Source organism: Alcanivorax sp. S6407, assembly GCF_023016115.1.
Classification (GTDB): domain Bacteria; phylum Pseudomonadota; class Gammaproteobacteria; order Pseudomonadales; family Alcanivoracaceae; genus Alcanivorax.
This window is the reverse complement of the sequence record NZ_JALKBH010000001.1, coordinates 1-57,671: the sequence shown is the minus strand read 5'-3', so window position 1 is coordinate 57,671 and position 57,671 is coordinate 1. Positions and strand designations below refer to the sequence as shown.

Here is a 57,671-nt window from a genome sequence, read left to right as displayed (position 1 = left end):
AGCACGACAATGACCTGCTAGCCGACCGTCTCACCGTCACTGATCCGTTGCTGGGCCGAAGCGAGCAGCATGTCTACCGGGCCCGGCTCAACGGCCAGGCCAGCGGCGCGGTACTGGAAGCCACCGCCCCCGATGGTTACGGTGGCAATATTGCCCTGATCGTGGGCGTGAATGCAGAAGGCACTGTCAGCGGTGTGCGCATCGTGCCGCCGCACAACGAAACCCCGGGTCTGGGTGACAATATCGAAACCAAAAAGTCCGACTGGATCTACAGCTTCGATGGACGCTCCCTGAACAACCCGGCCGACACTGGCTGGGCCGTGAAGAAAGACGGTGGCGAGTTCGACAGTTTCACCGGGGCCACCATTACCCCCCGTGCCGTGGTCGGCGCGGTGCATCGTGCCCTGCAATATTTCGACGCCAACCGCGACAGTCTGTTTGCGGCAGATGCTGAAACCGTTGCGGCGGAGGTCTGTGATGAGTGATGTAAATTATCGCAAGATAAGCATGGACGGCCTGTGGAATAACAACCCGGCCACCGTACAGATTCTTGGCCTTTGTCCACTGCTGGCCGTGACCGGTTCTGTAGTCAACGCTCTGGGTCTTGGCCTTGCCACCCTGGTAGTGCTGGTGGGCTCCAACGTGTGTGTGTCCCTGATCCGCAACTACGTCACCGATGCCGTGCGTCTGCCCGCCTTCGTGATGATCATCGCGGCCATGACCACGGTAATCGAGATGCTGATGCAGGCGTTCACCTTCGAGCTGTACGAGATCCTTGGCATCTTCATCCCATTGATCGTGACCAACTGTACCGTGCTGGGCCGCGCCGACGCCTTTGCCAGCAAGAACCCGATCCTGCCCTCCGCGGTGGATGGCTTCATGATGGGGCTGGGTTTCCTGGTGATTCTGTTGATCCTCGGCGGCATGCGCGAACTGGTGGGCCAGGGCACCCTGTTCACCAACATGCAGCTGCTGTTCGGCCCCATGGCCGCCAACTGGCAACTCAACGTGATCGACAACTACGGCGGCTTCCTGCTCGCCATCCTGCCCCCCGGCGCCTTCATCGGCCTGGGCCTGATCATTGCCGGCAAGAACGTGATCGACAAGCGCCTGAAAGAAATCCAGAAAGCCAAGGCCAGCGATGAGCCGAAGGTGAGTCGACGGGTACGGACTACAGGTAAGGTCAGTTAAAAGCAGCTACAAGTTTCAAGCTTCAAGCTACAAAGCGCGATGGTGCCGGGTGTGACCGCTCGCGCCCTGCCCGCGCAGAGGCTCTTTGCCGAGCACAAAGACTTCAGCCATCCATTATATAGCGATGCTTTTGCAGGAGATTCAGCTTGCTGAATCTCCTGCAGGTCTTCTCCGCTGAATAAAGAAGAAGGTTCTTCATGGTCCAGGGCCGCGGGCATGGCCTGTCAGTTTTCGATCTCGCCATCCCGCGCCTTGCAGCTTGAAGCTTGTAGCTTGCTACTCATCGCCAACAGGCTGGCTCCTACAGCAACACTCTTACAGCACAGTCCCCGCCACCAGCAACGCCACTGCCATCAGCCCGTGGGGCAGAAACACATGGCGCATGCCGAGGATTCGCAGCAACTCACGGGTGCCCCCGGCGCGGCGGCTTTTCTCCCAGCTGTAGGCGGTCTGGAACGGTGCGATCTCGTCTACTTCACCGCGGAAGTGCGCCTCGATCTTTTCGATACGGGCATAATGCGCCGCCTGAAAGGCTTTCCAGTGCCCTTCCACCAGCCAGAACATGAGACTGCCGAATACGCCTACCCAGAGCATGCCGGGGCGATCGAAAAAGGCACCGGAACCCGCGAGAATGCCCGCCAGCGTCACACTCCATGCCTTGATGGTCAGTGACTTCTGGTCAAAGGAATCGATCAGGTTGGTAAGATGAAAATATTCAGCTTCCAGCTGCTGGTCTTGTTGTGACACCGGTGAATTCTCCCCTGGAGATCAGAAAGGCTGATCAAACCCTGCCATTTAACCTGATCCCCTTTCAGGAAACAAAATTGCACAGCCACATCCCCCAACAGGCCCTAACCTTGGCCTTACCCGGTTTTAGCGTCAGGCATCCGGCCTCCAGCGTCAGGCGTCTTATTGAACACCCCAATTAACATTCTTTTGCATCTCTCTCAGAACCAAATCAGGTATCACCCACTCCAAACGTGAAATAACAGAATTCAGGAGATTCACCATGAAAAGCATTGCTGTAGCGACTCTCAGCCTTGCAGGCGCCGTAGCCATTGCCGGTGCCGGCTATGGTGCCTGGCGTGTCACCACCCCGCCCACTTCCGGCTTTGCCACTGTGACCAAGGTGGAACCCATCGTGAAGCGCTGGCAGGAACCCCGCGAAACCTGTCAGGACATCACCGTCACACACCAGAAACCGGTGAAGGACCAGCACCGGGTGACCGGTAGTGTGGTCGGCGCTGTGATTGGCGGAGTAATCGGCCACCAGTTTGGTGGCGGCAGCGGCAAGGATGCTGCCACCGCCGGTGGCGCCATTGCGGGCGGCATTGCCGGCAACCAGATCCAGAAAGGCATGCAAGAGAAAAACACCTACACCACCACCGAACAGCACTGTAATACGGTGATGGAAAACCGCAGCCGCACGGAAGGCTACGATGTAACCTACGTCTTCAACGAAGTGGAAGAGACCATTCGCATGGACAAGAAACCCGGCGAGCGTCTTCGCATTGAAGAAGGTCAGGTAGTCATGGCCCAGAAGTAGAAAGAAGCAAGTTTCAAGCTACAGGTTGCAAGGCGCGGGCAAAGCCATGGGAATTTTCCAGGCCCTGCCCGCGCTTCAAGCATGGTGCGCGACATCCAGCTCCAGGAAACGTAAAGACACTCATCCGCGTTGTAACTTGAAACTTGTAACTTGCCCCTGTGCCACCCTGCCCGATCCCCCCAGATCCGCTATACTCCTCGCGAACTCAGGACTAGATCATGAATCGCGAGAAACGTACTGAAATTTTTACCCGCCTGCGGGACCAGAACCCTCATCCCACCACAGAACTGGAATACAGTTCGGACTTCGAGTTGCTGGTGGCCGTGGTGCTATCTGCACAAGCCACGGACGTGGGCGTCAACAAGGCCACCGCAAAACTGTACCCGGTGGCCAACACCCCGGAAGCCATCTATGCCCTTGGCCTGGACGGACTGAAGCAGTACATCAAGACGATTGGACTGTTCAATTCCAAGGCCGAGAACATCATCCAGCTGTGCAAGATGCTGATCGATCAGCACGACAGCCAGGTACCCCGTACCCGTGAAGAACTGGAAGCGCTGCCCGGCGTCGGCCGCAAGACCGCCAATGTGGTGCTTAACACTGCCTATGGTTATCCCACCATGGCCGTCGACACCCATATCTTCCGGGTATCCAACCGAACTCGCATTGCACCGGGTAAAAATGTGCTGGAAGTCGAAAAACGGCTGGTCCGGCTGGTACCGGAAGAGTTTCTGCGCGATGCTCACCACTGGCTGATTCTGCACGGCCGCTATGTCTGTACCGCCCGCAAGCCCAAATGCAGCGAGTGCCTGATAGCTGACCTGTGCGAGTTCCCGCCCAGTAAACGCACGGCCTGATACTGATCAGGCCGCCAACATATCGAAAGGATTCGTCATGAAAAAAGTGCCCGCCCTGCTCTCTGCCCTGCTCATGTTCGCCCCCATCGCGCAGGCAGGCGAGATGGCCCCTGGTCTGTGGGACCTGACCATCAATCTCGATGCCCCTGGCATCCCCGAACAGATGCGTACCCAGAAGCAGAAAGACTGCCTCAGTGTTGAAGATGCCAAGGATCCGGAAGCCTCACTGCGTAAAAGTTGGGAAGAAGACAGCTGCAGTGACACAGACCTCAAGAAAAGCGGCAACACCCTCAGCTGGAGTGCCAACTGCAACATTCCGGGCACCCAGTCGCGGACTCAGGTCACCGGCAAGATGGTCATGCACAACAGCAAGCACTACACCTCTGAAATGACCATGAAAGGTAACAACCACCAGATGAAGACCGTGGTTGAAGGCAAGTGGGCGGCTTCTGAGTGCACGGGCAAGTAAGTTTGCTCCACTGCTCTGCCGGGACGCGCTGTACTCCCATAGAGGGTGAATGCCACGCTTCACAAGGGGAAGCGCAGGAGGGCTCCTACAGATACCCGCCCACGCTTCTGCAATGTGAACTCACCAATGCCATCAGCCCGGCATCTTCCCCGTTAGAGTGAGTCGAGGAACGGAAGGATCTGGCGGCGTAGAGCAAAAAACCTGTCTGAGCGGAGCGAGTCTTTTTTGCGTCCGCCAGATCCTGAGTACCGGAGTGTGCCCGCGGAGCGGGTCGAACGGAGTCGGGGTGGCGGGGAGTCCAGAGGGGGAGCCAGCTCCCCCTTTGGGCCCGTCCGGCGAGGACAAACAGCTTTATCGGTGCGATGAAACTGCAGGCCAGCTTTAGCCTGCCAGGCACGTGCCACTTTCACCGCAGGTTTGCACTTCGACTGGTGTTATTTGCTTCGCTCACCCTTCGGCTCGCACGCAGGTTCCTGCAGTTCGAACAGCGTCTCTGGTACCCATACCTCGCTTAGGCTCGGATCGCTTGCAGGCAAGCTCCCACAGCGGCTTCGTAGAAACAATGAAATCCGGGAACTTTTCAGGGTTTTCCCATCAAATCGAGCGTAGCTTGTAGCTTGTAGCTTGTAGCTTGTAGCTTGTAGCTTGTAGCTCGTAGCTCGTAGCTCGTAGCTCGTAGCTCGTAGCGGATTATCCCGCCGCCTGAATTTCTCCGGAAAACACCTTCTCGAAAAAAACCAGCACACGCTCCCAGCTGTCTTCCGACGCGGTAGCATCAAACTTGGAGCGCATGGGCGGTAATGGGCCCATCTTCTTGAACACGAAGCCCTGGTGGTCGTTCATGTAGGAGTGGCCCACGTTCTCGTAGGTCTTGATATCGTGGGGCACGCCCAGGGTATCGAGATGGCTGGCGAGACGATCACCGTGGGAACCGTAAACCTTGTCTGTGCGCCCCCAGCCACCCACTGCCGGGCAGATTCCACGAAGTACTTCCGGGTCTTTCGGTATCCCGCCATAGAACGGCGCCACCACCTGCACCGGCGCCTGAGCGGCATAAAGGACGGCGAACCGCCCACCCATACAGAAACCCATCACCCCGATCTTCTCCACCGGCTCCTCGTCCTGCTCCAGCAGCCAGTGACGGCAGGCCTCCAGTTGCTCAAACGCCTTACCCTTACCGGTTTCATGGGCCTTCAGGGTTTTCACAACACACAAGGGCTTGCTGTTGGGCAGGTCATACAGATCCGGCACCAGTACCGGATAGCCGTTATCCGCCAACCGCTGTGCGATACGCTCGATATCATCGCTATAGCCAAAGATGTCATGGATGGCGATGACGGCCGCCTTGTGGGGATTAGGGGTAACGGGCCGCACCCAGCGGGCGCGCATGAGGTGGCCATCCGGGGTGGTGATGCCTACGGGTTGGTTTGTCGTCATAACATCCTCAGTGAACAGTGAACAGTGAACAGTGAACAGTGAACAGTGAACAGTGAACAGTGAACAGTGAACAGTGAACAGTGAACAGTGAACAGTGAACAGTGAACAGTGAACAGTGAAGGCTGCCCGAGCAGCATTCCGCGTCAAGTATTTTTTCGCCTTTTCATTACTTCTTGACGTATGAGAGCACACCCAAATACAGGGCGCGGGTACTTTCATCCGAATGATAAAGACGCGCTATCGCGCCGCTGTTAACTGTTCACTATTCACTGTTAACTGTATTTCACCCTTCCTGCATGGCAATCAACCGCGCTTCTTCCAGCGCCGCAGTCCGATGCCGGGTGGCTTCGCGATATTCCGGATCGGCCAGCATGGACGCAAAGGCCTGTTTGCTGGGGTAACGGACCAGCAATACGCTGTCCCACTTTTCCCCTTCGGGGGCGATCACCCCGGCCAGTGCGCGGCCTTTCCAGACCATCTCGCCGCCGACGCCCTGCACTTTGCCAAATGCCACCTCGGAATATTTCTGATAGGCCACCCGACCGCTGTAGCCGGCCTCGCCATCCTTGTAGCGAGCCGTTTCACGGAAGCGCAACAGGTTGAGCATGACGATGGGGGTATCGTCCGGCAGGGAATCGAGGATCGCCGGCAAGGTGGCCGGGTTGGGATCGATGACGGGCTTGTCGCTCATGGGGCTCTCCTTGTTCTTGTGTCCTCGAGACTACCGCGAAATGCGCCCTGATTCCCCGCTCTTTACAGGTCAGAGTGAGAGCATAAGGAGTTTGGAAGAAAAACCGCCGGCAAGAGCCGGGTTCAGTCAGTGCGCATCGCTATCTGCTCCGCCGCACACAGCGCTTCGAGATCAGCGAAATGCTCCTCGGGCGCGCTCAGTGCCAGGGTCACCTTCTGTCCATACTGCACATCGACGATTAGCCCCTGATGCTGATCGGCCCAATGTCGCAAGCGCTGTTCCAGCGCGAAATCCATGTCCAGGGAAGCGCTGAAGTGCGGCACATGTTCAATTCGCTCGACGTCTGCCAGCACTGACTCTGCCGCCGCCGCATAGGCTCTGACCAACCCGCCGGCGCCCAGCTTCACACCGCCAAAATAGCGAATCACCACCACCAGCACATCGCTCAGGCCCTTGTGTTGAATCACGTTGAAGATGGGCTTGCCGGCGGTGCCGGAAGGTTCGCCATCATCATTCATAGCCGCCTGGGCAGAGGCAGGGTTGCCGAGCAGATAGGCGTAGCAATGATGGGTGGCATCCGGGTACAACTGCCGCGCTTCCTCGACGACTGCCATGGCCGCATCCCGGTCTGCAACAGGGCGCAGCCAGGTGATAAAACGACTCTTGTTGATGATGATCTCGCGATCCACGGGACCGGCGGGAACGGGGTAACCGTTGATGGCAACTCTCCGTGACGGTGACTTGAGATCGTTATGGTAAAGTACCGGCTCGCCACTTGCCTACGGGAGCAGGAATGAACACACCGTCCGACCCACCGGAAGACCGTCAGCGGCGCCGGCAAATTCTGGCCTTCACCACCGCCATGATCATGAGTGGTGCGCTTTTTGCCCCCTGGCTATGGACCCTTTACCGTGACGGAAGCGTGTTCTTTCTGTTGATTGTCGCGCTCATGTGGCTAGCCATTGGACGGTTCTGCTACCAGTGGCTGGCGCCACCGGCCCGGAAGCAAAACGAGCGGCCAGAGGCCGCCCGTGAAGAGGATTAGTGAGCCTCTGAATAACGCCTTAGTGATCCAAATAGAGGTAATGCTGCCAGCTCATCATGCGCAGCAGAATCTTGCGCATCACCGCCACGTGATGGGCATGGTCTGAGTACACCGCCGCTTGGGCGTTCATGCCCATCGGCAAATTGTCCGGTAGCGTCCCCTCCTCTGTACGCAGAATGACCATTGCCTCATTACTCATATCGCGAAATGCCTCCGCACCGACAAGCTGCTGGCCCGGGACAAGCTGGGCCTCGGCGATGGTCGGCAATACTTCGTCCAGTTTTGCCTGGAAAACCTGCCCCGGTAATGCAGTAAACGTCAGCTCGGCCTCGTACCCCGGCTGCAAACGCAGAAGGGATTGTTGACGGAACGCCGCCACATAATAGCGATCCTGCTCACTGATGAAGTTTGCCACCGGCTTGAGGGGAAGAGGCACCGCCATCATCCCCGGTTTGACCGCCAGCTGGGTCACAAAGCCATCCGTGGGCGCCCTGATGATGGTGTTATCCAGATTAAACTGTGCTTCTTCCAGTTGCGCCTTGATGGCGGCAACGGCGGGATCATCCCCATTCACTTCCCCACTCAGCTGGGTCTGTGCCTGGGCCAGTGCAGCCTTCGCTGCATCCAGATCCGCATTGGTGGAGACCACTCTTTCACGCTGGGTATCAATCTGCTGTGCACTGAACGCCGACGGCGCACCTTCGTAGCGGGCCAACGTGCTCTCGGCCTGATCCCGCTTTGCCTTGGCCTGTGCCACCTTGGCACGGGCCTCGGAAACAGCGGCCACATTGCCTTTGGCCAGCTGGCCGGTATCCGCCAGCTGAGCTTCCAGTACGGCCACCCGGGCGCGGTAGCGGGTATCGTCCAGAATGACCAGAGGATCACCCTGCTTCACCGGTGAGTTCGCTTCTACCGGTACCGCTTTCACACGAGCCCGAACTTCCGAGACAATCGGTGTCACCACATAGATCTGGCGGACCTTGCGGGTAAAGGGGTGGTTATAATTCATCACCAGTACCAGCGAGCCCACCAGCACGATGCCGCCAAGCACCGCGGTGGGCACCGTCCACTTGTTCAGCGGTACCTTGAAGACCTTGAAGATGAAGATACAGATCGCGGCGTAGGTCAGAAGCAACAAGGTTTCCATCAGTCTTTCCCCTCCAGCTTCTGCTCAAGCAAGGCAATACGCTCGGCCTGCCCTTCAACCTTGTCCTGTAACTCCGCAAACAATGCCTCATCCACTCGCTGTTGCTCCTGGAGAGTCTGAAAACCCCAGCCCCGCTCCGGTCGATACAGGGTGGCCCAGATCCACAGAAACGGCCACAGCACATGCAAGGTGAACAGACTCACCCAACCGGCCACATGAATGGCATCCTGATGGGGATGATTCCTTTCCTTCGAGATTTCGTAGGGGATATCGTGAATGGCGATGACACCGTAAAACAGTACCAGCGCCACAAATACCAGTAGCCCGAGAGCAACATAGCTGAGCATGAATAAATCCTTGTGCTGTTCGGCGCGAGTCAACCATCACAACGCCGAATGATCCCGTTAACCGCCGTAGCCGGCGTCTGTTCTCAGAGGTTACTACCGCAACCGCGATATTCGTGCTCGTTCAAGGTCACCTGCACGGCATAATCGTAGTGTTTTCCACTCATGCTGTCCTGGCAATCCTGTTCACTGATAGCCAGCGTCAGCCGGTGTTCTTCATTGCCGGTTTGATACTGTGTCTCAGTCCCTTCAACCAGCGGAGAAGCGAACGGCAGGGACACTTCCGTGTCACCGTAGTCGCCCACGAACAGAATCTTTTCATCCGGGTACACCACCACATGCCAGCCGGGTTCATTGCCCATTGCCCAGAAGGTGGCCCCCGCATCACTGGCATCCTGCATGGCAGGAGATAACGTTGCGGCGTCGGCAGACGCTACCCGCTGCAGCATCAGGGTAATCTCGTCAGGGGCCACCTCGGCACTCAGGTCCACGGGATTACGCTGGGTTGTGGTCCACAGCAGCTTGCCATCCGCATCACGGATCTGCGCACGGACCGCATAAGCCAGGGGATGGGATTGCGTGACGGATGCCGTCTGATAGCGCAGGCTGAACGGCACAGGTACCTGACCGGGATTATCGATATGCTCTTCCGCCAACACCTTCATCGGCGCATCGGCGCGGGACACATCCGCCAGAGTTACCGTGACCGTGACATTGGGAGGCAACGCCACCCGTTCCCGGTACATGACCTTGCCGCTGATCACCCGCTGTTCGTCCATCTTCGTTGCCTGCTGTACGTTATCACTGCTCTCACTGACTGGAGCGTTACTGTCATTACACCCGGACAGCAACAGGCCACTCAACATGGCCGATAACAACAGCGACGAGCAACGCCGGGATTGAGGTAAAACACGGGGAAGCATCATGGCAATGTCCTTCGCAAAGTGGTTCGGTTATCCGCTGAAAGCCTGCAAGCCAGTTTGCGCCCGGCCCAGAATCAGGGCGTGCACATCATGGGTACCTTCATAGGTGTTGACCGCCTCCAGATTCATCACATGGCGTATCACATGGTACTCATCACTGACACCATTTCCGCCATGCATGTCACGGGCCTGACGGGCAATCTCGATGGCCTTGCCACAGTTGTTGCGTTTCATCAGCGACACCATCTCCGGCGCCCATTGCCCTGAATCCATCAAACGTCCCAATTGCAACGCCCCCTGCAAACCCAGGGTGATTTCCGTTTGCATGTCGGCCAGTTTTTTCTGGATCAGCTGGGTGTGAGCCAGAGGACGGCCAAACTGTGTACGATCCAGAGTGTACTGGCGCGCCGCATGCCAACAGAACTCGGCGGCGCCCATGCTGCCCCAGCTGATGCCGTAACGGGCCTTGTTGAGACAGCTGAACGGCCCTTTCAGTCCCTGCACCTCCAGATGGTTCTCTTCCGGCACGAAACAGTCGTCCAGTACGATCTGCCCGGTCACGGAAGCGCGCAGGGAAAACTTGCCTTCTATCTTAGGCGTAGAAAAACCTTCATACCCTCGCTCCAGCACGAAGCCATGAATCTTGCCCTCAAGATTGGCCCACACTACCGCCACGTCGGCGATCGGTGAATTGGTTATCCAGGTCTTGGTACCTGTAAGACAATAACCGCCCTCCACCTTGCGGGCGCGGGTACTCATGGCACCGGGATCCGAGCCATGATCTGGCTCGGTCAAACCGAAACACCCCACCCATTCGCCACTGGCCAGTTTCGGCAGGTACTTCATGCGTACCGATTCACTGCCAAAGGCATGGATCGGGTGCATCACCAGGGAGGACTGCACACTCATGGCAGAGCGGTAACTGGAATCCACCCTTTCCACCTCCCGCGCCACCAACCCGTAACTCACATGATTCACCCCGGCACCGCCATACTGCTCGGGAATGGTCGGCCCCAGAAAACCCAACGCGCCCATTTCCGTCATGATCTCGCGATCAAAGGTTTCATGACGATTGGCCTCGAGAATCCTCGGCATCAGGCGGTTCTGGCAATACTCCCGTGCGGCATCACGAATCATGCGCTCATCGTCGGTGAGCTGGGTTTCCAGCAACAAGGGATCACGCCAGTCAAAGGGCTGCATGGAAGTCTCCTGGTCAAAAGGCCGCGAGCGGCAAAGTGGGGGGATCAGGTAGACAAAATGCCAGAAACAGGTACGAGTTGCGAGTTGCGAGTTGCGAGTTGCGAGTTGCGATCAGGATTATGGTTCTGTCCCGCTGAGGCACCAAAAGATTCTACGGAACCCCGATTAAGTGACCGGTTTTGATTTTCGCTACTCGAAACTCGCTCCTCCCAACTGTTTCAGCCCCTGAACCGCCAGATGCCTTCGACCTGTTCGCGCTGCACCCGGCCCTGCTGCATCAGACAATTCAGGTGAGCGATACTTTCGCCCATGGCGAACATCAGCTGTTGTACATCCAGCTTGCGATCAAACAGCACCGGGAGCATGTCGAAAGCGGATTGCGGCCGTTCCCGGCAGGCAGCCTGGACTCGGTCCAGCTGCTCATCATGATGCAACGCAAGAGCATCCACCCGGGCGCGCAGTCCCCGGAATGGCAGTCCGTGGGCCGGCAGTACCAGGGTATCGTCAGGCAGCTTGTCGCGTAGCGCCTTGAGGCTGTCGACAAAGTCGGTGACCGGGTCGGCATCCGGTTCTGCGGCGCGCACATTGAGGTTGCTCGAGATGGTAGGCAACACCTGGTCGCCGCTGATCAGCAGGTGGTCCCTGTCTCGATACAGACAGACATGCTCGGGGGAATGACCGCAGCCCACATGCACAGCCCAGTCATCACCATTGATAGTGATGACATCACCTGCCGAGAGGAAACCCGGCGCCGACGGCAGCGGCTGGACCACCCGACGAAAACCATTTCCTTTACCCGCCACCTTGTCCAGATCATCACCACTGAGACCATGGCCGCCAAGGAAACCTCGCAGTCGCTCAATGGTATCGACTTCCGGAGAATCACAGATGACATTGGCCAGAGCCCATTCCCCTCGGCTGATCCAGACCTCCGCTCCGGTTTCCTGTTCCAGCCAGCCAGCAAGGCCAAGATGATCCGGGTGGTAGTGAGTCACGATCACCCGAGTCAGCGGTTTGCCATCCAGCTGTTCTGCCAGCAACCCTTTCCAGATTTTCTGGCTGGGCCGCACCCCCAGGCCGGTATCCACCACCGTCCAGCCGCCATTGTCTTCGAGCAGCCACAGGTTGATATGGTCCAGTGCAAACGGTAACGGGAAGCGCAACCAGTACACCCCGTCAGCCACCCGGTGCCGCACTCCTGAAGGCGGGACTTCGGCTATGGGATAGGACAGGGTTCCACTCATCAGGCGCTCCAGGATGAATAACAGACACACCGCAGGCAAACCTGACAACAGCAGGAAAAAGGAGGACGCGGCGAGAACGGAAACTATTTCATGCCGGGCCCGGGTGACTCAATGACGCAAACGTTCAGTCCGGGGCCGGCTGCGGGAAACGATCAGCGATCGTAGTAGTCCTTTCCCCCGCCAAAGTGACGGCAGAACTTGTGCTTGCAGGGGGTGATCTTCTGCCGGGTTTGCCGGCAGGGCACCATGGGCGCTGCCGCCGAGGCAAGTGGCAAGGTGAACAACACGCCAGCGGCAATCAAGGCCTGACGGCGGGTCGTGGTGCCCGGATCTTGCTGGCACTGGCAATCGTGGAGCTGGCGCCCCTGCTCCTTCCCTTCCGGAACGGGCGCCTGGTAGTAAGGATCGGCCTCGATGCTGAATGGATCATTATTATCGTTCATCTTGTCTCCCTATCCCCGAAGGGTCTCCAGCAACTGGTCAGCGGCTTCCTGACCCGACGCCATGGCCCCTTCCATACAGATCACATCCACCTCATTCCTGACCCAGTCACCGGCCAGGAACAGGTTATGGAATGGAGTCAGGTGACCGGGGCGAAACTGTTGTACGCCCGGCTCACAATCAAACAGGCGCGAATGATCGGCCACGTTGCGATGAAACTCGATGTCCTTGATCCCGGCAGCACGAATATCGCCGTAGCCTTTCACTCTGGAAAAATTATCCAGGGTGAAATCGATAATCTGCTGGTCGGTCCAGTCCTCAAACCCCCGCTCCTGCCCCACGAACGCCAGAGCGGCCCCCACACTGGCGTCGGCACGGGTATGTCGCCAGTAGGGTTTCATGTTGGTGACGATGCCCAGCGGTGCCGGCAAACCGAAAACCGGACCCGGGAATTCGCCCACCGGCTTCTCCGTCAGAACGGTCAGTGAAACCGTGGCGGCACTGCGCAGGTTCCGCAACCGACTGAAATAGGAAGAATTCCACCAGCGCTCGTCATCCGCATTCATCTTGCAGAACACCGCATTGGGAATGGTGCTGATCACGTAATCGAAATCCGTGTAGACACTGCGGGTGTCTTCCTGCACGGGAATCTCTCCCCGCGGCCAGGAACGCTCGCCCCAGGCATGGCCTGCCGGATCCGGTTTGGCCACCTCGACACCGGTAATTCGCCGGCCTTCATACTGCCAGTTCATGGCCTTGGTATAGGGCAGAAAGGTGCCCCCCATGCGACGGATATAATCGCCAATGGGATTCCACACCGTGTTGGTGTAATCGCCATCCACCACGTACTGGGTGGCATTTTTCATGGTCAACCCGCCCATCAGGTAAATGCTCTTGAGCAGATGGTAGGCGCTGATTTCACCGGGATAATTGAAATAGGCTTCGCGGAAAAAACGGAACAGCGGAATCTCGCTGGCCACATGGGGGCGCAGGCCCCGCTCGATGCACCAGGACGTGAAGCACTGGTCGTCGTAACGCTCCAGTCCGGCATCCGCCAGCTTGGCCACCATGCACGCTTCGGTCATGACGTTATTCACGTTCATGCGTTCCACCGGGCTGAGCATGGGCAATGTCAGAAACTGCTTGATGATCGACAGGGTGGATTTGCCGCCAATGGTAAAGAGTTCCTCATTGACGGGGTCGTACATGTGGGATTGCCCCTGCATGCTCAGCACGGTCTTTTCCAGATCAATACCGGCCCGGCTCATCAGAGCCTGCATGCGGTCGTAAAAACCCACCATCATGTGCCAGCCATGCTCGTAGATACGACCATCCTGCTGTTGAAAAGAAGCGGCCTTGCCGCCCAGCTGGTGGCCCATATGCATGACCGTCACATCCAGTTTCTGGCCAGCGTTTTCCAGCAGCTGGGCAGCACAGGCCAGCCCCGCCGGCCCCGCCCCGATTACCAGTATTCGCGGTTTGCTCACAGCGCTACTCCGCCTGTTGTTTTTATTGGATTAAAAAGCGGCGCCGATGCCCAGCATGGCCGCGGTGCGATGGTGTGACTGCAGCACATCGTCAATTTCCAGCGTGGTCCAGGAGCGCTGCAGCTCCAGGCGAACAAAGTAGAAACTGTCGAGGTGAATGGTGATAAAACCACCCAGCGCCACTTCCGGTGCCGTGTCGTCCTGGTCCCCGCCAAACATATCGAGGATTGCCATCCCGCCTTCCAGGTAGGAACCCAGATCCACCCGGCGGTAGGGTTGCAGGTGCATGGCCGGGCCAAAGCGGATGGAGGTAACGTTGTAGTCCAGGCTGCTGAAACTGCTCTCAGAGACATCCTGAAAACCGGACATGCGGATGCCGTAGAACTCATGCATCACATATTCCAGCCCCAGCTGTCCGCCAAAGTAGAGATCGTCGCTGACATCCCCCTCCACCAGTGCACCCAGCACGGTAAATTGCATCTGACCGGGCGCAGTGCCGATCTCGCTGTCTGCCATGGGACGGCGGTCAAACTCGAAGGGGTCTTCCGGATAATCAGCCGCCAGCACCGGTGCGCTGCAGCACAGTGCCAGCAGCCCCAGCAGGGAATGCTTGATTGTCATTATTGTTCTCTTGATTGCTTTTCTTACGGGGCGCAGCCCATTTGCGATCAAACCATACACAAACGCCGAGACAGAAGTAAGTATCCGTCTCGGCGTTTTGGGCCCCGTTTGTCAGGCGGGATCAGAAGGTAAAGCCAATACCCAGATGGAAGGCATGGGTGTTGAGGTCCGCGACAAACTCGGTATCCCCCACTTCTGCATAATCATACTGGGGAAGCCCCTTCGGCTTGATGTAGGCCTTTTCCAGGGTCGCAGTCACATCACGTACACTAATGTACTTGTAGTCAGCAGATACCCACCAGTAGTCACTGATGCGGTAATCCAGCCCCACCTGACCCACAAAACCGAATTTATCCTCGATTTCCAGCTCAGGCTCGCCCACTTCCAGCAGTACCGGGTTGGTCACATGGCTGTCGTAGCTGAACAAGTATACCCAGCCCAGGCCCACATAGGGACGCAGACGGCTGTCGCGATTGAACTGCTTGACCAGGGTAAACAGCGGCGGCGCCACCTTGGTTTCCGCCACCTTTTCACCCAGTGCCGGCACCTCGGTAGGAATACCGTTGGCCTCGGTCACCAGCGGCACATCCGCCAGTTTACCCTTGGCTTTCAGCTCCAGGGTCGGCGGCAGGCCGGCCACGGTCTCGATGGACCAGCCCCCGCCCCACAGCTTCCAGCGCAGCTTGTAGCCAATTCTCACCGCCGGCAGCAGCAGAGGATCACTGAAGGCTTCCCCTTCCTGCGGGCCCGGCTTTACCGCTACTTCGGCGAGTTCAGACAGGTTTTTCAGGGTAATGGATTTGGTCACCACATCCGGCACCTGGTACATGGCACCGGCGCGGAAATACAGTCGGTCTTCGCCAAAGATCTTCTGTACGAAACTCACCCCCGGGTAATCCGGACCATAGTAATCCTGCTCGGCGGTCGCCATTCCGGACAGCAACATCAGTCCTGGCATCAAAAGAGATCGGATCATTGTTTTCATTGTTGCGCCCCCGCATTCAGTTGTTCCGCAGTTGTTACCAGAGCCTTGGCGTGAGAGTTCACAACGCGAATCCGGAACTGACGTGGATCCAGAGCCAGTGTGGCAGTCGCGGGCGCAGGGCCCTGCTCTGCAATCAGATCGGTCAGCGGCGCCAGCAGATCGTTCAGTGCCTGCAAGCCCAGGGTGTCACCCAAAATATCGGTGTTCAGGTTCAACACCAGGTCGGCGGACATGGCGGTGCGGTTATCCGATACCAGCGCGATCTTGCCGTTGGTCTGGTACTGCACGGGGCCCTGAATGTAGGAGCTGAGTCGCACGCTGCGCACGTTACCGGTACCCAGACCACCGAGGATTTCAACGTCAGGGGCATCCATCAAGGCATCCAGGCGAGCGATAAACTGCACTTCATCGGCACCCGCTTCGTTGAGTACAAAGCCACGCAGCGGAGTTTCACGCAGTTCCTCGTCGAAATAAGGGCTGAAGCGCAGCACCAGCGGCCCGGTATCCAGTTCCAGCGGCACCGGTCCTACCTGGGCGGTCATCACCAGATTGGTACCCATCACGATCTCCGGGTTGATCTCAACCGGGATCATGAAATCGCCTTCGGTGGTGATGCAGAACACTTCGTCGTTCTCGTCGCGGAAGCGCTCGTCGGCACACCAGGTACGCTCAACACCGTTCTGGGACTCCAGGGTCAGACCGAAGTAACTGAGGTCGATAGGTTCCTTCGCGAGGAAGGCCATGGGCAGACCGGCAGAGGTGTAAGCCACACCACCGTTGGCCAGAGAGGCATCGGTGATCAGACCGCCGAATTCCTTGATATTGGCAGTGGCATTGTTCTTCTGCGCCGGCAGTTCACTGTCGTCCACATAGCCATTGCCATTCACATCGGTGTAGTCGCGGGTCAGTACGGTGGCAAAGATGGCTCCGTTATCCGGCTGGGCAGTAATATCCAGAACAATGTTCGGTCCGCCGGCGTTCGGGCCACCATCAGCGTCGGCATCCTGATCGGACAAGCATAAGATGACCGAAATTCGCACCTTATGCTTTCCTGAAGGCATAAGTTGAATAACCTATTGATTTATAAAAATAAAAGTGCCTCCCGTCTGCGATATACAGCTTGAGATGCCCCGGTATCATTTCCGGTGTTTTCCCATGGGGGTGGCTTGGAGGTGCCGGCTTACTAGGGCAGGCCAGAAAGTGGGCGCGCACTTAGTCTGTTCTGGTGTGGCAAGGCTTTCTGGGCCACCGAAACTGGGGCCTGGCTAAGATCCGCGCTACCGTATGCCTGCGGGGAGCCTTAACCAAGGCCCGGAAGCCCCCGCATATCCAACTTTTGCGTTTCCAGCTCGGCAGGCTCTACTTGCCTTGGGTGCTCGGAGCGCGATCGCGTTTCCTTTTCAGTCGTGCGGCATGTCTATTTTTCAGTCATGCCCTGCGTGGTTTACGCATACATGTAGTCAGTATATATATATGCCAAGGCGTCCCTCTATACGGTGATCTCTCTGGCAGATCGGGAGGATCGTCATGGGTAAACTGGTGGGGATTCATTTCGCCCGTTTCCTGCTGGAAATGTGTTGATTGAGGGACGCCGCTTACGTCTGCATATGCTGGGCGCGATATTCAGATGGTGGTATGGACTCCCAGCGCTTAAAGGCTCGGCGGAAGTTGGCCGTTTCGGTATAGCCGAGCTTGTAGGCAATTTCCTGGAGCGTTATGCGACCTGATTTGAGGTGCTCAATAGCCAGCATGTGTCGTACATCATCAAGTACCTCCTGGAAAGAAGTACCTTCATCTGAAAGCCGCCGGTGTAGAGTGCGAGGGGTCATGTGAAATATTCGTGCAGTGACCTGCATGGAAGGGAAGCCACTTTGGCGCTCAAGCATCAGGCGGCGTACGCGGGCGGCCACCGTCGCCTCTTGTGTCAGTTTGTCCAGTTCCTGTTGGCACAGGTTTTCGGCATCTTGAAAAGTTGATGGATCGGCCATCTTTAATGGTTCATCGAGCACGGACAGAGGCAGGGTGAAGCCGGCCCAGGTTTGTTCGTAAGACACCTCGCATTGGAACAGGTCCTCAGCCAGGCTTGGGTCGTACTCGGCAGCAAATGGAAAGATAATCCGGCGTACCTGGCAGCTACCGAGGGTGATAAAGTCGAGAACATTCTTCAGCGCAAGAGTAATCGCCTCAAAAACAAAGTGCTGGACATCGCCGAGCGGCATGGCCTCTTCCAGGTGAATCTGTACTTCGTCATCAACAATCTTGTGTTTGACGGTAATCAGGGTCGTTCGCAGTGGAATAAACCGCTCAAGAAGCTCAATCACTTGGCGGACAGAGCTGCTGCTCATGGCGGCATAACCAAGAATTCCATGCATGCTCGCAAGTAAGCGCTCGCCTAAAAGTAGTCCCATGGCGGGCTCCTCAGTAACAGCGAAGGCATCGAGGATCAGTTTTCTGAAGGCTTCCCATGAGAGTGAGACCGAAGTGCCACTGAGCTGGGCCTCGGTCAAGCCGCTGCTTTCCAGCCAGCGGGGAATATCCACCCCCATGCTGGCGATCAAATCGGCAACCTGGCGGATATAATAAACCGGCATAACGGCCTGTGTAGTGGACACTGACGGGCCTCGCTGGATTGTGATACCTGACTTAATTGTCAGAAAATGACCCCTCAATGTCAATATCAAACCTCCCCGGCAGGGCTGACGCTATCTACGATAAAGGGGTTAGGAAGTATCTCGACCGTAATGGTGTAACTATGTTTTCGATGTTTGCAAAGAAAGAACCCAAGACGGCCTATATTAATGGTCAGCCAGTAACCGTGAACCCTAAAGAAACGCTGTTGCAGGCGGCCTTGCGTGAAGGGATCAATTTCCCCTACAGCTGTCGCGTTGGTGGTTGCGCGACTTGCAAGTGTAAGCTCGAAGAGGGCAAGGTCAAAGAGCTGACGGAAACCGGCTACATCCTTTCTGATGAAGACCTGGACCAGGGCTATATTCTGGCTTGTCAGAGCGTTCCGAAAACGGATATCAAGATTGAGGTTGACTTGAGTGCGCAGGCTCATGTGCGCACCGTTGCCGGTCGTGTGATCGGCCAGGAAAAGCTGACCCATGACATTACCCGCCTTGCCCTGCAACTCGATGAAGCGCTGTTATATAAGCCCGGACAGTACGCCAATATCAGCGTTGAGTCAGTGGGTGAAATGAGCCGCAGCTACTCTTTTGCCACGCCTTCGTCTCCAGATGGGCAGGTCAGTTTTTTTGTTCGTCAGGTTCCCGGTGGTTACTTCTCCACTGCGATTAATGAGCGCGAGCTTGTTGGGCAGTCAATTTCGCTAGAAGGCCCAATGGGCGACTTCTGGCTTCGTCCCGGCACTGAACCGATGTTGTTGATTGCAGGTGGCAGCGGTCTGGCACCGATTATTGCACTGCTTCAGGGGGCGATTGCTGATGGAGTATCTCGCCCTGCAACGCTGCTATTTGGCGCTCGTGAGCAGCGCGATCTGTATGCGCTGGAGGAGATTCAGGCAATACAGCAGAGCTGGCAGGGAGAGTTTCACTTTGAGCCGGTTTTGTCAGAAGAGGCTGAGGGGTCTTCCTGGCAGGGCGCGCGTGGTTTTGTGACGGAGAAAATTGAGCAGCAATTAAAAGACGGGGCGCATGCTTATCTGTGTGGCCCGCCAGTGATGATTGATGCGGCAACCGACATATTGCGAGGCCTTGGCGTGGAGGGCAAGGATATCCATGCAGATCGTTTTACGACACAGCAGGATGTTGTTTCTGCGGCCAGTTAGTCGTTAGCTGATTGGCCAAAAAGAAGGATTGAATTAAAAGAAAGCAGTTATTGATAGTAAGAAGAGGAATACGTTATGGCTATCTTTCATTACTTAAAATATTTTCTGTTTCACCTGGTGGGTCTGTTAGCAGTTGCCGCGTTGCTGGCCGGCGGTGGCTACGTCACTATCGGTTTGATCACTATTTTTAGTCTTTATATCATTGGTGATGGCATTTGCGGTGATGATGCTTCAACACCAACCTTTAAGCACCCGGCGATTTTGACGGTGCAGCTGTGGATGGCGTTGCCACTGTTGATGCTGATTGTTTTCAGCTTTATCTGGAGTGTGAGCACGGGCGATGCACTGGGCTTTGGAGCCCTGGTGACACAGTTGACCGGCTATGACGTCATTGCAGCACGTGATGCGACGGCGTTTGGGCACCATATATCTGGGGTGATTGTGACCGGTTTGATGATTGGCATGGTTGGCACGATTACCGGCCATGAGCTCACACATCGCACCTGGGATCCGGTATCCATGTTTATTGGTCGTTGGTTGCTGGCATTCAGCTTTGACACGATCTTCTCAATTGAGCATGTGTATGGCCATCACCGCTATGTCTCTACCACGGAAGACCCGGCTACAGCGCCACGTGGGCGTAATGTGTATTTTCATATCCTAGCATCAACGATTAAGGGTAATATCAGTGCCTGGAATATTGAAAAGAAGCGCCTGACGCGCAAGCGACAGGGTGTTTTCTCCTGGCACAATGCTGTCATTCGTGGGCATTTTATGAGTGTTCTACTGGTGGTCGCGGCAGCAGGTATTGGTGGTGTGACGGCTGCTCTGTTCTTTATTGCGTGCGCCTTATGGGGTAAATCGCTGCTTGAAATTGTCAACTATATGGAACATTACGGCATGGTGCGTAACCCGGATACCACGCCGGTCCAGCCGCGTCATTCCTGGAATACCAATAAGCGGATTAGCTCCTGGACAATGTTTAACCTGACTCGTCACTCACACCACCATGCTCAAGGTGAGGTGCCTTACCAGGATCTTAAGCCATTCCCGGATGCCCCGATGATGATCAGTGGTTACCTCACCACTATTGTTGTCGCGATGATTCCACCGCTATGGCATAAGTTGATGACGCCCAAGGTGTTGGAGTGGGACCGCAAATACGCCTCTGAAGAAGAACGGGTGCTGGCGGCCCAGGCCAATGCGCGCAGCGGCATTGCCGAACTGGAAAGCGCCACAGTGGCGGATGCCAGCTCAGCCTGACAGTCTGTTTAACAGAGCCAAGTAATCGACACAGGGCCTGCTTTGCAGGCCCTTTCTGTTATGGCCTTGTGAAGAAGGGTTGCGCCTGACCTTTCCCCCGAGTTGGCACCGCTGGCTCGATGAGATTTCATCACGTTACGCCGCCTTCTGAGCGTACTCAGCAGGCGGCACATAGTTGAGAGCGCTGTGAGCACTCGACACATGGTTCGTGTCCGATGCTCATGACGATGTTCGTTAATAAACTGGTACTTCACTCGGGCTGGCTTGCAAAGTACCTTGCGGCCTTTTTCAGGATATCCCTTTCTTCTTCTGTGCGTTTCAACTCTGAACGGAGTTTAAGGATCTCGGGCTTGGCGTCCTGTAATTCCTGCTCTTGAACTTCGGATTTGTCCGGCTTCACTGCATTTACCCATTTGTACAGGCTATGCTGAGAAACGCCCAGGCGCTAGGATCCTTCTGCGATACTAAGTCCACGATCAAGCACTTGCTTCACCGCTTCGTCTTTGAATTCAGGGGTATATCTGTAATCCCCCCAAGTTGGCCATCGAGGAGCTGGAGAAAGACATTGCCGCTCAGGTGATAGGGGGCGAGCCCAACATCGTTCCGCGGGTCAGGGAAGCTCTAAAGCCCGGGGCCGATGGGTGTCCCTGCCTACGAGAAGTAGCGGCTGCGCGAGTCTGGTAGCAGCTTTCAGAAGCTGTTGGATGAGACTCGCCGGCGAAAGGCGGTCCAATTGATTGGCTCAACGCGGATGAGCATCCAGCAGATAGCCCTGATACTTGGCTATACCGCCCTGCGGCATTTGCCCAGGCCTTTAAGCGCTGGAAGGGTGAAAGACCTAGCGACTTCAGGGCGTGTGGCTAGAAACCGGCGCGTGTATAGCTTCGCTGACTGTATTTGGTGCGGGAATTTCGGCGGCTGAAGCCTGTAACCTTCAGAAAAAAGAAATTCAGGTTTATGCTTTCCTGCAGTCCCGCTTTATGGTTTCGCGATCAATCCGGGTTACCAATGCCATTCAGGGGATCGGTGTTCAGGGCATAACCCAGATCACTGCGGAACACGCCGGCAGCATCGTTGCCACCATTGATCACAATGCGGTATTGCTCACCCACGGTGACACGGTTCGGTTCCGGGTAGGCCCGGGCACGCAGCGGATTTTTCACCAGCGACAGCGGAATGGTTTCCCAGCTGCTGTTCACCAGTGCGCCCATACAGATGGCGCCGGTATCACACTGGCTGCCGTCCACGGAAATCGTGCCGGGAGCAAGGGTCTCCAGGTCCATGGGCTGGTTGAAGGTCATTTCAATGGGACGGCTGACGTCGTACAGGAAGTCGCTGTACAGGTAATCCGGCTCATAGTTGTCATCAGCAGCCGCGTCTTCGGCACTGATACCACCGTCACAGCGACCGGCCTTGCCCTCTTCCAGCTCGGTATCTACCAGCGCACAGCCAATACCCGGGTACATGCCGATCAGCAGCGGTGCCGCGTCAGGCATGGCGGTAGCTTCATAGCTGGAGGTGGTGAAGTTGATGATGCCGTCACCAAAGGTGGCATCGTCAGGAGACAGCATCAGCGGAGACGGCTCATACAGACCCATATCGGCAATGCTGGAACCCAGGTTGAGCTGGAAATCGGCACCACGGGCCATCCCGCCCAGCGGGGTCACAACTACCGCAGAACCGGTGCTGCGAACCTGGATCGGCACATCGACACCGGCCGTCAGGTTGGTCAGGGTCACGCCCGGCAGGGTGCTCACATCTACCGGCTCGTTGAAGGTCACGATGATGTTGTCGGCAGGATCTGCAGCCGGCTCACCATCCACCGGCAAGGCACCGGTAACGATCAGCGGATCGGTGTTGGATTCATCGAACGGGAAGTCCACATCGGCGCGAACACCCAGCGCGAAGTCCGCACTTACCGTGGTAGCCCCACTGAACAGGTCCAGCTCCAGAGTCCGGAACACTTCGAAGGTGAGCGCCCCGTCTTTCACATCCACCACACCCACGGCACGGATATGCATCAGGTTCTGGTTGATGGAACCGTTACCGTTGGCGTTCTCGGCGTGCATGGCCAGATCGAAGTCCATGTACACATGCAGCGGCGCCAGATCATCATCCGGGTTCACACCGTCAGGACGATAGGGGTTCTTGGTCAGGAAGCCGGTCACATCCGTCACGAAGGTACCGATGATATCGCCGGAGCTGATCTTGGTATCCACTTCCCCGCCCAGCTTGATGGGATCAATACCGGTGATGCGCAACTGCTGGCCGGCACGGGCCACTACCGGGGTCGCATCCGGGAACTGGGAAGGACGACCCAGCCAGCCTTCCAGGGTCACCGGCTTGGTATCCACGCGGGTAGTGCCCAGGGCGACAGTTTCCAGATTGAACTGGTTGAGCGGCTCACCATGGAGACGGGAAATGGACGGATAACCCGCTTCCCCCAGAGTCGGGTCCGCTTTCATCAGCTGACGGATTTCCGGGTTCTCGTCTTCCACAGACGCCTTGGACAGCAGCGGCACAAACTCGTAGGTCACATCCGCCACCGGCGTTTCATCGAAATCCTGAATACCGCTGAGGGTCACCTGATAGGTTTCGCCACCGATCAGATCAGTACGGGGATCCAGGGTGATGTACTGACGTTCGGAGAGCATGTTCACTTCCACCAGCTCGCTTTCACCGGTGAGTTCACCCTGCTCGTCACGCAGCAGATGCACCAGGCTCACAGTGCTGCCGTATTGCACGGAAGTCTGCACCAGCGGCTCGGTAAAGGTCAGGCGAACAGGGGCGAAATCCATGAACGGGAAACGACCTTCAACACCGGAATCCGGCAGGTAGACCTCCGGTTTCTCCATGTTGATGGCCAGCACTTCCGGAGCCGCGTTAGGCAATGTGGCGTACTGGCGAGTACGGAATGTCACCACCGGCCCCTCTTGACCAAGGTTGACCACCCGACGGGCGATGTCATTGGTCATCCACAGGCGGTATTCCTCACCTTCTCGCAGATTCTTCATGGAGAAAGTCAGGGTGCGGCCCCTGTTGGTCAGCACTGCAGCAGACAGATCCACCAGCTGCCCTTCGCTGTCGGCAAGACAGATCGGCCCCACATAGTTGTCACCAACCAGGTCGCAATCTGCGCTCAATGCGGCAGCATTGATAGAGGTGGAGAAGGTCAGCACCATTTTGCTGCCGGTGGGCAGATCGACCATGCCATCCGCGGGATAGGCATAAATCAGTGCCGCCCCTGGGTTCGGTTCGTTGAAGACATCCGGTGCTTCTTCGCAGGCATTCAGCAACGGAAGCAGCAGCGCCATGCCGGAAACGGTGAGGAGTTTTTTTGTGCGCATCATTTCACCCTGTTCTTGTTTTCGGACTACATAGTCAGCGACAGGGGGGCATGCATTCGATGGTGCGCTGGTATCCGCGCGTTATCGTTTGTAATTCAGAAAGGTACAAAAATCATGGATTTATCTACCCAAAAAAATAGAGAGACACTTTTTTCGCCATGTCTCATTCGAAAAACCCTGCTTTTATCGGGTCTTCAACCAATGCCGTTTTTTCCAGCCATTTTGCGTTTATCAATTTGTTGCTTAACAAAAGACTGACAAAAAAAACCGTGGCATGACGATTTTTTTCATCCCACGGCAGCTTTGAAGGCCGTTCGCAATTCTTGCTACGGCGTTTAGTAAAGGTAAATGCCCTTCAGGGCTGCGGCTGACGCATCTTCAACGCCACCAGAATGGTCTCCAGATGGGGAACCGGCACCCCATGTTGCCCGGCAATGGCCACCACATTGCCAAGAATGGCATCCAGCTCAAGGGGACGATCGTTAAGGTAATCCAGCGCCATGGAGTTCTTGTAGGCGCCCATGGCCCGGGTGCCGGGAATGTTCTTGTCGATCAGATCCTCAGGCAGCGGGTAACCATCCGCCTTCGCCACTGCCATCACCTCTGCCATCAGGGTACGAACCAGCGCCTCGCCGCCCTCGGTGTCGAGCATGGTCAGGGTGTCAGCACCATTGGCCAGTACGCTGAGCGGATTGAACGCCGCGTTCCAGACACACTTGCGCCAGCGTTCGCCGACAATCGCCTCGCTCTCCTCCACCTTGATACCCGCCTCACGGAACAGGCCACTCAGGCGCTGGCAATGCTCGTCATACCCACCGGGGAAATTGCCCATCACCAGCTGTCCGTAGGCCTGGTGAGTGATCTGGCCCGGCGCCGTGCGGCTCACGGCAATAAACGCCAGACAGCTGACCAGCGGCCGCCCCGGCCAGGCCTCGGCCAACTCCCGCTCGATATCGAGACCGTTCTCGATCAACACCAGCACGGTGTGCTCGCCCATCCAGGGACGCACCAGCTCGGCCCGGTCCACACCGGGGATCACCTTGACGCAGAGCAGCAGATAATCCGGCGCCTGTTCCGGGATGTCTCCAGGTTGGTAGACATGATCGGGCTGCCATGAGAGATCCCCCAGTGGACTCTCGAACTGAAACCCCTGGCGGGCGACCAGCTCATAGTCCGAGCGCATCACTACACTGACCTTGCAGCCCGCACGTTTGAGCAAGGCACCGTAAAAGCTGCCGATGGCACCGGCGCCGACAATCAGGCAATGAGGAGGGTTGTGCATGAAATCGTCCTGTCAGGTTCTAAAGGGAAAGGGCAGCCACCGGCTCAGGTCGGAGCCCGGTCTTGAAGAAAGGGGGAAGACTGCAGACAACCAAGGCTGGTTGCCACGATGCCCTCCGCCTCCCCGGCCAGGTCCAGGTCATTGGGAGCCAGCAGCCAGTGCATGATCACACCGGTAAGTTGGCTGTGCAGCCAGATGGCAGCGCGCTTCAAATTCAGCGTGGCGGGTAACTGCCCCCGCTGTACCGCATTGCCGAGCATCCTGCCAATGCGCTCACAGGACTCCCGCGTCTTGGTGCGTTGTTGGGCCAGCAGTTCCTGATTGTCACCACTGAACTCACATTTGTGAAACATGATCTCCATCAGCCGTTGCTGAGCCGGGTCTGTCACTACTCGATGCAACACAAACACCATGAACTCACTAAGCTTGCCAAGCGGGTCCGGCTCCTGCGGATCCTCCACCTTTTCCGACAGCATGTCGAACGGCAGCCGGCCGCGTTCGACCATGGCCATGAAGACGTCATGTTTATTTTTGAAATGCCAGTAGATCGCTCCTCGAGTTACGCCTGCCTGAGAGGCAATATCGTTAAGAGAGGCGGACAGGACTCCCTTGTGCTGAAACACCTGCTCGGCGGCGTCCAGTATCCGCTCGCGGGTGGCAAGCGCTTCTGATTTTGTACGTCGAACCATGGGGTGCCCTGTGGGTAAAGATCGAAAAAGTCGAACGAACCGCGTTGTCCACTGTATACATTCAGGGATGTATGTATTTATAATGAACTTGATTCATTTTTATTACAACTCCGCCCCACTGTCTCCTGACAATGGTTATGGCGTGAATCCAGGGAATAGAGGTCACTATGCGCAGCGGTTTCATTCTTTCCACCATGGCTGTGATCCTTGGCCTGCAGCTGGCAGGCTGTAGCGACAACGGCGGCCAACAAGGCCAGATGCAGCAACAGGCCCCCGAAGTGGGTTTCATTACGGTTGAATCCGAAACCGTCACCCTCGACCGGGAATTGCCCGGCCGAACCACTGCGCATCGCATTGCCGAAGTGCGTCCCCAGGTCAGCGGCGTCATCAAGGAGCGACTGTTCGAGGAAGGTCAGGAAGTGAAAGCCGGCCAGCCGCTCTACCAGATTGATGACCGCACCTACCGCGCCGCTGTTGCTACCGCCCGTGCCGAGCTGGCCCGTGCCCAGGCCACTCTGCATTCCAATGAGCTGCGTGAAAAGCGCTTCCGGCAGCTGCTGGAAAAACGCTCTGTCAGCCAGCAGGAATACGACGAAGCTCGCGCCCAACTGGATGAGAACAAGGCCGCCGTGGCCGCTGCCCGCGCCAGCCTGCTGAGCGCCCAAATCAATCTGGATTACGCCACCATCAGTGCTCCCATCGATGGCCGCATCGGCCGCTCCAATGTCACCGCGGGGGCACTGGTCACCGCCAATCAGGCCCAGGCCATGGCCACCATCCGCCAGCTGGACCCGATCTTTGTGGATCTGACCCAGTCCAGTAACGAACTGCGTCAGCTGCGTCAGGCCATGGCCGCCGGTGAGCTGGAGCAGGTCAGTGAAGACCAGGCACGCATCACCCTGCTGCTGGAAGACGGCAGCGCCTATGGGCAGGCTGGCACCCTGCAGTTCTCCGAATATGCAGTGGACGAAAGCACCGGCTCCGTGACCCTGCGCGCCCTGTTCCCGAACCCCGATGGCGATCTGCTGCCCGGCATGTTTGTGCGTGGCCGCCTCCCCGAAGGGCAGCGCAGCAACACCATTCTGGTTCCACAGAAAAGTATTTCCCGCGACCCCACCGGCCAGGCGTTCGCCATGCTGATCGACAGCGACAACATGGTGAAGAAGGTCAACGTGACTACCGAGCGAGCAGTGAAAAGCCAGTGGCTGATCAGCCAGGGCCTCAACAAGGGTGACCGGCTGATCGTGGATGGATTGCAGCGTATCCAGCCCGGCATGCCCGTCAGCCCGGTGAACACCGAGGCTAGCGCCAACAACACCGCTAACGTCGACCACTAACGCAGCTTTCAGAGAAGCGGGAATCCCATGGCCAGATTTTTTATCGACCGCCCCATCTTTGCCTGGGTGATCGCCATCATCATGATGATGGCCGGCGCCCTGGCGATTTATACGCTGCCCATTGAGCAGTACCCCACGGTGGCACCGCCCGCGGTGACCATTGCCGGTAACTATCCCGGTGCATCGGCACAGACGGTGGAAGACTCCGTTACCCAGGTTATCGAACAGCAAATGAACGGCATCGATAACCTGATGTACATGAGCTCCAGCAGTGACTCTTTTGGTAACGCCCAGATCAGTCTGACGTTCGCGCCAGGCACCGATCCGGACATCGCTCAGGTACAGGTGCAGAACAAACTGCAGCTGGCCACACCGCTGCTCCCCCAGGAAGTTCAGCAGCAAGGCATGCAGGTCACCAAGAGCTCTGACTCCTTCCTGATGGTGGTTGGCTTCACTTCCGAGGACGGCAGCCTCACCCGTGCCGACCTTGCCGACTACGTGGCCTCCAACATTCAGGATCCCATCAGCCGGGTGGCCGGCGTGGGACAGATCCAGCTGTTTGGAGCCCCCTACGCCATGCGTATCTGGCTGGATCCGAACCAGCTCAACAAATTCGATCTCACCCCCCAGGATGTGGTGCAGACCATTCGGGTGCAGAACAACCAGGTGGCCGGTGGCCAGCTGGGCGGCGCACCGGCGGTGGAAGGCCAGCAGCTCAACGCCACCATCATCGCCCAGACCCGACTGGAGAATACCGAAGAGTTCAGGAACATCCTGCTCAAGGTAAACCCGGACGGCTCCCAGGTGTTTCTGGAAGATGTAGCGCGGGTAGAACTGGCCGCGCAGAGCTATGACATTGCCGGCCGTTACAACGGCAAGCCGGCCACCGGTATCGCCATCAACCTGGCAACCGGCGCCAATGCGCTGGAAACCGCCGATCTGCTGCGCAAGCGGCTGGCCGAGCTGGAACCGTTCTTCCCGGACAAGATGGAGATGGTGTTCCCCTACGACACCACTCCTTTCGTAAGCATTTCCATTGAGGAGGTGGTGCACACCCTGTTCGAGGCCATCGTCCTGGTCTTCCTGGTGATGTACCTGTTCCTGCAGAACTTCCGCGCCACCCTGATCCCGACCCTGGCCGTGCCTGTAGTCTTGCTGGGTACCTTTGCGGTACTGGCCGCTTTCGGCTACTCCATCAATACACTAACCATGTTCGGCATGGTGCTGGCCATTGGCCTGCTGGTGGATGACGCCATCGTGGTGGTAGAAAACGTGGAACGGGTCATGCACGACGAGGGCTTGCCGCCCAAGGAAGCCACCCGCAAATCCATGGGCCAGATCACCGGTGCTCTGGTGGGTATCGCCCTGGTGTTGTCTGCGGTTTTCGTGCCCATGGCATTCTTCCCCGGTTCCACCGGCGCCATCTATCGCCAGTTCTCAATCACCATCGTCTCTGCCATGGTGCTGTCGGTACTGGTGGCCCTGATCCTCACCCCTGCCCTCTGTGCCACCATGCTCAAGGCCAAGGACAGCGAGCATCAGACCGACAAGGGATTCTTTGGCTGGTTCAACCGCAGCTTCGACCGCAGCAGCCGCAAGTACCAGGGCAGCGTCGAGAAGATTCTCGGAAAACGCGGCCGCTACCTGTTCATCTATGTGGTCATTGTTGGCGTACTCGGCTTCAGCTTCCTGCGCCTGCCCTCCAGCTTCCTGCCTGACGAAGATCAGGGGATCCTGTTTACTCTGGTGACCCTGCCGGCCGGCTCCACCCAGGAGCAGACCGTGGATGTACTGAAGAAGATGGAAGACTACTACCTTAACGAGGAATCCGGCGCCGTAGACGGGCTCTTCACGGTAGCCGGCTTCAGCTTCACCGGTCGTGGCCAGAATGCCGGTATGGCGTTTGTGAACCTCAAGGACTGGTCCGAGCGGGATCTCAGCGTGGATGGTGCCAACCAGGTAGTCGGCCGGGCCATGGGCTACTTCTCGACCATTCGTGAAGCCATGATGTTCGCCCTCAGTCCGCCCTCTATTCCGGCGCTGGGCAACGCCAGCGGCTTCGATTTCCAGCTGCTGGACCAGGCTGGCCAGGGCCACGAAGCCCTGATCAATGCACGCAACATGATGCTCGGTATGGCCAGCCAGGATCCGCGTCTGGTCGGCGTACGGCCCAACGGCCTGGAGGACAGCCCGCAGTACCAGATCGACATCGACCAGCAGAAGGCCCGTGCTCTTGGCCTGTCCATCAGCGACATCAACAGCACCCTGCAGATTGCCTGGGGCTCCAGCTACGTGAATAACTTTGTTGACCGCGGCCGGGTCAAGCGAGTCTATGTGCAGGCCGATGCGCCCTACCGCATGCTGCCGGAGAACATCAACGACTGGTTCGTGCGCAACAACCAGGGCGACATGGTGCCCTTCTCGGCCTTCGCCACCGGCCACTGGACCTACGGCTCCCCGAAACTGGAGCGCTACAACGGCGTCTCCTCGGTGAATATCCAGGGTAATGCCGCCCCCGGTTACAGTACCGGTGACGCCATGATCGCCATGGAAGAGCTGGCCGCCAAACTGCCCCCCGGCTTCGGCTTCGAGTGGACTGGCATGTCCTATCAGGAGCGCCAGTCTGGTGACCAGGCTCCAGCCCTTTACATCATTTCCCTGCTGGTGGTGTTCCTGTGTCTGGCAGCACTCTATGAAAGCTGGTCGATTCCGTTCGCGGTAATGCTGGTGGTACCGCTGGGTGTGATCGGTGCGGTACTGGCTGCCTCCTTCCGCGGCCTCAACAATGACGTGTTCTTCCAGGTAGGCCTGCTCACGACGATTGGCCTGTCTGCCAAGAACGCCATTCTGATTGCGGAATTCGCCCTGGAGCTGGAACAGAAAGGCGAGCACCTGTTGTCAGCCACACTGCAGGCGGTGCGCATGCGGCTACGCCCGATCCTGATGACCTCGCTGGCCTTCATGCTCGGCGTGACCCCGTTGATGATCAGCACCGGCGCTGGCGCTGGCGCCCGCAACGCCATCGGCACCGGGGTATTCGGCGGCATGTTCACCGCCACCGTACTGGCGATCTTCTTTATCCCGCTGTTCTATGTGGTGGTCAGGAAGCTCTCCGGCGTGCCCCTCAACGGCCGCCACGACTGACGGCCCGAACCGATTACACTTCCCCAGCCCGCCCTTTGGCGGGCTTTTTTTGTGCCCGTTTTTGCCCCTGCCCTCCCTTACTGCTTGTTTCTTGCCGCTTTCTGGTGCCGCTAATACCTATGGCTAAAAAAATTCCGTTCATCCTAGTCCTTGTTGCACTCGTCCCCCGGAAGGAGCGTACTGGGACTGTTGAGGATTACCGTGAATATGTCGTCAAGGAATAAGACGGCAATGGCTCTACCAGGGATTGGAATTTGTGACTGACATCAGTGTTTTATAACCAAAAAACATATAAAGCAGATGTCGCCATCAATAGACCACTGGTCCACAAATTGTTTCCCCTTCCCTGCTGATCCATTACTTCTAAACACGTAAGCCTGCCCACCAGCAGGCACAGGGAGAAGTGGCAAAACCACTTCGTCACCTCATTGCTACATTGAGGCCGACTATGGAAGCAGCACTGGCACCACAGCAAGAAAACAATCGACTCTCCATCCTGGTGGTGGATGACAGTTCCGCCGTCCGCAGCCTGATCATCGCCAAACTCTACGAACTCGCCGAAGACTCCTTTGAAATCGAAGTATTCCAGGCCGTGGATGGCAATGAAGCCCTCTCCTGCGCCGAGAAAGCCGACTTCGATCTGATCTTCATGGATGTGGAAATGCCCGGCATGGGCGGGCTGGAGGCCTGCAGCAAGCTGCGCGAAATGGGGGTCACCGCCCGTATCGCCATGCTCTCCAGCATCACCTCCGCCGAATCCCACATGGCAGGCCACAAGGCCGGCTGCAACAACTACCTGGTCAAACCGCCCCACGACAGCGATCTGCGATCGGTGATGCGACTGACTTCCCTGATGAAACAAACTTCAGCCTGACCGCATAAAAGAACAACCACATAACCGGGACTGGTCATGCCACAAAATGATAAAGCGCTACAGAGCTTCCTGATCGAGAGCGATGAGAATCTGGCGCAACTGGAACAGGACATCGTCGCCCTGGAGCGCGCTCCGGACGATAGCGAATGTGTCGCCAGCGCCTTCCGGGCCATTCATACCATCAAGGGCACCTGCGGATTTTTCGGGTTCAGTCACCTGGAAGCGCTAACCCATCTGATGGAAGACATCCTCGGCGCCATGCGCGACGGGCACCTGAAAATGGATCTGGATATCGCCGCCGCGCTGCTCGATGGCGTGGATGAAATCCGGGTTTTCCTCAAGCGCATCAACAACGACGGCAACGATGGTGATTCCGCTCCCGACGCGCTGATGGCGCGACTGCACGAACTGGTGCCGGAAAAAAGTGCCGACGAACCAGCCGTGGTGATTCCTGAACCGGAAGTGGAAACCTCCAGTGCAGTGACCATCAGCGAGGAACCGGTTGCAGAAAAGGGGGAAACCACTACAGCGGCAGAGGCGGAAACCGTTGCCTCCGACCTGGAAGAAAAAGACGACCATCCTGACAACCCTTCAGCCGCAAACCCGACGCCCTCCGACAGCACGGTACGCGTTGATGTTGTCCTCCTGGACAAGCTGATGAACGTGGTAGGCGAACTGGTACTGACCCGCAACCAGCTGCTGCAACATGCCGCCAGCCAGAACGACTCCCAGCTGGTCAACCTTTCCCAGCGCCTCAATCTGGTCACCAGTGAATTGCAGGAAGGCCTGATGCAGACGCGCATGCAGCCCATCCGCAACGCCTGGGCCACTTACCCGCGCCTGCTCCGTGACCTGGAAAAGAAAACCGGCAAGAAAGTCACCCCGATCCTCAAGGGTGGCGATACCGAACTGGACCGCAGCCTGCTGGAAGCGATTCGCGATCCGCTGATTCACCTGGTACGCAATGCCGTGGATCACGGCATCGAATCCCCCGAAACCCGTGTGGCCGCTGGCAAACCCGAAGCCGGGACCCTGACCCTCAGCGCCTACCATGAAAGCGGTAATGTCACCGTTGAAATCACCGACGATGGCAAAGGTCTGGACAGCAAGAAAATCATCGCCCGGGCACTGGCCGCCGGCCTTCTACACCCCGACCAGGTGGATTCGCTGACCGAGCGGGAAAAGATTCGCTATATCTTCCAGCCCGGCTTCTCCACCGCCGAAACCGTCAACGACTTGTCCGGCCGTGGTGTCGGTCTGGATGTGGTGCGCAACAATGTGGAACGCATTGGCGGCTCCATCGACATCAAGAGCACGCCGGGCAAAGGCACTACCTTCAAACTCAAGATTCCGCTCACCCTGGCCATCGTCCCGGCCCTGATTGTCCGCTGTCTGCATCAGCGTTTCGCCATCCCCCAGGTCAACCTGCTGGAAGTGGTCTACGTGGAAGCCGACAAGCTGGAAGAAGATATCCAGACAGTCCATGACGCCCTGGTGTATCGCCTGCGCGGTCGCCTGCTGCCACTGGTGGACATGCGCTCCCTGATGCACATGGGCACACCGGAAAAGCAGCACGACCAGTTCATTCTGGTGCTCACCGCAGACCAGCAGGAATTCGGCTTGCTGGTGGATGACGTGCGTGACACCGAGGAAATCGTGGTCAAACCATTGGGCCGCCTGCTCAAGGACAACCCCTGCTTCGCCGGCGCCACCATCATGGGTGATGGCCGCGTGGCCCTGATTCTGGATGTGAAATCCACCGCCGACTTCGCCGGTGTCACCCGCCAGGATCGCAAACTCAACCAGCAGGCACATATGGACGACCAGAGCCATCAGCCCATCAACGTGGCGGAAAACTTCTTGCTGGTTCGTCCCAACGAGCAAACCGGCCGTTCCGCCATTTCCCTGTCCAAGGTTTCCCGTCTCGAAGAAGTCAGCCGCGACCTGATCGAATACTCCGCCGGCCGGGAAGTGATTCAGTACCGCGGCAAGATCCTGCCGCTGATTCGCCTCGGAGAAGATACTGACAAGCATGACGATAACGAGATGATCCGCATCGTGGTGCAACCCACCGAGTTTGGTGAGGTGGGCCTGGTGGTCAACGACATCATCGACATCGTCTCCGACGACAAGGCCAATATCGAGAAAGTCGCCAAGTCCGACGGCATTCTCGGTGCCGGCATCCTCCAGGGGCACATCACTGATTTCATCGACAGTGACGCCCTGTTCAACCACTACCGTGACATGAACAACGGAGGCCGGGATGAACACTGATCAACTACTTTGCACCTTTACCGTGGCCGACAAGAGCTATGGCGTGATCGTGGACAACGTGCAGGAAGTCCTGGCCAACCACCAGATCACCGATATACCGCTGGCGCCGCCCGGGGTCATGGGCCTGATGAACATCCGCGGTCGTATCGTTCCGGCCATCGCCCTGCGCAAGGTGTTACGCCTGGAAGAGAAAGTCCGTAGCGATGACGACGATGGGGAAGACAACATCTTCAACATCATCATCAACCACGACGGCGAACAGGTGGGCCTGATGGTCGACCAGATCGGCGACATCATCACCATCAACCCGGACGACATCGAAGCGCCGCCGGAAACCCTGAAAGGCGCCGCGCGACGCTTCATGTATGGCGTTTTTTCCGTGCAGGGCAACCTGCATCTGCTACTTGACCTAGACACTCTGCTTGAAGACGAGATGTGTACCCGCTCCCTGAGTGAAAACACACGCAGCGTATTGCAATAGCCAGCGACAAGGACAGTGACTGATGAGTAATGAACAGAACAATATCAATACCGACTCCATCTACGAAAAGGTAGGCGGCGAACCTGCCATCAAGGCGGTGGTGTCGGAGTTCTATGACCGGGTGCTGGCAGATCCAACACTCGCCCCCTTCTTTCGTCACAAGCAACGAAAGGGCCTGGAAAAGCTTCAGGTCAAATTCTTCAGCCAGGCGCTGGGCGGCCCTCAGAACTACGACGGCCGGGCCATGGATGAAGCCCACAAATCCCTGAACATCACTGCCAAATCCTTCGGCAAGGTCGCTGAACATCTTCATGAGACCTTGCTGGCGGTTGGCGTAGACGACGACCTTGCCGAACAAATCATGCAGGCAGTAGCACCTCTCAAGGAGCAAATCGTGAACGAGCCCAATACTAATCAAAACAACGGCAGCCAGGCAGGCAGCGATGCAGCACTGCGTGACGTGGACATCGAAACCTCCGTGACCGACAGTCTGGAAGGGGTGAAAGCCACGCTCGAGAGTTTGCAGGCCAATGTCTTCGTTGCCGATACCAACCTGAACATTGTCTACATCAACCCGCGTGCTACCGAAACGCTGGCCACCATCTCCCAGCCGATCTACAACACCTTCGGCGTGCGTATTGAAGAAATTCTCAACGGCCATATCCACCGTTTCCACCGTGATCCGAAACGGGTAGAGAGCATTCTTCGCAACCCCAATGCCCTGCCCCATTCTGCGGATTTCAACTTCGGCGGGGTCACCCTGCGCACCCGTATCAACGCAGTGACCACCAGCGAAAACAAGATCGCCGGCTACACCGTGTGCTGGGATGACGTGACCACCGAACTGCGTCAGGAAAACGAGTTCCGCCGGGTCATGAACATGGTGGATCAGATGCCCACCAATGTGTTCCTGTGTGACCGGGATCTGAAGATCGTATATCTGAACCCATCGGCCAGTGTCACCATGAAGAATCTGGAAGCGCATCTGCCGATCAAGGCCAGCGAGCTGCTGGGCACCAACATCGATATCTTCCACAAGCATCCCGAACACCAGCGCCGCATCCTGTCCGATCCCACCAACCTGCCCTATCGCGCCCGCATCAGCATTGGCGACGAGAAGGCCGACCTGCTGGTGAACGCCATCTACGATGCTGAAGGCAGCTATGTGGGCCCGATGCTGACCTGGGAAATCGTCACCGAGAAGGTACTGCTGGAAGAACGTATCCGCGGCACCGTTGAAGTACTGGCGACCTCTTCCGAAGAAATGATCGCCACCAGCGACCAGATGGGCTCCAACGCTGCTATCACCAGCCGCGAAGCGAACTCTGCGGTGAACACTGCCGATGACATCAACGAAAACGTACAGGCGGTATCCACCAGCATTGAAGAGATGGGTGCCAGCATCAAGGAAATCGCCAAAAACGCCACCGACGCCGCCCGCGTTGCTGACGAGGCGGTAAGCATCGCCGAAGGCACCAACACCACCATCAGCAGCCTGGGCACCAGCAGTGCCGAGATTGGCAAGGTGATCAAGGTCATTACCGGTATTGCCCAGCAAACCAACCTGCTGGCACTGAACGCCACCATCGAAGCGGCGCGTGCCGGTGATGCAGGCCGCGGCTTCGCCGTTGTGGCCAACGAGGTGAAAGAGCTGGCCAAGGAAACCGGCCGGGCCACCGAGGACATCGGCCAGAAGATCGAAGCTATCCAGGTAGATGTGAAAGGCGCTATCGAAGGCATCGCCCGTATCAGCGAAGTGATTCACCACATCAGCCAGGTACAGGGCTCCATCGCCTCCGCAGTGGAAGAGCAGACCATCACCACCAATGAAATGGGCCGCCGCGTTGGCGATGCCGCCAAGGGCACCAACGAAGTGGCAACCAACATCAGCGGTGTGGCAGAGGCCGCCAAGAGCACCAACGCCGGCGTGGAAAGCATGCGTCAGGCGGCGGCGGAACTGGCCAAGCTGTCTGCAGATCTGCAAACCCTGGTCGTGGATGCCGAGCGCAACTCACGAGCCGACAATCAGTCCAAGTAAGGAGAAACTGCCATGGCGACTCCGCAAGCACTTGTTATTGACGACTCACGGGCCATGCGCCTGATCCTCGGTGACTTGCTGAACCAGCTTGGCTATGAAACCCACGAAGCAGGAGATGGCCAACAGGCCATCTCCATGCTCGAGGAAGATGCCAACATTCCGAGCCTGGCACTGGTGGACTGGAACATGCCGGTCATGAACGGGCTGGATTTCATCAAGGCCGTGCGCGGACAGAACTGCTACACCAACATGAAGTTGCTGGTGGTCACCAGTGAAGCCGAAGTGGGCCATATGGTAGAAGCCCTCACCGCCGGTGCGGATGAATACCTGATGAAGCCGTTCTCGTCCGAAGCGCTGGCCAGCAAACTGGAAATGCTGGGGTTACGCCACGCATGAACCGAATCCGTGTCTTTCTGGTGGATGACACCGCCGCAGTACGACACATCCTCACCCAGATTCTGGAAGAAGATCCGGACATTGTGGTGGTCGGCACCGCCTCCGATGGCCAGCAAGGCCTGGAACGCCTGAAGCGGGTGGAAGCCGATCTGCTCATTCTGGATGTGGAAATGCCGGGCATGGGTGGGCTGGAAATGCTCAAGGCATTGAAGGAACAAAAATCCACCATGCCGGTGCTGGTATTCAGTTCCATCACCGAACGCGGCGCCATGGTCACCATCGAAGCGCTGTCCTTGGGCGCCAGCGATTATGTGCCCAAACCGGCCATGGTCGGCACCGCTGCAGAAGCCCGCGATTACATCCGCAACAGCCTGCTCGGCAAGATCAAGTCACTGTTCAAGCTGGAGCCGGTGGTCGCAGAAAAACCCCGCAACATTGTCATCCAGCCCAGCGCCAGCAGCTATCGCCGCATCCCCTCCCGGGTGGATCTTGTTGTGATCGGTTCCTCCATGGGGGGACCAAAGGCGCTTGGCGAAGTCATGGCCGCCTTGCCCGAAGATTTCCCGGTACCGATCCTGTTGGTGCAACACATGCCGGCTGTCTTCACCAAGGCGCTGGCCGAGCGACTCAACCAGAACAGCCCGCTGCTGATCCGCGAATGCGATCAACCCACGGTGGTGGAGCCCGGCCAGGTATTGCTGGCCGCCGGTGACTATCACATGACCGTCAGCAAGCAGGGGGATCAGATTGTGGCCTCTCCGCTGCGCTCCGAGCCGGTGAACTTCTGCCGCCCTGCCGTGGACGTGTTGTTCAATGCCGCCGCCGAACATTTCGGTGCCAATACCCTGGCCGTGGTGCTCACCGGCATGGGTCAGGACGGTCTGGAAGGTTGTCGCACCCTGTCTGAAACCGGTGCCCAGATCCTGGTACAGGACCGCGCCAGCAGTGCCATCTGGGGGATGCCCGGAGCGGTATCCCGCGCCGGCCTGGCCTGCGCAGAATATCCCCTGGTGAAGATGGCGGATGAAATTACCCGGCGAGTGAATCGGGGACGCCCCACGTTCCGCTCCCGCCTGGACCGCCAGAATGGCGGCAATCAACACGAGGTTCAGGGATGAGCGAAATCCACCCCGAAAATTACAGCCACCTGCGTAATTTGTTGTTCGAGCGTATCGCCGTCAACCTGCCCGATGACAAGGCCTATCTGGCGGAAGCCCGCCTGCACAGCCTGGCCCGCGAATATACCAGCGGCGATATCAATGCCCTGATCGAAAAGGCCTGCAACGATCCCGAAGATGAGCTGCGCTGCCAGCTGATCGAAGCCATGGCCATCAATGAAACCTATTTTTTCCGCGATCCGATTTTCAACGAAAGCTTCACTGAACACATGCTCCCCAACCTGATGGAGCGCCGTCGCAAGGAAAGAAGCCTGAAGATCTGGAGCGCTGCCTGCAGTACCGGCCAGGAGCCCTACAGCATTGCCATGTTGCTGGAAGATCGCTTTCCGGAGCTCAGGGAGTGGGACGTTCAGATCGTCGCCAGTGACTTCTCGCGCAAGTCCCTGAGCAAGGCCCGCAGCGGCCGCTACAGCCTCACCGAAATGAACCGAGGCCTGCCGGCACGCTTCATGGCCCTGTATTTCGAGCAGGATGGGCTGGAGTGGCAGGTAAAAAAGCCCATACGAGACAAGGTGGACTTTCAGTCCATCAACCTGATTCAGCAATGGCCGGAAGAGCTGCCTGCTTTCGACATCATCCTGCTGCGAAACGTGCTGATCTACTTTTCACTGGCCGATCGCAACCTGGTGCTCAGCAAGATGCGCCGGCAGGCCCGGCATGACGGCTACCTGTTGCTTGGTGCCGCAGAAAACCTGGAAAAATGCAGCGGATTCAAACCCGTACAAGCCAGCAAATACGGTTCGTTCTTCCAACCGACATAAGCCCGAATACTGTTAACAAAAGGTGCACGACATGGACTCTCAATCAGCACAACTGTCAATGAAGATCGCCCGTATCGGCAGCACGGTGATGAATGATTTTCTGAAGATCCCGGTGCATACCGAAGAGGCACCGGCCACCACCTTGCCCTGCGGTTCCGCGATTACCATCTCCGGTGGCTGGAAAGGCAGCATCACCATCAGCAGCAGCGACGAACTCAGCCGCCGCATAGCCGCTGCCATGTTCCGCAAGGAAGATGACAATGTGGAACCGCGCGACATCACCGATGCCATGAACGAACTCACCAACATCATCGCCGGTAACATCAAGGCCATTCTCCCCGGCCCCAGCCAGCTTTCCCTGCCTGTCACACTGGAAACCGTACCGGAAGCCAGCCAGGGCTCCTTGCTGGTCCAGCTCGGAGACAACAAGGCCGGCCACCTGCTGATCTGCGTGCAACCAGGATTGCATTGACGCAACACGCTGCACGCAACAGGCAACACGCGATCCGTGGCCGGGTCCAGAGGCGTGCAGCGCTTCCCTCTCTCACTGCTTCCGTACCTTCATCACCATGAGGCAGACCTTTATCACGCCACCCGCTTTCCCGTAGGAGCCCATGCTTGCATGGCGATCCCAAACCACCTCGCCGAACACTCTGGATTCCAGAATCCTTGCCAGGCAGACCACCCCAAAAGTGTCATCGCGGATTTACGGGAATGTGCTACTCCTGCGCTTTAACCCTCCCTCAAAGAACGCTGTGCCCTCTGTGGTAAATCCGCTTTTGATCTTTGCGTGAAGCCTGTTGCAGCCGCAGAGCGGCACAAAAAAGGCCGCCCCCTCTCGGGAGCGGCCTTTCGCGTGTTGCATGAAGCGTGATGCGTGCAGCGTCTCAGTTACAAATGAATACCGCACTCGGTTTTGCCTTTACCCTTCCAGCGGCCGTCCCGGCCTTCACCCTTGAAGGTGCAATGGCTGCAACCGATAGAGTCATAGCCTTCTGCCACCAGCGGATGGAACGGCAAGTCGTGCTCGGCGATGTAGTTGTCACGCTCTTCCTTGCTGACATCAATCATGGGATTGAATTTGATCATGCCACGGCGCTCTTCAAAGATTTCCAGCCCTGAACGATGCTCCGTGGTCCAACCCATCAGGCTTGAAATCCACAGGTCGTAGTTTTCCTTGGCTTCTTCCAGCGGGTTGACCTTGTTCACCTGACAGCACAGATCAGGGTCGGTTTCCCACATCTGGTTGTCCAGCGACACCTGGTGATGATCCGGATCCGGTTTTACGTCCACCACAGTCAGGCCGAAACGCTCGATCAGGTAATCCTTGTACTCAATCGTCTTCTCGAAGTGGTAACCGGTATCGATAAAGTGCACCGGCTGCTCGGGACGAATGGTAGAAATGATATGCAGGAAATACGCAGAGGTGGCCGCGAACGAGGAGGTCACCATGATCTTCTCAGCCGGAAAATCCTGATAGACACGGCGGATGCGCTCTTCAAAGCTCAACGGAGCATAAACACGGTTCAGCTCAGCCAGGGTCTCTTTGGACAGACCGGCTGTATTGTCACCGAAACGTGTAATCATTTGAGCACTACCCATGATATTCGAGCCTCGCTTTCAGGATTGGCGAGTGGTCATGATAGGGGCTGAGAGAAGAATATAAAGGAATATATAGTGATAGTTTTATGCCTCTTCGGAATATACGAAAATGCGTTATTTCCGGGTAAATACCCACCATATCGGCGAAATTCCACAGCTGTTGCCAGCCCCACTGCCCGCAGGGCCAGTTCAGCCCAACGTCGCCACCACAAGAGTGACATACCAGGATTACCAAAAGCTTAACCCGACAGCCCGCCTTCCAAACCAGACTCGGTGTCGGTTGATTTGGCATGCAGGCAAAGACTTACAGGGAGCCCCCTGTAGGAGCCTGCCTGCAGGCGATCCGAGCCAAGGCGAGGTAAGGATTCCAGAGAGAAGAGATACGAGTTTCGGGTCTCGAAAATCTTTAACCCCAAAAATGCGCGAGGTGTTTAGGCTTTTCGAACCTGGTCACTTAAAACTCGCATCTTTTTACCTCGCTTAGGCTCGGATCGCTTGCAGGCAAGTTATTCGCTTCGCACTCCGTGCGTTACTCCGCTTCACTACGTTCCCACAGCGGCTTCGTAGAAATGCAGAAGCTCGAAAACTTTTCGGCCTCCTACACCTATCTAGAACGTTTGCACGAGAAAAGAACACCAATGCCATCAGCACGGCATCTTCCCCGTTAGAGTGAGTCGAGGAACGGAAGGATCTGGCGGCGTAGAGCAAAAAACCTGTCTGAGCGGAGCGAGTCTTTTTTGCGTCCGCCAGATCGTGAGTACCGGAGTGTACCCGCGGAGCGGGTCGAACGGAGTCGGGGCGCGGGGGAGTCCAGAGGGGTGTCGCGTCACACCCCTTTGGGCCCGTCCGGCGAGGACACGCACGTGCCATAGTGCGATGACATATCAGCAGGAGTCATGTCAGCCAGGTGAGAGCCACCACCACCGCAGATTCGCACCTCAAGTTCATGCAGTTCGAACAGAGTCTCTGGAATCCTTACCTCGCTTGGGCTCGGATCGCGAGCAGGCTCGCTCCTACGGCTGCTTCGTAGAAATCCAGGAACGCTGGGAAGGGGGCCTTTCTTAATCCAATCGAGCGTAGCTCATAGCTCGCAGCTTGTAGCTCAGTCCGGCACCGACCAGTCGATGGCGTCCTTACCCTGTTGCAGCAGGTACTGGTTGGCCCGGGAGAAGTGGCCACAGCCAAGGAAACCGCGGTGGGCGGACAAGGGGGAAGGATGGGGGGCCGTAAGTACGCAGTGGCGCTCTCGGTCGATCAGGCGCCCCTTCTTCTGGGCATGGCTGCCCCAGAGCAGGAACACCAACCCGTCCCGGTCGCGGTTGAGCTGGTCGATGGCTTCATCGGTAAAGGTTTCCCAGCCCTGCTTCTGGTGGGACGCAGCCTGACCAGCTTCCACCGTGAGCACCGCATTGAGCAGCAACACGCCCTGCTCGGCCCAGTGAGTCAGATTGCCATGGGAGGGAATCTGCAGGCCCAGATCACGGTGAATCTCCTTGTAGATATTCACCAGTGACGGCGGCGTCTTCACGTCACGCTGGACAGAAAAACACAGGCCATGAGCCTGGTCGGGACCGTGATAGGGATCCTGGCCAAGGATCACCACTTTCACCTTCTCGAAGGGTGTCAGGTTGAAGGCATTGAAGATGTCCGGCCCGGCCGGATAGACGGTCTTGCCCGCCTGCTTCTGTGCGCCCAGAAAGGCACGCAGACGGACCATGTAGTCCTTGTCGAACTCACCACCAAGATGCGCCTGCCAACCGGCTTCCAGTGGCTGGGCATCAGCCATGGGGCAACAACTTGTCGACCAGGTTGCACAGACGGGCTTCCACAAACCCCGGCTCGGCATGTTCCGGGTGCACCAGCAGCCGTTGTTCCAGCGTCATCATGGTAGACAGGATCAGTTCCGCATCCAGGCGAGGATTGCTGGTGCCGAGCAGCTCGGTGGCGATTTTCAGGCTTTCCAGCTGCTGACGCAGGTACAGGTCCGCCAGCGCACTGAGCCGGTCATCCAGCACCGCTTCCTGCAGAAACGCCTGCTCGGCGACCAGATGGCCACGTCGTTGCTGGAATTCGTTGATGATGAAGCCAGACAGCATCTGGCCGACCATGGTCACCGTCTTCTTGCGAGCGGCCGGATCGGCCAGACTCTCACGATCGAAATTCGACAGCACGGCGAAGGCCTGCTGCTTGAACGGCTCGATCACCTCGGTGAGCGCCCGCTCGGCAAAGAGGGTGAAGGTATCTGCGATCAGATCGGAGATATCCTTGAAATAGTAGGTGGTTGCAGACAGTGGCACATCCGCTTCCCGGGCCACCGCGCGATGCCGGACAGCACGAATACCGTCCTTGACGATAATCGCCAGGGCCGCTTCCAGAATGGCCTGGCGGCGCTGTTCACTGCCCGCACGACGGGCTTTTCGACCTTGGTACTGAATTACGTTTGTCATGGACACAGCAAGCCTTTGTTATAAACAGGGTTGTGTCACTCTCCCACTGCCCGCATGGGCGGGGGCACAAGCCGTGCCCCAAATAAAGTATGTTTACCCGCGCCCCTGGGGACGCATATGCGGAAACAGAATGACATCACGGATCGACGGGGAATCGGTAAACAACATAACCAGACGGTCAATACCAATCCCTTCACCGGCCGTGGGCGGCAACCCGTGTTCCAGGGCCACCACATAATCTTCATCGAAGAACATGGCTTCGTCGTCACCCGCATCCTTTTCGGCAACCTGAGCCTGAAAACGTTCCGCCTGGTCTTCAGCATCATTCAATTCCGAGAAACCGTTGCCGATTTCACGGCCACCGATAAAGAACTCGAAGCGCTCGGTCACGAACGGATTGTCATCCATACGGCGGGCCAGCGGCGACACCTCGGTGGGGTACTCGGTGATAAAGGTCGGATCCTTGAGGCGGTGCTCCACCGTCTTCTCGAAGATCTCGATCTGTACCTTGCCCAGACCGTAGCTGTCTTTCAGCGGGATGCCCAGACCTTCCGCAATCTTGCGGGCACCAGCATCATCCGCCAGCGCAGCCGGATCCATGTCCGGGTTAAAGTGCAGGATAGACTCAACCACCGTCATCCGCGCGAAGGGTTTGCCAAAGTCATACACTTCGCCCTGATAATTCACATCAGTGGTACCGAGCACATCTTGTGCCAGGGTGCGCAGCATGTCTTCGGTGAGATCCATCAGGTCCAGGTAGTTACCGTAGGCCTGGTAGAACTCCAGCATGGTGAATTCCGGGTTATGACGGGTGGAAAGCCCCTCATTACGGAAGTTGCGGTTGATCTCGAACACCTTCTCGAAACCGCCGACCACCAGCCGCTTCAGGTACAGCTCAGGCGCGATACGCAGGAACATTTCCATGTCCAGGCTGTTGTGATGGGTCACGAACGGCCGCGCCGTGGCGCCACCGGGGATCACCTGCAGCATGGGCGTTTCCGCTTCCACAAAGCCCTTCTTGACCAGGTAATTGCGGATACCGGCCACAACCTGGGCACGGATCTGGAAGGCCCGGCGGCTTTCCTCGTTGACGATCAGGTCCACGTAACGCTGACGGTAACGGGCTTCGGTGTCGGTCAGCCCCTTGTGCTTTTCAGGCAGCGGGCGCAGCGACTTGGTGAGCAGCAGGTACTCTTCCATCATCACGTACAGGTCACCCTTGCCGGATTTGCACAGGGTACCTTTCACACCAATGATATCGCCCAGATCCCAGTGCTTGGTGTCCTTCTGGACATCCTTGCTGGCATAAATCTGGATACGGCCGGACATGTCCTGCAGCACCTTGAACGACTTGCGGTCCAGCATCAGACGACCAGCCACGGCCACCTGAATGCCCTTCTCTTCCAGCTCTTCCTTGCTCAGCTCGCCGTACTGTGCCTGCAGCTCGGCCGCCAGGGAATCACGGCGGAAGTGGTTGGGGAACGCATTGCCCGCTTCACGCAGCTCGGCCAGCTTGGCACGACGCTCGGCAATCAGGCGATTCTCGGATTCCTGCTGTTCGACGGTGTTCTGTGTGGTTTCGTCTTGGCTCATGACTCTGTGCTTCCGGTATCTCGGCCAGCCGCCGGGGCCTGTCGATGTCTCGTCAGGCCTCGGGCGTCAGGCGTCCAGCGTAATTACAATCCCGCTTTCAGGGACGCTTCAATAAAGGGATCCAGGGCGCCATCGAGAACCGCCTGGGTATTGCGGTTCTCCACGCCGGTGCGCAGATCCTTGATGCGGGCATCGTCCAGCACGTAGGAACGGATCTGGCTGCCCCAGCCGATATCCGCCTTGCTGTTTTCCAGGGCCTGCTTCTCGGCATTGCGGCGCTGCATTTCCAGCTCGTAGACCTTGGCCTGCATCATCTTCATGGCCTTGTCCTTGTTCTGGTGCTGGCTTCGCTCGCTCTGGCACTGGGTCACCACCGTGTGCTCGGTGCCGCCTTCATCCTTGAACACGTAAGTCAGACGTACCGCAGAATCGGTCCGGTTAACGTGCTGACCACCGGCGCCGGAAGCCCGGTAGGTATCCACCCGCATGTTGCCCATATCGATCTCGATATCGATATCGTCATCCACTTCCGGGGATACGAACACAGAGCTGAAAGAGGTGTGGCGACGACCGCCGGAATCGAACGGGCTCTTGCGCACCAGGCGGTGCACGCCGGTTTCGGTGCGCAGCCAGCCGTAGGCGTAGTCGCCTTCAAAACGGATAGTGGCAGACTTGATGCCGGCCACGTCGCCGGCAGAGGCTTCCACCAACTCGGTCTTGAAGCCGTGGGCTTCGCCCCAGCGCAGGTACATGCGCAGCAGCATCTCGCCCCAGTCCTGGGCCTCGGTACCGCCGGAGCCGGCCTGGATATCCAGGTAGGCATTACAGGGGTCCATCTGCCCGGAGAACATGCGGCGGAATTCCAGGTCGCCGACCAGCTTTTCCAGTCGCTCCAGCTCGCTTTCCACTTCCGGCAGGCTGTCTTCGTCGCCCTCTTCCACCACCAGTTCCAGCAGGTCCTGGGTATCGGTGATGCCCTGGGTGGAATCGTCGATGGTCTTCACCACCGCTTCCAGCTGGGCGCGTTCCTTACCCAGACCCTGGGCGTAGTCCGGATCGTTCCAGACATCCGGGCTTTCCAGCTCGCGGGAAACCTCGGTCAGGCGCTCATGCTTGGTAGCATAGTCAAAGATACCCCCTAAGCGCTTCCACACGCTCAGCGAGGTCAGAAAGATGGGTTCGCAGCGGATTGACTTCCATTACGTCTCTCTTCAGATCGTCAAATGATCGGAGGTCGGGCCTGCCGGAACAGGCCCGGGAAAACGGCGCAGTTTAGCGGTTTGCGCCGCTGCTGACGAGAGGCGTACGTCAGTTCTTGAGTTCGTAAACGTGGTAGGCCTGGGCTTTCATGTGATCAATGGTGGTACCCAGGTAGCTGGCATTGTCAGGAATGCCGGAGCCGGTAGTGAATACCTTGAAAGTACGCACTTCCTTGGGGGTGTCGATCACGGTATCCGCGTCCACTTCCACCCACATGCAGATAGCCGCATCCTGCAGGATGTAATCCACTTTCAGCACCGTGCCCGATTCCGGCAGGCGGATTTCCTGCACATCGGTAGACACGTTGAGGCGGTGCTTGTGTATCGTTTTCATCGGGTCCCCTCCGTTAAGGACACAAAGACGGAAGGCGATAGCCCGCCGCCAGAGTCAATGCAGGCAAGGCCTTGTGGGCCCCGCATCAAAGAAACAGCAACCCTCCGTTTCCCATACGTAGAGGGAGGAGGCAGAGCGCAATCCTAGCAAAGCCCCCCGGCCCCGAACAGCAATTGTCGACAATTTTCCCGGACAATAAAAAAGGGGCTTCGCGGATTAGCGGGAATCAGCAGCTAGGGAGGCCGCCCCGCAAGAGCGTCGCTCTTGTGCTCGTCAGGTCAAGCAGCGCTATTGCCCAGCGTCGTTAATGGCAGATTTACCACAGAGGACACAGAGATCACTGAGGAAAGACGGTTTTTCTCTGTGAACTCCGTGCTCTCTGTGGTGAAAAAGGGTTTGGTTTCAGCTCTTAGCGTCAAGCGTCTGGCGGCCGCGAAGCGACCATAAAAAAGGTTCATCGCGGATTAGCGGGAAAGCCTGACAGAACATCAGTGCCAGCAAACGTTGCTCCGATTCTCACAGTGGGAGCTTGCTTGCAAGCGAAAGGGTTTTGGTCGAGCGTGGGAAAAACTTCGTTTGCAAGCAAACTCCCACAACAAGATCGACAATCGCCTTCAACCAACCCTGGCCCTGTTTCTCATAATTCCGCGATGAACCATAAAAAGCGCCCCGACGCTAACCGCGTCGAGGCACTCCCCGCCCGCATGGCTTACGAACTTACCCCTCGCCAGCCCCTTCGGGCCACTGCTGCGGCACCATCATGAGCCCGTTCAGGCTGTAGCCCTGCTCCCTCGCCACCGCTTTGAGAGACTCAAGCCGCGCCTCACTGATCTGCGGCTCGCGGGCCATGATCCAAAGGTAATCCCGCTTCTGCCGGCCGATCACCGTGTACTGGTATTCTTCATCCACAAACAACACCCGGTAATCCGCCTTGAAAGGCCAGATAAAACGCATGCCCCAGATCGCCGGGTTCTCCGGGCTGACAAACCCGGTGGGAGTCATCTGCTTGAACTCCCCATTAAAGCTGTTCTTGCGGAAGGTAAAGGTGGTGGACACCTTGTACGGCCCAACGCGCTGATAGCTCTCCATGGCGTTATGGGCGCCTTTCTCCGGCAACGTGGGAATGTTGGCGATCACGTACCAGTCGCCCATGAAACGGTCCAGGTCAAAAGGGCTGGCGACCTTGATGGGGTCTTCGGGAAGAGATTGGCAGGCTTGCAGCATGAACAGACTCACAATCAACAGTATCAAGCGCATGGTGGGCTCCACAGTTGAAAGTAGTATTGCGGGCAACGGGACAAGGCGGAGTGAAGAAGCCTTTTGCAGACCAGCCACCGTCCGCCCCCTGCAGGACGGCCCTTTTGAGTGCGTGAAGCGGACAGCCATACAGGCATGACTGTGGGCTTGCGGGCAACGCCCGCCCACATCGCCTTGCGAGCAAGGCTCCTACAAGTGAAAAGCCTGCACCCTGAACATTACCCACAGCCCTTGCCGCCTCACAACCAGGCCGCATCCCAATATGGAAAATCCCCCACCCGCTCCACCAAACCCGCCCGCAACGGGTTGGCAATCACATACCGGGCAGTGGGCAAAAGATCCCGCTCATGTCTCAGGGCATGGTCATGAAACCCCTTCTGCCACAACGGCATCCCTGCCAGACGCGAGGTTTTGCCCTTCAACATGCGCACCGTCTGCGACAGAGAATAGGTGCCCTTGAGCGAAAACATCCAGTGGCAGTGATCCGGCATCACCACGTAACACCAGTTATGACAGGCCCCAACGGCATCCAGCTCAACCAGAGTCCGACTCACCAGCCGGGCCGTATGATGATCATCAAAGAAAGGGTAACGGTGACGCGTCACCGTGGTAATCAGGTAGGCCTGATAAGGCTGAGAGACACGGCCTGTTCTCAGGTTCTGGCTGTGAAATTCGCTTTCCATGCCACGAGTGTGAAATGGCGAGGGAGCATCACCAATCAGCCAAAGCGGAAACCCGCGTCAGCGAAAACGCCAGCCAATGTGAGCCACAGCCCCGCTCACCGTAAGCCCACCGCCCAAGGTCTTGCATGACTGGAGCGAAGCGGAAGAACGTCCGCAGGACGGCCCGAAGGGTGAACGCAGCGAATAATCCGTGCTTACAGACGATAAGCGCTTGCGGGCAGCGCCCGCCAACATCGCCTTGCAAGCAAGGCTCCTACAGGGAAAAGCCCGCGATGGACCGCCTTGTGGAAAGGCGGCCCTGCGGGATGGGCAGGGGGCTATCAGGCGCTGGTGGTGGCCTTCTTTTTGGTTTTGGCGCGCGGCTTGGGTTTGCTGGCGGCTTCCACCTTCACCGGCACCCCGTTGATCTGCGCCATGGCAGTTACCGATTCCACCCGGCTACTGGTGATCACATCATTCACGCTGGCACCACCGGCCCGGCGGGCCACCTCCAGCTGCACCCCCGGGCGGTCATGGCCCCAGCCGTGGGGCACGCTGATCACGCCTGGCATGATGTCGTCGCTGACCCAGGCAGGCAGGGTGATGCGGCCAGCATCACTGCTGAGCACCAGATCATCCCCTTCCGCCACGCCGAGACGCTCGGCATCCTGGGGATGGATCAACACATTACAGCGCTTTTTCCCTTTCACCAGCCGCTGGCTGTTGTGCATCCAGGAATTGTTACTGCGCACGTGTCGACGACCGATCATCAGCATCTCGTCCGGCTTCGGCACCTTGGGTGACGGCAGCCCCTGCAAGGCACGGAAATACAGCGCCGGTACCAGGTTGATACGCTGGTCGCGGGTAAACAGCCGTGCCGGCAAAGCCGGTTGCAGCGGGCCCAGATCAATACCATGGGGATTGTCTTTCAGGGACTGGAACGTCAGCCCGTTCTGCTTGCCACGGAGCAGCTTCCAGGCCTGGCGGGGCAGCGTGTGCAGCCCGTCTTCCTTGAGTGCGGCCATCACCTTGCCGCCGGCACCATAGGGGCCAACGCGCAGGCCCAGATCAATGATCCCGGTGTCCTTGAGGCGATGCATGAAGCGGTCCGCCGCGGCAATCTGCAACCGCTCTCGGGTGGTCTTGGCCTTGAGGCGATTCAAGCGCGTGGCCAGCCCGTTGAGAATTTCCCAGTCATGCATCGAGCCTTCCGGCTTCTCCACCAGCGGCGGGGTGTACTTGACCACATTACGCACCGCCACGGCCTGGAACACCGGGTCGAACTGGCCGTGCTCCAGCTGCCCGGTGGGCGGCAGGATGATATTGGCGTGGCGGGTGGTTTCATTGATGTAGAGGTCGATGCTGACCATGAATTCCAGCCCTTCCAGGGCAGAATCCAGCTTGTTGCCATCCGGGCAGGACATCACCGGGTTACCGGCATGGGACACAAAGGCTTTCACCTGCCCCTTGCCGGGGGTGAGCATTTCATCGGCCAGGGTGGTCACCGGGAATTCCCCGGAAAACTCAGGGTAACCGTGCACCCGACTGCGATAGCGATCGAAACTGCCGGCCTCGCCACCCAAAGCCCCCAGCGCCACGATATCGAACGCTGGCTTGGTGAACATCACCCCGCCTTCGCGATCCAGATTGCCGGTTATGATATTGAGCACATACACCAGCCAGGCGCTGAGCGTGCTGTGCGGGCTGGTGGTCAGTCCCACGCGGGCGTAGATGGCCGCACGCGGTGCTGCAGCAATATCCCGGGCCAGCTTGCGAATCGCTTCCGGGCTGATGCCCACCGCCTCGGACACTTTTTCCGGGGTCCAGTTCTCGGTGAGTTTCTGCAGATCACCCTTGCCATCCAGAATATTGTCTAGCCTGCCCGGGGCCACCAGCAGCTCCTTGTAAAGCACCTGAATCAGCGACAGCAGCAGATACACATCGGTACCCGGTCGCACAAAATGATGCTCATCAGCCACCTCAGCGGTTTCTGTCCGGCGTGGATCCACCACCACCAGTTTGCCGCCGCGTTTTTTCAGATCCTTGAGCCGGTTCTTCACATCCGGCACGGTCATGATGGAGCCATTCGAAGCCAGCGGATTACCGCCAATCACCATGAAGTAATCGGTATGGTCGATATCCGGAATCGGGAACATGGCCTGGTTGCCGAACAGCTGCCACGCGGCCAGCTGGTGAGGCAGCTGATCCACCGAGGTAGCGCTGTAGCGCTGGCGGGTGCCAATGGCCTTGATCAGGGGCAGCAGGCTGAACAGTGCGCCGTGGTTGTGGGCAGTGGGGTTACCGAAATACATGGCCACCGCATTCTTGCCATGGCGCTCCTGCACCTCGTGCAGACGCCGGGCAGTCTCATCCAGCGCTTCATCCCAGCTGATCGGCACCCAACCATCCACCGTGCGCTTGACCGGATGACGCAACCGATCCGGGTCATGGTGCAGGTCCTGCAGGGCCACCGCCTTGGGACAGACATGGCCACGACTGAACGGGTCCTGCTTGTCACCCCGGATAGACAGAATCTCATCACCGCGGTGCTCAATCTCGATGCCGCACATGGCTTCACACAGATTACAGGTGTGGAAGTGAGTGGTTTTCATCCTTGACCTCATTGTCGGCTGCACAGGCTCTGGCACAGATTCACTGTTACCGGTCGTGCCTTAATAGAAGACTTACCTTGATACCAGAGCTGTAATGAGGATGCCATGATTTGGCACAAGCGCGAGGCGAATGGCCCACTCAGTACCTACTATCTATCTGTGTACTACAGGCCTTCAACGGCAGACAGGAAAGCCAGAGCCCGGGGATGTGCACGGGGATGTTTTGGTGGGAACTCTCTGTGCTCGTCAGCCAATGGCAGAAGGCCACCCCTGCACCCCGCCCCCAGCCGGTGCACTGTGCATAAAACCGCTCATTCTCCCAACGGTCACTTTTATCGGTAAAAGAGACTATAAAAAAACGCGCTTAGCCGTAGGGTTGGCCTGCTTTATGCACATCACAATAAGAGTGTCACCCTTGGTAACGCTGCCGCGCCCCAATTTTGTACACAGATTTATGTCAATGGGATTTTTATGATCTCAAATTGTGACGTACGTGTGAAATACGCATAAAATTAAGCGTAACCAACTGATATTGTTGACTTTAATTTAAAGGTCATTTTTTAACCAGTTCGTCCTCAGCCCATAATTTACAGTGATTTTTGGTGGTTCAGCACCAGCTATACACAGAGATATCCACAGTTACTGTGGAAAACCCTGATAGATCCCCCCTGGCTATAACCACTTGCGAGGGGATTTAGCACCATTTGCGATAACTCCTTGACGGTTTTGCACAATGGCGATTTGCCCTCAGTCATATAGCTGTCACCCTTTCGTCACAACTTCTGGCGCGAATTACAACCCCTAACCTATTGAAATGGGTAGAAATTATTCAGCGAACAAAAAAGGAGCAAAATGCGAGAAATGCCGTTATCACTGGGCTGCAGCCGGTTGTCGTCAGCTTATCAACATTTTTATCCACAGGTTTTGTGCACGCTTTTCGGTGAAGTATTGATCAAGCCAGCCTGGCCCGGTGCATGGCCAAAAATTCACCTGGCGAAAAACCACACAAACCGCCGAAAGCCTCATTAATAAAGGCCTGCAGCCCCTTATCCGGCATTCCCTAACAGTGTTATCCACAGCGATCGTGGATACTTTACCGCTTGTGGATACAGCGTATTCACCCCGCTAGCCACCCGGTTAGCCCCGTTTCAGCGCCGCCTGTCTGCTGTTACCGCAAAAAGGATGAGCAGCCATCTCCGGATTATCCTTTTGGCGCATCCCGGTAACACTTCATCCAGCCCAGTCCTGCCTCACCACCAGGCTCTGCCGTCCCTACCAAAAGGATCCGCCTTTTAACGCCACAAACGACATCGCTCACACCAATTACGCCATCTCATGGCATCCGACCAGCGGGTCACAATTAGGGGCTAAAAAAACCCTTCACGTTCCCTATACTTGCGGGCCTACAAGTTCGTTGATTTATGTAAGCAAACACTCACATGAATCACGTCGCCTCCCCTATTTCAGGGACCAGGGGGCATTACCAAAGCGGCCGGTTGCGCCGCGTACTTTGGGACTGGAGAGCAAACGCTATGATCTATCAAGGCAACGCCGTAAGCGTACAACTGCTTGACGACGGCATCGCCGAACTGAAGTTCGATCTTCAGGGCGAGTCCGTTAACAAGTTCAACCAGGAAACCGTGGAAGATCTCGGTAAGGCCGTCGAAGCCATTCAGGGCAACAGCGACATCAAGGGCCTGATCGTGACCTCCGGCAAAGGGGTTTTCATCGTTGGCGCTGACATCACCGAATTCACCGACATGTTCAAACTGCCGGAAGACGAAATCGCCGGCTGGTGTCTGAAATCCAACAAGGTCTTCAACGCATTCGAAGATCTGGACATCCCCAAAGTGGTCGCCGTCAACGGCATCGCCCTGGGTGGTGGTCTGGAAATGTGTCTGGCTGCCGACTTCCGCGTGCTCAGCGAGAAGGCTCAGGTAGGTCTGCCGGAAGTGAAGCTGGGCCTGTTCCCGGGCTTCGGTGGCACCGTGCGCATGCCGCGCCTGATCGGTGTGGACAATGCCGTTGAGTGGATCGCCGCTGGCGGCCAGCACAACGCCGCCAAGGCCCTGAAAGTGGGTGTTGCCGATGCCGTTGTCGCTCACGACAAACTGCAAGATGCCGCCATCGCGCTGGTCAAGCAGTGCCTGGAAGGCAAGATCGACTTCCGCGCCAAGCGTCAGGAAAAGCTCGAGCCCCTGAAGCTGCCGCCCATGGAAAACATGATGGCCTTCCAGACCTGCATGGCCATGGTCATGGGTCAGGCTGGCAAGAACTACCCGGCTCCGGTTGCCGCTGTTAAAGCCATGCAGACTGCTGCTGGCATGAACCGCGACCAGGCCCTGGAAGTGGAAGCCAAAGGCTTCGCCAAGATCGCCAAGACCCCGCAAGCCACCGCGCTGGTAGGTCTGTTCCTGGCCGATCAGGCCGTGAAGAAAGTCAACGGCAAGACGGCCAAAGGCACCAAGGCCATCGATCAGGCTGCTGTACTGGGCGCCGGCATCATGGGTGGCGGTATCGCCTTCCAGTCTGCTCTCAAAGGCACCCCGATCATCATGAAGGACATCGCCGACAAGGCGCTGGACCTGGGCATGAACGAAGCCACCAAGCTGCTCGCCAAGCGCGTCAGCAAGGGCAAGATGGATGCCGCCAAGATGGGTAAAGTCCTGTCTGCCATCCGTCCGACCCTGAACTACGGTGACTTCGACAACGTCAACGTGATCGTTGAAGCTGTGGTCGAAAACCAGAAGATCAAGCAGTCCGTTCTGGCCGAAACCGAAGGCAAAGTGAAGGAAGGCACCGTACTGGCGTCCAACACCTCCACTATCTCCATCACCAAGCTGGCCGAAGCCCTTGAACGTCCGCAGGACTTCGCCGGTATGCACTTCTTCAACCCGGTACACATGATGCCGCTGGTGGAAGTGATCCGTGGTGAGAAGACCTCCGACGAAACCGTGGCGACCCTGGTGGCCTACGCCCAGAAAATGGGCAAGAACCCCATCGTGGTGAACGACTGCCCCGGGTTCCTGGTTAACCGCGTTCTGTTCCCGTACTTCGGCGGCTTCGGCATGCTGATGCGTGACGGCGCTGACTTCCAGGCCGTGGACAAAGTCATGCAGAAGTTCGGCTGGCCCATGGGCCCCGCTTACCTGATGGACGTGGTTGGCATCGACACCGGTGTTCACGCTGCTGCCGTTATGGCGGAAGGCTTCCCTGAGCGTATGCAGTACGACTTCAAAGACGTCTCCACCGTGATGTTCGAAAACAACCGTTACGGTCAGAAGAACGGCGTTGGCTTCTACAAGTACGAGCTGGACAAGAAAGGCAAGACCCAGAAGGTTGTCGACGAAACCACTTACGAGCTGATCAAGCCGCACGTTGCCGAAACCAAAGAGTTCGATGCCGAAGAAATCATCGCTCGCATGATGATTCCGATGTGCACCGAGACCGTTCGCTGTCTGGAAGACAACATTGTAGGTTCCGCTGCCGAGGCCGACATGGCCATGATCTACGGCATCGGCTTCCCTCCCTTCCGTGGTGGCCCGCTGCGCTACATCGACAGCATCGGCGTACAAGCCTTTGTTGAGCTGTGCGACAAGTACGCGCACCTGGGTGGCATCTACGAAGCACCGCAGATGCTCAAAGACATGGCCGCCAAGGGCGAGTCTTTCTTCGCCTAAGCCACGGACTGACAGGAGATATAGAAATGAGTTTGAATCCTAATGACGTAGTCATCGTCGACGCGGTCCGTACCCCCATGGGCAAGAGCCGTAATGGCCAGTTCCGTAACGTGCGTGCCGAAAAACTGTCTGCCCTGCTGATCGAAGCACTCATGGAGCGCAACCCGGGCTGGGACATTCAGCAGACCGAAGACGTGATCTGGGGCTGTGTAAACCAGACCAAAGAACAGGGCATGAACATCGCCCGTAACATCGCCATGCTGGCCGGCCTGCCGCGCACCAGCGCCGCGCAAACCGTGAACCGTCTGTGTGGTTCTTCCATGCAGGCGCTGCACTCCGCCGCCCAGGCCATCCAGACCGGCAACGGCGACGTGTTCGTCATCGGTGGTGTGGAGCACATGGGTCACGTGGCCATGGATCACGGTGTCGACATCAACCCGGAGATCTCCAAGGTGACCGCCAAGGCCTCCAACATGATGGGCCTGACCGCGGAAATGCTCGGCAAGATGCACGGCATCAGCCGTGAGCAGCAGGACGAGTTCGGTGTGCGTTCCCACCGTCTGGCCTGGGAAGCTACCCAGGAAGGTCGCTGGAAGAACGAGATCGTTCCCATCGAAGGTCACGATCAGGAAGGCAACAAGGTCCTGTGTGAAATCGACGAAGTGATCCGTCCCGGTGCCACCCTGGCTGACATGCAGAAACTGCGTCCGGTGTTCGATCCGGCCAACGGTACTGTGACTGCCGGTACTTCTTCTGCCCTGTCCGACGGTGCGTCCGCCATGCTGGTCATGAGCGCTGCCAAGGCTGAAGAAATGGGCCTCAAGCCCCGCGCCCGCATCGTCTCCATGGCCGTTGCCGGCTGCGACGCCGCCATCATGGGTTACGGTCCCGTACCGGCCACCCAGAAGGCCCTGGCACGCGCAGGCCTGACCATCGACGACATCGACTACGTGGAGCTGAACGAAGCGTTCGCCGCCCAGTCCCTGCCGGTGGCCAAGGATCTGAAGCTGCTGGACAAGATGGAAGAGAAAGTAAACCTGAACGGTGGCGCCATCGCCCTGGGTCACCCGCTGGGCTGCTCCGGTGCACGTATCACCGGCACCCTGCTGAACGTACTGGAATGGAAAGGCGGTAAATACGGCCTGGCCACCATGTGTATCGGCCTGGGTCAGGGTATCGCTACCATCATCGAGCGAGTCTGATCTTAAGCCCCTCTCCCGCTTGCGGGAGAGGGGTTTGGGGAGAGGGCGCTTTTAAATCGCCCTCCTCGCTCAGCAATTTCCGGCCCCGCCTCACAAGGGCAGGACTGGAAACAAAAAACCCCGGCTTATCCGCCGGGGTTTTTCTTTGTGGGCCGCTTCGCGGCTGCATCATGCTTCACGCAACAGGCGTCACGCAAAACCATCGAGACTTCACCGCAGGAGTCCATGCTTGCATGACGACCCCGCGAAGCGGGGTTCACCGAAGCTCAGCCTAAAGCGCACGGGGCAAGACCTGACCCCGGCTCTTTTATTGGGTGTCCTGTTGTTGTGCCACTTTCCGGCCCCGCCTCACAAGGGCAGGCCAGGGAACAAAAGAACCCGACTTATCCGCCGGTTTTTTTCTTCCCCCCTTCCGTCGAACTTTACTTTAGTTAACAATCGTCAGTATTGAGCATCCTTTGTGCTCTAGGGATGAGAGCTAGGTCAAGGAGCAAGTCATCAGGGTTACGAACAAAAGAGAGGCTTACGAGCAGTATCAGAAGCTTCGACTTCATGCCTATGCATCTGTCCAAAGTTCATATCATCTTGTGCAGATGGTGCCGAATCCTCTACTTCTATCCGAGTTATGTACTGCTAATATTCAAGAAGCTTTAAGCTGGAAAAGTTCGGTTAATTTAAAACCACTTCTCCGCAAAGCTAGAACTGCTCGGCCTCGCAATTTCAGCTTAGCAATTTTTCATGTAACACCAACTCAAGAAGCAACCCTTTGTGGCATAGCTTATGGAGTCACCTCTAAAGGGAGAGGCTCAACAGGACATGTTAGGATTGACTACTTGGCTCGAAACCCAGAAGTAGAGCATTTCAAGGGTGAAATAGGCGGAATCGCCCTTTCATGCGCGACCGAGTACGCACAACTCATTGATAAAAAAAGGGTTATTCTTACAAACCCTATAGACGAACCAAGGCTTAGAGCATATTATGATCGCCTATTCGACAATAGGTTTTGCAAATCGAATAGACAAATCCCATACCCTTATTACTATTGCGACTTGTAATTCCTACCCCGAGGCGCCAGTATATAAGGGCATTTAAACGAAATGAGGCACATCATGAGTGCAGCAGCTGAGCAGTTCACATATAAAGCTGAGGAGAACAGTGAATCTCCTGTAGTTACTATCCCTGCTGTCCTTTCAGATGAAGAGCTGAGTGCAGTTCGTGCGAGCTTGGGACTTAAAAAGCGACTCCATCGCACTAAACAGAGCGAAGCATTTTTGAATAAGCTCAGAGAAGTTAAACTCGAAGGACAAGCGCCTTCAGACTGGGCAGGACCAACCAAATAAGAAGCCCGAAACCGGGCCTTACAGCCCTCATTAGTATCTTAAAGCCCGCACAAGCGGGCTTTTTACTTTTTTCTACACTCGGGCAAGCTGGAGATACACGCTAGAAACCCCCGTCTACTGCGGCTTTAAGCTGGAACACCCATAAATCTTCAGAGAGCAGCTAATTTATGAGTGTCCTGTTGTTGATCAGGCGCGTGAGAGATTTGCTAATTGATGGGTGTCCTTTTGTTGTTTCCTTTTGTTGTTTGATATAAATACCCCGCCCGGCATCACGGCTTTACTCGGTAATAGATTGGCTTCCCTGCAGTGTCCGGCTTACGGATAGAGGTAGCCGCAGGCAGCCTTTGAAATTGGTGCTAGATAGAAAACTAATGCCACAGTAAGTGCTGTTACTGTTGCGCTCAGCGATAGTGGTACCTTGTCCCGCATGAACTTAAAATTAAGCTGTTCATCCACCCAGCCAATCTGTTGCTCCCAGAAGAACTTGTAATGCGCATACCAGTTGCTAAATATCATTTGGTGAGGGCAGCTAATCTCGGTGTAGGCTTTATCGATTTGCTGTAGCTCATTCCGATGTTCCTGAGTCACTGCGTCCGCAGATTTTACCGCGTAGTAAAGGCGTTTCAGGTCATTGTAAAGATCCGTTAGGCTCTTTCCATTGTCTGCGTATTCTTGACGTCTTGATGCGTACGGCGTGATATAGAGTCCAGATATACCTAGGATGAGAAATGTCGCAGATAAGGCCTTTATATTAAGGTCTTCGAAAATCAATGCGAATACGCCGAAGGCAAACGAGGTAAAGCTGATTAGCCCAGGGGCCTTCAAGATAATGTCATACGTTGCGAAATGCTTCTTCGCTCCGAAACCTACGTTGTAGGCAGTTTCTGCGACGTTCTTAAGAAGTGTTTCCTTGCTCATTATGTCCTCCTATTGGATTGGGACATGAATTCTTGATTTGGCTACGACTACACCGTTCTTGACGGCGTAGCAATCGACTACATGCTCTCCATTGAAGCAAGTCCGTTCCTTTCGAGACCGATATCCTTCATCTATAAAAATTTGAGTTATTGTCAAATCTGGTGTACGGGCTCAGGCGGCGTTCCTGTCTGACTGATCCTGTACTTGTTCCCCATCCTTGAATTTCACGTTGTTGACCACGAGGGCCAGCAGATCAAATCCCTTGATCCGTTTCCAGCGCTTCTGC

General features: G+C 57.1%; 49 protein-coding genes and 1 pseudogene (1 of these 50 running past the window's edge). 21 read left to right on the top strand and 29 right to left on the bottom strand.

Annotation, left to right across the window (positions count from 1 at the left end; genetic code table 11):
• On the top strand, positions 1-485 hold the 3' portion of the coding sequence (rsxG, locus tag MWU49_RS00250) for an electron transport complex subunit RsxG (protein WP_348646681.1). It extends 166 nt beyond the left edge of the window; the window shows 485 of its 651 coding nt (coding positions 167-651); its start codon lies off the left edge, out of view; the stop codon is at positions 483-485.
• Positions 478-1,191 carry an electron transport complex subunit E gene (locus MWU49_RS00245; RefSeq protein ID WP_246966772.1) on the top strand — a complete coding sequence of 238 codons (714 nt, stop codon included), beginning with the start codon at positions 478-480 and terminating at the stop codon, positions 1,189-1,191. The genes rsxG and MWU49_RS00245 overlap by 8 nt, the downstream gene beginning before the upstream one ends.
• Before the next feature lie 315 nt (positions 1,192-1,506).
• Here the strand turns inward: MWU49_RS00245 and MWU49_RS00240 are convergent, their stop codons facing one another.
• On the bottom strand, positions 1,507-1,938 hold the full coding sequence (locus MWU49_RS00240) for a hypothetical protein (RefSeq protein WP_246966771.1): 432 nt from the start codon (positions 1,936-1,938) through the stop codon (positions 1,507-1,509).
• Positions 1,939-2,200: 262 nt separating this feature from the next.
• Between MWU49_RS00240 and MWU49_RS00235 the strand changes: the two genes are divergently transcribed.
• The 3 genes from MWU49_RS00235 (at position 2,201) to MWU49_RS00225 (ending at position 4,063) form a co-directional block, all read left to right on the top strand.
• Positions 2,201-2,737 (top strand): glycine zipper 2TM domain-containing protein, encoded by a 537-nt coding sequence (locus tag MWU49_RS00235; RefSeq protein ID WP_246966770.1) that lies wholly within the window; start codon positions 2,201-2,203, stop codon positions 2,735-2,737.
• Positions 2,738-2,955: 218 nt separating this feature from the next.
• Positions 2,956-3,594 carry an endonuclease III gene (gene nth / locus MWU49_RS00230; RefSeq protein WP_246966769.1) on the top strand — a complete coding sequence of 213 codons (639 nt, stop codon included), beginning with the start codon at positions 2,956-2,958 and terminating at the stop codon, positions 3,592-3,594.
• Between the two features lie 37 nt (positions 3,595-3,631).
• Positions 3,632-4,063 carry a DUF3617 family protein gene (locus MWU49_RS00225; RefSeq protein WP_246966768.1) on the top strand — a complete coding sequence of 144 codons (432 nt, stop codon included), beginning with the start codon at positions 3,632-3,634 and terminating at the stop codon, positions 4,061-4,063.
• Positions 4,064-4,753: 690 nt separating this feature from the next.
• Here MWU49_RS00225 and MWU49_RS00220 read toward each other — a convergent pair.
• From MWU49_RS00220 to MWU49_RS17825, 3 genes are all read right to left on the bottom strand, one after another.
• Positions 4,754-5,500: a dienelactone hydrolase family protein gene (locus tag MWU49_RS00220; protein ID WP_246966767.1), complete on the bottom strand. Its 747-nt coding sequence runs from the start codon at positions 5,498-5,500 to the stop codon at positions 4,754-4,756.
• Positions 5,501-5,783: 283 nt separating this feature from the next.
• Positions 5,784-6,191 (bottom strand): DUF1330 domain-containing protein, encoded by a 408-nt coding sequence (locus MWU49_RS00215; RefSeq protein ID WP_246966766.1) that lies wholly within the window; start codon positions 6,189-6,191, stop codon positions 5,784-5,786.
• A gap of 122 nt (positions 6,192-6,313) precedes the next feature.
• The gene (locus tag MWU49_RS17825) at positions 6,314-6,880 is read right to left on the bottom strand and encodes a YigZ family protein (protein WP_246966764.1); all 567 of its coding nucleotides are present in this window, start codon (positions 6,878-6,880) and stop codon (positions 6,314-6,316) included.
• Positions 6,881-6,984: 104 nt separating this feature from the next.
• Between MWU49_RS17825 and MWU49_RS00205 the strand changes: the two genes are divergently transcribed.
• Complete coding sequence (locus tag MWU49_RS00205; protein ID WP_246966762.1) at positions 6,985-7,236, top strand: hypothetical protein; 252 nt, start codon at positions 6,985-6,987, stop codon at positions 7,234-7,236.
• Positions 7,237-7,255: 19 nt separating this feature from the next.
• On the opposite strand, the gene MWU49_RS00200 is transcribed toward MWU49_RS00205, so the two are convergent.
• The 11 genes from MWU49_RS00200 to MWU49_RS00150 form a co-directional block, all read right to left on the bottom strand.
• The gene (locus MWU49_RS00200) at positions 7,256-8,383 is read right to left on the bottom strand and encodes an HlyD family secretion protein (protein WP_246966759.1); all 1,128 of its coding nucleotides are present in this window, start codon (positions 8,381-8,383) and stop codon (positions 7,256-7,258) included.
• Entirely contained in the window at positions 8,383-8,730 is a 348-nt protein-coding gene (locus MWU49_RS17820; RefSeq protein ID WP_348646680.1) for a DUF3302 domain-containing protein, read from the bottom strand. Before MWU49_RS17820 ends, MWU49_RS00200 begins: the two co-directional genes overlap by 1 nt.
• An 83-nt stretch (positions 8,731-8,813) precedes the next feature.
• Positions 8,814-9,653 carry a YbaY family lipoprotein gene (locus tag MWU49_RS00190; RefSeq protein WP_246966757.1) on the bottom strand — a complete coding sequence of 280 codons (840 nt, stop codon included), beginning with the start codon at positions 9,651-9,653 and terminating at the stop codon, positions 8,814-8,816.
• A gap of 27 nt (positions 9,654-9,680) precedes the next feature.
• A complete protein-coding gene (locus tag MWU49_RS00185; RefSeq protein ID WP_246966755.1) occupies positions 9,681-10,850 on the bottom strand; it encodes an acyl-CoA dehydrogenase in 1,170 nt (389 codons plus the stop codon).
• 218 nt (positions 10,851-11,068) lie between these two features.
• Positions 11,069-12,094 (bottom strand): MBL fold metallo-hydrolase, encoded by a 1,026-nt coding sequence (locus MWU49_RS00180; RefSeq protein WP_246966754.1) that lies wholly within the window; start codon positions 12,092-12,094, stop codon positions 11,069-11,071.
• Between the two features lie 152 nt (positions 12,095-12,246).
• Positions 12,247-12,537 carry a hypothetical protein gene (locus MWU49_RS00175; RefSeq protein WP_246966752.1) on the bottom strand — a complete coding sequence of 97 codons (291 nt, stop codon included), beginning with the start codon at positions 12,535-12,537 and terminating at the stop codon, positions 12,247-12,249.
• A 9-nt stretch (positions 12,538-12,546) separates the two neighbouring features.
• Positions 12,547-14,022 carry an FAD-dependent oxidoreductase gene (locus MWU49_RS00170; protein WP_246966750.1) on the bottom strand — a complete coding sequence of 492 codons (1,476 nt, stop codon included), beginning with the start codon at positions 14,020-14,022 and terminating at the stop codon, positions 12,547-12,549.
• A gap of 30 nt (positions 14,023-14,052) precedes the next feature.
• A complete protein-coding gene (locus MWU49_RS00165; protein WP_246966748.1) occupies positions 14,053-14,643 on the bottom strand; it encodes a hypothetical protein in 591 nt (196 codons plus the stop codon).
• Between the two features lie 121 nt (positions 14,644-14,764).
• On the bottom strand, positions 14,765-15,619 hold the full coding sequence (locus MWU49_RS00160) for an OmpW family outer membrane protein (RefSeq protein ID WP_246966746.1): 855 nt from the start codon (positions 15,617-15,619) through the stop codon (positions 14,765-14,767).
• A 5-nt stretch (positions 15,620-15,624) separates the two neighbouring features.
• Positions 15,625-16,668 (bottom strand): hypothetical protein, encoded by a 1,044-nt coding sequence (locus MWU49_RS00155; protein ID WP_246966744.1) that lies wholly within the window; start codon positions 16,666-16,668, stop codon positions 15,625-15,627.
• A gap of 555 nt (positions 16,669-17,223) precedes the next feature.
• On the bottom strand, positions 17,224-18,219 hold the full coding sequence (locus MWU49_RS00150; protein WP_246966742.1) for an AraC family transcriptional regulator: 996 nt from the start codon (positions 18,217-18,219) through the stop codon (positions 17,224-17,226).
• Between the two features lie 161 nt (positions 18,220-18,380).
• Here MWU49_RS00150 and MWU49_RS00145 point away from each other — a divergent pair, with 161 nt between their 5' ends.
• Both MWU49_RS00145 and MWU49_RS00140 read left to right on the top strand, forming a co-directional pair.
• Complete coding sequence (locus MWU49_RS00145; protein WP_246966740.1) at positions 18,381-19,415, top strand: 2Fe-2S iron-sulfur cluster-binding protein; 1,035 nt, start codon at positions 18,381-18,383, stop codon at positions 19,413-19,415.
• 75 nt (positions 19,416-19,490) lie between these two features.
• Positions 19,491-20,678, top strand: coding sequence for an alkane 1-monooxygenase (locus MWU49_RS00140; protein WP_246966738.1), 1,188 nt, complete (start codon positions 19,491-19,493; stop codon positions 20,676-20,678).
• A 224-nt stretch (positions 20,679-20,902) separates the two neighbouring features.
• Here the strand turns inward: MWU49_RS00140 and MWU49_RS00135 are convergent.
• From MWU49_RS00135 to MWU49_RS00120, 4 genes and pseudogenes are all read right to left on the bottom strand, one after another.
• Positions 20,903-21,171, bottom strand: a pseudogene (locus tag MWU49_RS00135) (transposase); the annotation flags it as partial.
• 499 nt (positions 21,172-21,670) lie between these two features.
• Complete coding sequence (locus MWU49_RS00130; protein WP_246966736.1) at positions 21,671-24,028, bottom strand: Ig-like domain-containing protein; 2,358 nt, start codon at positions 24,026-24,028, stop codon at positions 21,671-21,673.
• A gap of 352 nt (positions 24,029-24,380) precedes the next feature.
• Positions 24,381-25,307: a 2-dehydropantoate 2-reductase gene (locus MWU49_RS00125; RefSeq protein WP_246966734.1), complete on the bottom strand. Its 927-nt coding sequence runs from the start codon at positions 25,305-25,307 to the stop codon at positions 24,381-24,383.
• 44 nt (positions 25,308-25,351) lie between these two features.
• Positions 25,352-25,996, bottom strand: coding sequence for a TetR family transcriptional regulator (locus MWU49_RS00120; protein WP_246966732.1), 645 nt, complete (start codon positions 25,994-25,996; stop codon positions 25,352-25,354).
• Positions 25,997-26,163: 167 nt separating this feature from the next.
• On the opposite strand from MWU49_RS00120, the gene MWU49_RS00115 reads away from it, so the two are divergent.
• The 10 genes from MWU49_RS00115 (at position 26,164) to MWU49_RS00070 (ending at position 38,951) form a co-directional block, all read left to right on the top strand.
• Positions 26,164-27,333 (top strand): efflux RND transporter periplasmic adaptor subunit, encoded by a 1,170-nt coding sequence (locus tag MWU49_RS00115; RefSeq protein ID WP_246966730.1) that lies wholly within the window; start codon positions 26,164-26,166, stop codon positions 27,331-27,333.
• 27 nt (positions 27,334-27,360) lie between these two features.
• Positions 27,361-30,477, top strand: a complete 3,117-nt coding sequence (locus MWU49_RS00110; RefSeq protein ID WP_246966728.1) for an efflux RND transporter permease subunit — start codon at positions 27,361-27,363, stop codon at positions 30,475-30,477.
• Between the two features lie 448 nt (positions 30,478-30,925).
• The gene (locus MWU49_RS00105) at positions 30,926-31,351 is read left to right on the top strand and encodes a response regulator (RefSeq protein ID WP_246966726.1); all 426 of its coding nucleotides are present in this window, start codon (positions 30,926-30,928) and stop codon (positions 31,349-31,351) included.
• 36 nt (positions 31,352-31,387) lie between these two features.
• Entirely contained in the window at positions 31,388-33,625 is a 2,238-nt protein-coding gene (locus MWU49_RS00100) for a chemotaxis protein CheW (protein WP_246966724.1), read from the top strand.
• The gene (locus MWU49_RS00095; protein WP_246966722.1) at positions 33,615-34,106 is read left to right on the top strand and encodes a chemotaxis protein CheW; all 492 of its coding nucleotides are present in this window, start codon (positions 33,615-33,617) and stop codon (positions 34,104-34,106) included. The genes MWU49_RS00100 and MWU49_RS00095 overlap by 11 nt, the downstream gene beginning before the upstream one ends.
• Before the next feature lie 22 nt (positions 34,107-34,128).
• The gene (locus tag MWU49_RS00090; RefSeq protein WP_246966720.1) at positions 34,129-36,144 is read left to right on the top strand and encodes a methyl-accepting chemotaxis protein; all 2,016 of its coding nucleotides are present in this window, start codon (positions 34,129-34,131) and stop codon (positions 36,142-36,144) included.
• A gap of 12 nt (positions 36,145-36,156) precedes the next feature.
• Positions 36,157-36,540, top strand: a complete 384-nt coding sequence (locus MWU49_RS00085) for a response regulator (RefSeq protein ID WP_246966718.1) — start codon at positions 36,157-36,159, stop codon at positions 36,538-36,540.
• The gene (locus tag MWU49_RS00080; RefSeq protein WP_246966716.1) at positions 36,537-37,658 is read left to right on the top strand and encodes a chemotaxis response regulator protein-glutamate methylesterase; all 1,122 of its coding nucleotides are present in this window, start codon (positions 36,537-36,539) and stop codon (positions 37,656-37,658) included. The genes MWU49_RS00085 and MWU49_RS00080 overlap by 4 nt, the downstream gene beginning before the upstream one ends.
• Positions 37,655-38,479, top strand: a complete 825-nt coding sequence (locus tag MWU49_RS00075) for a protein-glutamate O-methyltransferase CheR (protein ID WP_246966714.1) — start codon at positions 37,655-37,657, stop codon at positions 38,477-38,479. Before MWU49_RS00080 ends, MWU49_RS00075 begins: the two co-directional genes overlap by 4 nt.
• 31 nt (positions 38,480-38,510) lie before the next feature.
• Positions 38,511-38,951 (top strand): chemotaxis protein CheX, encoded by a 441-nt coding sequence (locus MWU49_RS00070; RefSeq protein ID WP_246966712.1) that lies wholly within the window; start codon positions 38,511-38,513, stop codon positions 38,949-38,951.
• A 419-nt stretch (positions 38,952-39,370) separates the two neighbouring features.
• Here the strand turns inward: MWU49_RS00070 and MWU49_RS00065 are convergent, their stop codons facing one another.
• The 9 genes from MWU49_RS00065 to MWU49_RS00025 form a co-directional block, all read right to left on the bottom strand.
• Positions 39,371-40,081, bottom strand: coding sequence for a phosphoadenylyl-sulfate reductase (locus MWU49_RS00065; protein WP_246966710.1), 711 nt, complete (start codon positions 40,079-40,081; stop codon positions 39,371-39,373).
• Positions 40,082-41,183: 1,102 nt separating this feature from the next.
• A complete protein-coding gene (gene ung, locus MWU49_RS00060) occupies positions 41,184-41,867 on the bottom strand; it encodes a uracil-DNA glycosylase (RefSeq protein WP_246966708.1) in 684 nt (227 codons plus the stop codon).
• Complete coding sequence (locus MWU49_RS00055) at positions 41,860-42,528, bottom strand: TetR family transcriptional regulator (RefSeq protein ID WP_246966706.1); 669 nt, start codon at positions 42,526-42,528, stop codon at positions 41,860-41,862. Before MWU49_RS00055 ends, ung begins: the two co-directional genes overlap by 8 nt.
• Before the next feature lie 93 nt (positions 42,529-42,621).
• Complete coding sequence (gene lysS / locus MWU49_RS00050; RefSeq protein WP_246966704.1) at positions 42,622-44,121, bottom strand: lysine--tRNA ligase; 1,500 nt, start codon at positions 44,119-44,121, stop codon at positions 42,622-42,624.
• Between the two features lie 83 nt (positions 44,122-44,204).
• Positions 44,205-45,321, bottom strand: a protein-coding gene (gene prfB, locus MWU49_RS00045) for a peptide chain release factor 2 (RefSeq protein ID WP_246966702.1) whose coding sequence is annotated in 2 segments (ribosomal slippage) — positions 44,205-45,248 and positions 45,250-45,321 — 1,116 coding nt in all. Because the reading frame shifts where the segments join, the coding sequence is not laid out codon by codon here.
• Positions 45,322-45,429: 108 nt separating this feature from the next.
• Complete coding sequence (locus MWU49_RS00040) at positions 45,430-45,714, bottom strand: hypothetical protein (RefSeq protein ID WP_246966700.1); 285 nt, start codon at positions 45,712-45,714, stop codon at positions 45,430-45,432.
• A 717-nt stretch (positions 45,715-46,431) separates the two neighbouring features.
• Entirely contained in the window at positions 46,432-46,971 is a 540-nt protein-coding gene (locus MWU49_RS00035; protein WP_246966698.1) for a lipocalin family protein, read from the bottom strand.
• Between the two features lie 239 nt (positions 46,972-47,210).
• Entirely contained in the window at positions 47,211-47,654 is a 444-nt protein-coding gene (locus tag MWU49_RS00030) for a transposase (RefSeq protein WP_246966696.1), read from the bottom strand.
• Between the two features lie 320 nt (positions 47,655-47,974).
• A complete protein-coding gene (locus MWU49_RS00025; protein WP_246966694.1) occupies positions 47,975-50,245 on the bottom strand; it encodes a molybdopterin-dependent oxidoreductase in 2,271 nt (756 codons plus the stop codon).
• 1,532 nt (positions 50,246-51,777) lie between these two features.
• Between MWU49_RS00025 and fadB the strand changes: the two genes are divergently transcribed.
• The 3 genes from fadB to MWU49_RS00010 all read left to right on the top strand — a co-directional run bounded on the left by fadB (position 51,778) and on the right by MWU49_RS00010 (position 56,467).
• Positions 51,778-53,925: a fatty acid oxidation complex subunit alpha FadB gene (gene fadB, locus MWU49_RS00020; RefSeq protein WP_246966692.1), complete on the top strand. Its 2,148-nt coding sequence runs from the start codon at positions 51,778-51,780 to the stop codon at positions 53,923-53,925.
• A gap of 26 nt (positions 53,926-53,951) precedes the next feature.
• A complete protein-coding gene (gene fadA, locus MWU49_RS00015; RefSeq protein WP_246966690.1) occupies positions 53,952-55,127 on the top strand; it encodes an acetyl-CoA C-acyltransferase FadA in 1,176 nt (391 codons plus the stop codon).
• Between the two features lie 1,109 nt (positions 55,128-56,236).
• Positions 56,237-56,467, top strand: coding sequence for a hypothetical protein (locus tag MWU49_RS00010; protein WP_246966688.1), 231 nt, complete (start codon positions 56,237-56,239; stop codon positions 56,465-56,467).
• Positions 56,468-56,782: 315 nt separating this feature from the next.
• Here MWU49_RS00010 and MWU49_RS00005 read toward each other — a convergent pair whose 3' ends face one another.
• Positions 56,783-57,385 (bottom strand): SLATT domain-containing protein, encoded by a 603-nt coding sequence (locus MWU49_RS00005; RefSeq protein WP_246966686.1) that lies wholly within the window; start codon positions 57,383-57,385, stop codon positions 56,783-56,785.
• Between the last annotated feature and the right edge of the window lie 286 nt (positions 57,386-57,671).

Bases quoted from the DNA above. Each gene is read 5' to 3' on its own strand.
- MWU49_RS00245 (WP_246966772.1), top strand. From the start codon at position 478: ATGAGTGATGTAAATTATCGCAAGATAAGCATGGACGGCCTGTGGAAT.
- MWU49_RS00235 (WP_246966770.1), top strand. From the start codon at position 2,201: ATGAAAAGCATTGCTGTAGCGACTCTCAGCCTTGCAGGCGCCGTAGCC.
- nth (WP_246966769.1), top strand. From the start codon at position 2,956: ATGAATCGCGAGAAACGTACTGAAATTTTTACCCGCCTGCGGGACCAG.
- MWU49_RS00225 (WP_246966768.1), top strand. From the start codon at position 3,632: ATGAAAAAAGTGCCCGCCCTGCTCTCTGCCCTGCTCATGTTCGCCCCC.
- MWU49_RS00220 (WP_246966767.1), bottom strand. From the start codon at position 5,500: ATGACGACAAACCAACCCGTAGGCATCACCACCCCGGATGGCCACCTC.
- MWU49_RS00215 (WP_246966766.1), bottom strand. From the start codon at position 6,191: ATGAGCGACAAGCCCGTCATCGATCCCAACCCGGCCACCTTGCCGGCG.
- MWU49_RS00205 (WP_246966762.1), top strand. From the start codon at position 6,985: ATGAACACACCGTCCGACCCACCGGAAGACCGTCAGCGGCGCCGGCAA.
- MWU49_RS00200 (WP_246966759.1), bottom strand. From the start codon at position 8,383: ATGGAAACCTTGTTGCTTCTGACCTACGCCGCGATCTGTATCTTCATC.
- MWU49_RS17820 (WP_348646680.1), bottom strand. From the start codon at position 8,730: ATGCTCAGCTATGTTGCTCTCGGGCTACTGGTATTTGTGGCGCTGGTA.
- MWU49_RS00190 (WP_246966757.1), bottom strand. From the start codon at position 9,653: ATGATGCTTCCCCGTGTTTTACCTCAATCCCGGCGTTGCTCGTCGCTG.
- MWU49_RS00185 (WP_246966755.1), bottom strand. From the start codon at position 10,850: ATGCAGCCCTTTGACTGGCGTGATCCCTTGTTGCTGGAAACCCAGCTC.
- MWU49_RS00180 (WP_246966754.1), bottom strand. From the start codon at position 12,094: ATGAGTGGAACCCTGTCCTATCCCATAGCCGAAGTCCCGCCTTCAGGA.
- MWU49_RS00175 (WP_246966752.1), bottom strand. From the start codon at position 12,537: ATGAACGATAATAATGATCCATTCAGCATCGAGGCCGATCCTTACTAC.
- MWU49_RS00165 (WP_246966748.1), bottom strand. From the start codon at position 14,643: ATGACAATCAAGCATTCCCTGCTGGGGCTGCTGGCACTGTGCTGCAGC.
- MWU49_RS00160 (WP_246966746.1), bottom strand. From the start codon at position 15,619: ATGATCCGATCTCTTTTGATGCCAGGACTGATGTTGCTGTCCGGAATG.
- MWU49_RS00150 (WP_246966742.1), bottom strand. From the start codon at position 18,219: ATGCCGGTTTATTATATCCGCCAGGTTGCCGATTTGATCGCCAGCATG.
- MWU49_RS00145 (WP_246966740.1), top strand. From the start codon at position 18,381: ATGTTTTCGATGTTTGCAAAGAAAGAACCCAAGACGGCCTATATTAAT.
- MWU49_RS00140 (WP_246966738.1), top strand. From the start codon at position 19,491: ATGGCTATCTTTCATTACTTAAAATATTTTCTGTTTCACCTGGTGGGT.
- MWU49_RS00130 (WP_246966736.1), bottom strand. From the start codon at position 24,028: ATGATGCGCACAAAAAAACTCCTCACCGTTTCCGGCATGGCGCTGCTG.
- MWU49_RS00125 (WP_246966734.1), bottom strand. From the start codon at position 25,307: ATGCACAACCCTCCTCATTGCCTGATTGTCGGCGCCGGTGCCATCGGC.
- MWU49_RS00120 (WP_246966732.1), bottom strand. From the start codon at position 25,996: ATGGTTCGACGTACAAAATCAGAAGCGCTTGCCACCCGCGAGCGGATA.
- MWU49_RS00115 (WP_246966730.1), top strand. From the start codon at position 26,164: ATGCGCAGCGGTTTCATTCTTTCCACCATGGCTGTGATCCTTGGCCTG.
- MWU49_RS00110 (WP_246966728.1), top strand. From the start codon at position 27,361: ATGGCCAGATTTTTTATCGACCGCCCCATCTTTGCCTGGGTGATCGCC.
- MWU49_RS00105 (WP_246966726.1), top strand. From the start codon at position 30,926: ATGGAAGCAGCACTGGCACCACAGCAAGAAAACAATCGACTCTCCATC.
- MWU49_RS00100 (WP_246966724.1), top strand. From the start codon at position 31,388: ATGCCACAAAATGATAAAGCGCTACAGAGCTTCCTGATCGAGAGCGAT.
- MWU49_RS00095 (WP_246966722.1), top strand. From the start codon at position 33,615: ATGAACACTGATCAACTACTTTGCACCTTTACCGTGGCCGACAAGAGC.
- MWU49_RS00090 (WP_246966720.1), top strand. From the start codon at position 34,129: ATGAGTAATGAACAGAACAATATCAATACCGACTCCATCTACGAAAAG.
- MWU49_RS00085 (WP_246966718.1), top strand. From the start codon at position 36,157: ATGGCGACTCCGCAAGCACTTGTTATTGACGACTCACGGGCCATGCGC.
- MWU49_RS00080 (WP_246966716.1), top strand. From the start codon at position 36,537: ATGAACCGAATCCGTGTCTTTCTGGTGGATGACACCGCCGCAGTACGA.
- MWU49_RS00075 (WP_246966714.1), top strand. From the start codon at position 37,655: ATGAGCGAAATCCACCCCGAAAATTACAGCCACCTGCGTAATTTGTTG.
- MWU49_RS00070 (WP_246966712.1), top strand. From the start codon at position 38,511: ATGGACTCTCAATCAGCACAACTGTCAATGAAGATCGCCCGTATCGGC.
- MWU49_RS00065 (WP_246966710.1), bottom strand. From the start codon at position 40,081: ATGGGTAGTGCTCAAATGATTACACGTTTCGGTGACAATACAGCCGGT.
- ung (WP_246966708.1), bottom strand. From the start codon at position 41,867: ATGGCTGATGCCCAGCCACTGGAAGCCGGTTGGCAGGCGCATCTTGGT.
- MWU49_RS00055 (WP_246966706.1), bottom strand. From the start codon at position 42,528: ATGACAAACGTAATTCAGTACCAAGGTCGAAAAGCCCGTCGTGCGGGC.
- lysS (WP_246966704.1), bottom strand. From the start codon at position 44,121: ATGAGCCAAGACGAAACCACACAGAACACCGTCGAACAGCAGGAATCC.
- MWU49_RS00040 (WP_246966700.1), bottom strand. From the start codon at position 45,714: ATGAAAACGATACACAAGCACCGCCTCAACGTGTCTACCGATGTGCAG.
- MWU49_RS00035 (WP_246966698.1), bottom strand. From the start codon at position 46,971: ATGCGCTTGATACTGTTGATTGTGAGTCTGTTCATGCTGCAAGCCTGC.
- MWU49_RS00030 (WP_246966696.1), bottom strand. From the start codon at position 47,654: ATGGAAAGCGAATTTCACAGCCAGAACCTGAGAACAGGCCGTGTCTCT.
- MWU49_RS00025 (WP_246966694.1), bottom strand. From the start codon at position 50,245: ATGAAAACCACTCACTTCCACACCTGTAATCTGTGTGAAGCCATGTGC.
- fadB (WP_246966692.1), top strand. From the start codon at position 51,778: ATGATCTATCAAGGCAACGCCGTAAGCGTACAACTGCTTGACGACGGC.
- fadA (WP_246966690.1), top strand. From the start codon at position 53,952: ATGAGTTTGAATCCTAATGACGTAGTCATCGTCGACGCGGTCCGTACC.
- MWU49_RS00010 (WP_246966688.1), top strand. From the start codon at position 56,237: ATGAGTGCAGCAGCTGAGCAGTTCACATATAAAGCTGAGGAGAACAGT.
- MWU49_RS00005 (WP_246966686.1), bottom strand. From the start codon at position 57,385: ATGAGCAAGGAAACACTTCTTAAGAACGTCGCAGAAACTGCCTACAAC.